Here is a 57,671-nt window from a genome sequence, read left to right on the forward strand (position 1 = left end):
CTACGCCAGGCAGGTGCGAGATGCCCGCGGGACGGCCGTCAGCCATTGTCCGGGTTCACGGTGAGTCGGCCGACGTTGGTGCGGAAGTTGGGCATACCGAGGTGGACGATGGACGGCTGGGCGGCCCGGTCGCGCATCGCCGCCAGCTTCTGTGCGGCGGCGGCCATGGTGGTCTCGATCGCGGCGACCTCGCCAAGCCAGCCCTGGTCCTTGGCCTCCTGGAGCCGGTCGATGAGGTTGGCATGAATCTCTTGGAGGCGCGGCATCTGGGCCGGGTCCACGCGAAGTAGGGGGCATCTGACACAGGCGTTTTCATGCTGGCACGGGGTCGAGTAGTCGCGGCCGCAGGTTCCCAGGGCGACCTTGCGGAGTTCGAAGTGGGAGAGGAATTCGTCCCACTCGTCGGCGGTGAGGTCGCGGTATTCCTCGCTGGGCCGCTCCGCCCGGCGGCGCGCGATGAACGCGCGGTGGTGGGTGATCACGTCCTCGGGATAGGTGGCCGCGTAGCCCATCGTGGTGTCGAGCAGGGCATGCCCGCAGACCTTGGCGGCGATATGGGGCGGGAGGCCGGAGCGCAGTGCGTCGGTGACGAAGATTCTGCGGAAGTCGTGCGGCCGCCATTCGAGTGGCTCGCCGGCGATGGTGATGTGTGCCGCGGCCGAGGTGGCGACCATGCATTCGCGGATATAGCTGCGGGTCAGCGCCCGGTCTTCGGAGCCGTAGCGTCGCTGGAACAGGAACGGCATCGGCGCGCTCCAGGTCTGCTCGAACACGTCGTAGGCCGACACGAGGGGCAAAGCCGGGTTGCCGCGTCGGACTCGGAAGATGACCGCGGTGAGGACCTCGGCGAGTTCGGGTGAGACGAGCAGGAGCCGTTCGGCATCGGTTTTCGAGGGGGCGATCTGCAACATGGGGACGACTTCGCCGGTGGTGGGCAGCGTGTAGGCGACGAAGCTGTGATGGGTGAGTTCGAGCATTTCCTCGATGCGGATCCCGGTTGCGCGTAAGACCTCGACCGTCGCCCAGGACCAGAACGCGGACTCTTCCTCATGCGTGAGGTTGCGCTTCTTGCCGGCGGGAAGCTCGATCGCGTAGACGCGTCCGGACGGGCCTTGCCGACAGCGGAGGAAGGCGCGCCCGTCGACTGTGAAGATCTCTCCTTCGCTGGTGTCCCGGGCGGCGGCGATCAAGCCTTCCGCCTCCTTGTGCTGTTGTTCAACAGCGCGGACCAACGCCGGAAGCAGCGGGAGCTGGGCCCGGGTCCGTTGGTCCATCCGGGACTTGACCCTGGACCTGGCCTTCTTGGTTGCGCACTCACTCGCCTTGATCGGGCAGGGAACGGCCCACCTCGCCCAGCGGGCGGGGTCGTCGGCCGCCCAACGGGCGATGTCCTCGTAGAAGGCCTTGACGAAGACCAGTTCGCTGCGGAAGTTGATGCGGGGCCGGATCGCGTTGCCGTCCGCGTCGCGGATATAGGCGAGCCGTTCCTTCCACGCCTTGGCGACTTCCGGTGCCAGGTGCAGGGAGTCGATGCCGGGATGGTGGCGTTCGAGGTCGCGTCAGAACAGACGACAGAGGTTGCGGGCGATCGAGCGGAGCGAGGTGTGGTCGAGCTCGGGTGCCCGCTCGGTCAGGTATTCGACCATCAGGTCCCGGACGGGCCTGTACTCGATCTCGTACTTGTCGACGATCTGCTCGACGTTGGGGCGCCTTTCGATGCGCAAGGCCCGCAGGCGCGGCGGAGCGGCCGCGGGCAGGATCCCGGTCTCCTTCAACAGCGCGTAGAACAACGGCCGTCCGGCGCTTCCCCGGAAGTGGTGTTCTTCCAGCGCTTCCGTCAGCTCGACGCAGTCGCCGACGGTGATGTCAGCGACTATGCCTCCTTTACTGATCACGATCCAGGTGAGCTTGTTCAACGCGTCCGACCGCGCCCACCCGATCGCGTCCTGCGCGTGCTGCTCAATCCGGGCGAACCCGTCACAGTCGATCGCCCGACGGGCTTCGGCCAGCATCAACGCGAGCCGCTGTCGCAACAGCCACCGATAGGACGGCCGGATCACCTGCCCTGCGATCAACAGAACGAGACCGCCGGTCAGTTCGTCGCGGCGGTACCGTGGCGCATTGTCGCCCAGAACGTTGTCGGTCCACTCGAAGCCGGCGGTGTCCGCGCCGCTGGCCAGCCAGCGGTCCTGCCAGGTGTCACCGGGTTGACGCTCCAGCCAGTCCAGCAGCTTGATCAATCCGCGTCGCCGCGTCAGGTCCCGCTTGACGGTCGCGGTGTCCGTGAAGGTGGTCAGCAGCCGTCCGACCAGGGCCTCGCGTTCCTGGCGTGTCTGCCACCACCCCGCCGGCAGCGGGCGAGCAGGCCACTCCCGGGCAGACATCGTGGCCCTGGGTGCGATTCCCGCCGCAGGCTCGACACGGATCTTGCGGGCCATCACGCCTCCCCAGACATCTGCGGGGTTCCGAACAGCGCGGCCAAGGCCTCCGGTCGATAGCCCGGCGCGGGCGGCGCTGGGAGGGCTTCCCCGCGGCGCCGTTGTCGCTCGTGATGCGCGAGAACGTGGCGGACCACCTCATCGGGCGCGGGGTTCGTGTAGACCTCCGTGGTGGTGATGTGGGCGTGGCCGAGCACCCATTGGACGTCAGCGAGCGTCAGGTCCGGGTCGCGGATCATCCGCTTGGCCGCGCTGTGCCGCAGGTCGTGAAGCGTCCAGTTGGCTCCGAGGAACTGGTTGACGCGAGTGAAGACCATCCTGGCCGCGTCGTAGGTGAGCGGCCGGAACGGTCGACGCAGGGTCCACCACAGCGGTTCAGAAGCTCCTCGCGGGACCAGGCCGTGGGTCTCCTGCTGATAGAGGCGCAACCAGACGAAGGCGTCCGCCGAGGCGGGAAGGTGCTGGAGCGTCCGGCTGCCCTTGCGGAGCACTCCGACCGTCTGGTCCTGCGGCGCGACGAGCCCCTGCACGACGCCGAGGAGTTCCGACGCCCTGGCCCCCGTGGAGACGTAGAACGCGATGAGCGCTCGGTCGCGGTTCGATGTGAGGCTGGCGAACAGCTCGTTGAACGCCTGATCCGGGATGACCCTCGGGGCAGGCCTGGGCTCTTTGGGCTGGTAGGCGGCCCTTCGCATCGGCTGCCGAAATGCCTGCATCGGACTGTGGTGCGCGTTGAGCCTCCCCTCCTCGGCCCCCTCCGCGGCCGGGAACGGGTTGATAAGCGGACGGCCGTGCATGTCGCGGTGGTACTCGTAGAAGGAGCGGATCACCGTCCGGGCGTGACGCCGGGTGCGAGGGGCGTAGTACTGGCCCGGTGCCGCCTTCCCGGTGAGCGGGTTCACGGACCCTGGCGCGGGAGCATCCGATCGGCGGGGCCGCGACGGTTTCCGTACCGTCTTGAGCCAGAGCGCGAAGTCCCGGGCCTCGGCGCGGCCCGCGGCATCCCACGCAACGTCGATTGCCCGAAGGAACCGGAACCAGCTCAGGAGCTCGTACGCGTACGACCGGAGCGACGCCGGTCGAGCGTCATCGGCCAGCATGTGGTGCAGGAACTCGCCTACTGCGGCGACCTCGACACCGTGCTCGTCAAGAAGCGCGAACGGCTGCAACGGATCCCCCGTTTCCGCGACCCGGCCCACCCGTTCGACCGTCAACGCTGCGACATTCCGGATCCCCACGTCCGCCATCCCATCCTCCGTGCGCCGACGAACTCGACGACACGCGATGACAGCAGATCCAGCCCGATACGCATCACCGCAGCCGAAATGTTCGGAGAACGACAACGGCCGCGTGCGGGGCCGATCGGCGCAGCCGGCGGGCGATCTCGGCCGCCCTCGTCCCGGAACGTCGGGAACGTGACGACGGCCCCGGCATACGCCGCACCACACACCGGCCCGCGCCGGGCAGGTTCCGGCCGGCGTGAGGGCCGCCGTCGACGTCCGACCCGTGGCACAGGCCCGTGAGGGGATCGATCGCCGGATCCCTTGCACACCAGGACCACCTCGCCTCGCCACCGGGACCCGGCGGGACGAGGTCGACCGGGGCGATCCGATCGCGAGCCGCGGGTGTCGGCAGTGCGGCACTGCGCAGGGGGTTTCGTGTACGGCCGTGGTCATCGCCGGCGCTCGGTCGGGGCTTCAGCGTGGCGGCTCGTCGCACCACAGGCGCGTCGTCGGCACGAGCGCCGGCGGGGGGCTCGTGGGCAACAGAACGGCCAGGGCCTCCTCGACGCGGCCGAGGTCAACGAGGTGACAGGCGAGGTCGTGGCTGTTCCCGGGGTCGTGCCCCTGGAGGACGGTGACGGCCTCCTCGGTGCGCCCGGCGCCGGCGAGCAGGCGTGCGATGTCCTCCGCCGCGTACCAGGTGTCGCCTTCGGGGTGGGCGCGGGCGTGTGCGACCGCCTCGTCGATACCGGCGCAGGCGACCATCAGCGGCAACCGGATCCGGTACAGCTTCCACTCGTCCTCACCCCCGCGTCGGGCGTGGAGGGCATCGAGGTGGGCCAGGCCGTCGGCGGGGCGGCCCCGATCGAGGCACAGCCCGGCCAAGGCGTGGAGAATCCAGTCGTCGCCGGGGCGGGCGTCGGCCCCGGCGCACATCACGGCGATCGCCTCCTCTCCCCGTCCGTGCCGGGTCAGGAGCCGCGCGAGATCGTAGGCCACGTTCGGATCCCGGGCCGCCGGACCGTCGGTCGGTCCGTACACGGCGATCGCCCCGTCCACGTCGCCGCCCTCCTCCAGCACCTCCACCAACCGCCCCACGGCCTCCTGATGCCCGTCCGACGCGGCGTAGGCGCGTAGTTCCCCGACCCGGCCGTGCCGGGCCAACAGGTCGGCGAGCCGGTCTCGGCCGTTGACCGAGACGATCCGCCGGCGGTGGAGCAGGGCGACGGCCTCGTCGATGCGGCCCTGGCGTTCGCGGATCGTCGCAAGCGGGCTCAACGCCGTGTCGGGTCGAGGCCGCAGCAGCACCACGGGCCGTCGCAGCGGTGGTCGGCCCGAATCCGGCCGGCGAGCAACGCGGCGGCCTCCTCGTCGCGGCCCGCGACGCAGGCGACGTCGACCAGGGCGGTGGCGATCACCCGGTCGTCGACATGCGGCACGAGCAGGTCGAACGCCTCCCCGGCGCGGCCGTGCCGGGCGAGCAGCCTCGTGTAGGCGTCCAGGGCTTGGGGTGTCCGGCCTCCATGCGCTTTCGGGTGATGTCGATCGCCTCGTCGACGCGGCCCCAGCCCTCCAGCACCCCGGCCGCGCCGACGACGGCCGTCCACCGGCCCGTTGCCACATACGGGGCCAGGACCTCCCACGCGTCGGCCTCCCGGCCCCGATCAGCCAGTGCCCGCGCCCACGCCAACGCGCAGAACCACTGGCCGCGTCCGGCCTGCGCCTCCACCACGTCGGCACGGCCGCGTTCGAGCAGCCTCGAGGCCAGCTCCGGCGGAATGCAGCCGGACTGTGTCCGGGCCCGGGAGTCGAGATCGGTGGCGTCCACGACGGGGCACCATAGCGCCCGCCCCCGACACCGGACCGACACCACCCAGCGGATGGGTGCAGGCCGTCGAGGGTCGGTGACCGCTCTCGACGACATCACGACCCCGGCGGGCCCGGGAGGGGAACGGGGTCGTGTCGGGCCGCTCGGGTAGCGTCCCGAGTCCCGCGACGGTCGACCATGCGAAGGAGCCGAGCCGTGAGTACCGACAGCGTCGAGTGGTTGCAGGACTCCTACTTCGTCGAGTTCGGCTACTGCGTGACGTTCGCGCGCGGGTTGTCGGCGACGGAGTTGTTGCGGCGCATGGGCTGCGACACGGCGAACACCGCCCGCAAGGGCGTGGTCGACGCGAACCACCGGATCGAGGACGTCGCCGAGGAGTTCGGCCATCGGGCCGTCGCGGACAGGGAGGGGGTGATCCGGGCCGGCGAGGCCGACGGTTGGGCGTTCGCCGTCGAGGATGCCGGCAGCCGCGGCACCCACCACGACATCCTCGCCGCCGTATCGACCGGCACGACGGCCCTGTGCACCTTCTGGAACATCAACGCGCTCACGATGTTCCATTACGCGCAGTCCGGGGTCGTAGTGTGCGGGTTCGACCGGCCCCGGGACCGCCGGGGCCCCGACCCGGACCGGCTGGTTCCGCACCTGACCCGCGGGGGTCTGCTGCTGCCCGACGGAACCCAGCCCGACCTCGGCATCGACGAACGACAACGATTCGTCCACCGCATGCTGCACACCGAGTTCGGCACCACACTGCCCCGCGAGGACGTCGAGTACGGCGAACTCCTCGCCGCGATGTACTGAACCCGGGCACCCGGGCCCGGGAACAAGACCCGCGTGCCCTCCTCGGGCCGGTGGGCGGGACACGGAAACGAAGGACGCCACCCGGACAGCCGGGCTTCGGGATCGACGAACCGGCCGGCCGCCCCCTCCCCTCGGAGCGTCGGCCGCCCCCGACACGGCGGAACACTCCGACGTCCCGACCGGACGAACACGAAAAGAATTCAGAACACGGGTCGCTCCGGTCGCTCCCTCGGCGTCCACGGGCCGGGCTCGGCCGCCGTCGTGCGAACGTCCCCGACGCGCGGCGACGGTCGAGGATCACCGCCGCAGCTCCCGGCCCGACACACGACGAACACCGCGTCCCGGGCCGCGACTTCGGCATCGCACCGGGCGCGCTCCGCGGCATTGCGGCGGCACGCGGTGCGTCGAGGCCGTACTCCCGCGCGTCGGAGACGTCGGGGATGTGCAGGGCTCGCGCGCCGGCGGGCGCGGGTTCAGGCGTCGCGCCACGCCTGCCGGAAGCGTTCGCGATCGGCCGGGTCGTCGTCGGGTCGGGTGGAGAGCAGGACGCGCCAGGCGGTGAGTTCGACGTCGCGCAACCACGCCTCGCCCAGGATCACGGCCTCGGAGCCACCGCGATCGAGGGCCTCGACCAGAGCCCGCCCCACGACGCGCGCCGTGGCGCTGCGGCGGTCGCCGGCGACCCCGGCCAGGAAGGACAGGATCTGCCCGGCCAACCCGGCGCCGTCGCCGGACAGCGCGCGCAGGACCAAGCCCTTGACGTTGGCCGGCAACAGATGGGGATCGTCGGACGCCTTCCACAACCGCACCCAGAAGTCGTCGGGGCCGCCCGGTTCGGGAAGCACCGCCCACAGGGTCAACAGATGCGCGCCGGCGGCGTAGGAGGAGGAGTGGGCCGCGGCGAGGGCGGCGACGTCGCACACGCCGCGGACGTCGAGATCGGCGGCGGGAAAGTCGCCGGGCAGATTCAACCGCCCGAGCAGGTGCGGCAGCAGGGCCTCGGTCATGTGGGGACGGTGATCGGGCAGCATCCGGACTCCCGTGGGTCGGGTACGGGCGGCACCGGCGCGCTCGGCGCCGGTCGTGTCGATCCTCGCAACCACCGTGCGACCACCGCGGCGACGTCGGCGGGCCTTGGCCGGGAACAGAGCACGAACGCCGCGTTGTCGCCCCCCGGACATCGGCGTGACCATCGGTGGAGGGGGTCCGCGACGCGTTGCCGGGCGTGCGCACCGAGTCGGCGGCCCGTGGTCCGCCCGTCCCGGCGCCGACCGTCGGCTACCGCGGACGGTAGGAGCTCGCGATCTCCCAGACCCAGACCGCCATCACGACCAGACCGACGGCCCACGCCAGCACCGCGCCGTAGCGCACGGCCCGCACCCGGGCGAGGATCGCGGCCGTCCCGGCGACGGCCAGGACCGGCCCGCCGAACCACGGGATCCGCCAGCACAGTGCCTGGCCTCGCGTCGTGCAGATCAGACCGTCCGCCGCCGAACCACACGGATCGCTCCCCATCGCCCCCAGCGGCAGAACCAGCATCAACAGCCCGGTCGCCACCCACAACACCACCAGCGCCGACGCCGTCAGCACGCCCCGACCCCCGCCGCCCGTCCCCGGCGCCCGGGTCCCGCCCACCGCATCGCGCCGCCCCGCCGTCCTCGTCGTCATGCACCCACCCTGCCGGGGCGGGAGAGCGCACTCACAGGGACGACGTACTCAACCGGACGCGTCCACGTACTCAACCGCCGGGCGCGTACGGGTTCGAAGCGGGCCCGGCGAGGTGTGTTCCCGACCGGGTTCCATCGTCTCGAACACAGGACCCACGGCGGACAGGACCCGGCGGAGGTGGGCTCGGGAGCCGGGGTGGGTCAGGCCAGGTGGACGGTCCCGAGAGGGACGGCGTCGACCAGGCGGTGGAGGGGGCCGATCAGGTCGCCGGAGAGTGCGATCCGGTGGTGGGGTTCGAGCGCGTCGGTGACCTCGGGGACGGGCCGGGCTCCACGGAGGCGGGCGACCCGGTACCCGTTGCCGTCGATGTCGACCGCCACGACCCGGCGCAGCTCGATCCGGTCGTCGCGCTCGTGGAACAGCCGCTCTGCGGCCGCCCGTGACTCCTCCATCGCCTCGTCGAGCGCCGCGTTCGGAACCGACCACGCTTCGCACATGAACGCGAGGCCGGCGAAGCCGTCCGGGGAGTCCGCGACGCGCCGTGCCGGGCGCTGTCGAGCACGGGTTGCCGCAGACCCCACCCGGCCGGGACGTCGGCCGGGTTCCGGTCCCGGCTGTCGCGCCACCGTCGGGAGGGGACCACGCGTAGCTCGATCGCGCCGACGTCCATGGCCGGCTGGTGAAGACCCCACAGCGTCGGCTCGCGGGGGGCGCCGATATCCCGGCGGACGCCGCCCGCGGGCGGGTAGCGTCGCGGGATGACTCGATTGCGCATGGTCGCCCCGGCCGTCGCAGCCGCCGCGTTCCTCCTGGCAGGCTGCTCCGACCACGACGGGCCCCACGCCCCGGACCCGAACGCCACGCCCGTGTACCGATCCAACATCTACTACTACGGGGGTCCCTCCCCCGGGTTCGCATGGCACTCCCCGACGCCACGATGACCACGGCAATTCCGCGACTGCCGGGCACGCCACCCGACACGGGACCCGACCGACGCCTCGAGATCGCGTCAGGCACCGGGGGCGTCAATCCCCGCACGGCGGTGTTCCTCACGGCGCCTCGGCCCGTGCAACGCGCAGGTTCCCCATCGGCGGGGCCGGCGTGGCACACCGCGCGGGCGGCCGGGATCGTCGGGCTCGGCGCGCGGTCCGGGGAGTCCTGGAACGACGATGCCCGGGCCCACGGCGTACCGCACCCGAGGATCGCGACGGGCCGTCCCCCGCGCGCCGGGCTCCCGCCCCCTGGGCCGGCCCGGGAACGGGAACACCCTCGGCGACGGGAACGGCGCGGCCGCATCCCGCGGTCAGGCCGCGTGCTCGAGGGACGACGCCGGACGCGCCGCCGCGGTCACCGGCCGGCCGGAGGCCACCAGCCGGCTCCGGACGAAGATCGTGGCCACCCGGGTGACGACCTCGGTGAGCGCCATCAGCACGAACGCCGAGACCCACGCCTGGTCGGTGGTGATGTCGTGGGCGAGGCTGAAGTGGGCGACGTGGTCGGCGCCGCCGTGGTCGACCCAGATCTGGAAGCCCATCCGAGCGCCCATGCCCAGCACCCACAACACCGCCGAGACCGCACCGGCCTTGATCAGCAGATGCCCGCCCGCGGAACGGATCCGGGTGAAGACACCGCCGGCGACGCCGAGCGCCGCGCCGAGCGCCATCAGCGTGCCGATCAGCACCGTGTCGTTGCCGGCGGTGGGGATCGAGTGGAGGTACTCGGACCCCACGAACGCCACGATGCCCAGCGGGAGGAGGAAGGTCTTGCGGTCCAGCCGCCCTTCCCGCAACTGCCGGAAGACGACGAGGACGAGGACGATGTCGGTGATCCAGTCGGCGTGTGTCATGTCCCCAGGCTGTCGCCGCCGCCTTTCTCGCACCTGGACCCACGGGTGGAACAACGGGTGGAGACGCGGGTGGACCCCCACGACCACCCCCGCGCCCCGGCAACCGCTCGGGGCGGCCCGAGGCCACCGAACGCATCGCGGCGGCCACGACCATCCACGCTCCGGGGACTCCCTCCGGGGAACGGCGGGCGCTGTCGGACCGGGTGTCGGCGCCCGGGACGGAAACCACCGCCCGCATCCGCACCGACGACTTCGCCGGGTGCCGCGACACCGGTCCCGGCACGAGCACGCGTCACCGCCGCGGGGCGGGTCGATCGACGGGGACCCCGTCCCGGCGCAGGGGTCGTCCCAGGATGTGGTGCATGTCCTGTTCGATCGCGTCCAGGAGTTCCGCGCCGAATACGCAGAAGGTGTGTTCCCAGGGGTGTCCGAAGGTGCCGAATCGCAGGTCCTCCGCGAGGAAGACGTGGTAGTCCCCGTCGGGGTATGGGCCGAACGGCCAACCCTCGCGCGAGCGCCCCTCGAGCACGCGCGGCAGGAACATGTCGGTCTCCGGGACGTCCGGACGCAGCCTGTGGCAGGTGTGCTGCCAGTCCAGGAGCCACAGCGACTCCCCCGGCCCGCAACGGTCGACGAGCCCGTCCTGGACGACGTCCACCAGACGGTCGAGATTCCGATCGCCGGGATCGTCGCGCAACGCGTCCAGGCTCCACGTGATCGACGGCGAGGGCTCCGTGATCCCGGGAAACTCGCACACGCTGGGTCTGAAGGCGAAGCGGGCGTCGAAACGGTCCCAGACATCGGTGTATTCGGGGCCGGACAGGATGCGCAGGCGTTCGACCGTCACCCGGCGAACCTATCGTCACGCGGCCCGCACGCCCCCGGCGCCCAGGCCGGTCATCCCCCGACGGGGTCACACGAGGCACAGGCGCCATCGGCCGGCGCCGGTAGCCCGGGACCTCGACGTCCGGGCGTGGCCCTTCGCGGGCCGGGCACCCCGGTGCTGCGGGTCGGGTTCGAAGTATCGCGGCTCGGCAAGGGCGCGTTCGCCGTGGGGCGGAAACACCATCACCGCGTACCGCGGACGAGTGTCCACGGCCGCCGGGACGGCGGTGCCGCGCGTAAAGACCGTCCGCCGGTTCTCGCGCGCGGAGCGCACAGCGCTCAGTCGTGGATCGCCCAGGCCTCCGGCGGCAGCCAGTGGGGAAGGTCGTCGAGTGCCTCGACGGGGTAGAGGATCGGCCGGGTGAGGAGGCGGTCGCCCTCGCGTTGCACGTTGATCGTCACGCCCAACGACTCGGAGGAGGGAACGCCCGCGCTCATGTAGGCGAGTTCGGTGTACGGCGGGCGGGTCTCGGCGCGGTCGAGCATCCATTGCTCGAGGACGGAGGGCACGCGGCCGACCAGCGCCGTGCCGTCCGCGAGGACTTGGGGTCCGCACAGGGCGTCGACCGCGACGCCCGCGAGATGCTCGCCCCGGTAGTACAGGCGCAGACCGAACTCCCGATACCACCCCTCCTCGACCGTGTGGACGCTCGCGCCCGGCGGACAACTACGCCTGTACCGCTCGGTTTCCGCGGTGACCTCGCTCATCGCGTCCGCAACCTCGTCAGGGCCCATGCCGAAGCGCAGCGGCCCGACACCCACGAACGGCTCCAGCACCCACGCCCGCCGCTCTTCGTCCGGCAACACATGCCACCACCCCTCGAACACGATCACGGAGCCTACAGGTGCCCACGGATATGGCCACGACGCCGCGGACCGTCGGCGCAGGGCGGCGGGGATGTGCCGCCGGCGCGCCACACGTGCCGGAGGTGGTCGGTGAGCGTGTCGACGACGGCGTCGCGGCCGTCACGGCAGGCCAGGACGAAGTCGACGTCGGCGTAGCCGTTCTCGACTCCGTCCTCGGTGTTGAAGACGACGCTCGTGACGTGTGCGGGGAGTTGTGGAAGGAACCAGGTGGTCCACGCCTCGGCGGCGGCGCGGGCGTCGCAGATGCGGATGCCCAGCGACGGCGGACGCGGGGTGTAGGAGCCCTGGAACAGCCAGGGCCCGATGGGGAACCACGCTTCGAGGAGAGGCTCTCCGCGAAAGCCCTCCCCGGCCCTCCAACGGGCGTCGGGTCGTTGTTCGAGGGAGGCGATGACCTGCTCGACGGCGAGGTCCCACGGTTGGTCCGGGGCCGGGGCGAAATACCAGGGGGTGGCGTAGCCGGCGGGGTCCGTCGTCACGAGGTCGTCCTTCCGGATTCGGCCGAGGCGCGAGCGTCCCGGGCCGGTATGGATCGAACAGGTCCGCCCCGCGGGCTCGGTCCGGGTTCGTGTCTAGGTTCCGGTGGCGTCGAGGGGGTGTGATTGGGCCAGTCCGCCGGTGAGGACGGTGGCCGGCGCGTCGGGTGCGGCGGGGACCCGGATCAGGACGCAGGCGAGGAATGTTTCCTTGACGGTGGTGAAGGGCCCGCTCCGGCCCGGGAACGCGATGGTCGTGCGGGCGGTGGCGGTCAGGTGTGCCTCGGGTATCAGGGCCTTGGCCTCGATCGTCTTGTCCAGGACGCAGGGGACCAGGCGGTCGCCGGTGGCGGTCCGGAACGTCTGCCGGACGACGGGGCGGGCGGTGACGGTGGTGGTCTGCGACATCCGCTCGTCCCGGTGGGCGTCGTCCTCGATCCGCTTGCGCAGGTCGGTGGTGTGACTGCCCGGCGTGAAACGGTCCTCGGCCGCGCCGGGGCCGGCGGGCACCGACATCACCGCGGCGTATCGCCCGCACACCGCCGCGGCGTCGCCCGCGGTCGTGGTGCGCGCGGAGCCGGAGGCGTCGCGGGCGACGTCGTCGAGTGTGGGGCGGGCCTGGCGTTCGGGGCTCGCGCTCGCCGTCGCCGGTGGGTCGCCCACCCGGGCGTGGGCGGTGAACACGGCCTTCCACGGCGCGCCGGGCGTGTCCTGGACGAAGTGGACGACGGCCTTGTCCTCGCTGTCGGCACCGGTGGCGGCGACGGCGACGAACGTGCGGGGATGGCCGCTCGCCCGGGGGATCCAGAACTGCGGGGCCAGGTGGGTGAACGGCTTGTACGGTTCCCGGTCCGGGCGTGCCCGGTCGGCGCGGTACGACGCCAGTGACCCCTCCAGCAGTTCGCCGCCCTCGACCCCGGCGAGGCGGTCGCCGTCGAGCGCCGCGTTCGCCGTGTTGTTCTCGGCGTCGTAGCGCTCCAGGACCTGCCGTGCCTCGACCTCGGAGATCACCGCAGGATCGGGTACCGGCGCCACGACCGACGCGCTGGGCACGGCCGGCTTGCCCGACCCACCCCCCGACGAACACCCCGCCGCGGCCCCGACCGACGCCAGAGCGATCACCGCCGCACCCACTCGTCCCGCCCGACTGTGCATCCGTTCCCCCGAACTCCCGTCCGTCACCGACGAATCCACACTCTCACGCGCCCCCGACCACGCGGACGCGCAGGCAACAGGGGCGGAGCGGTGGGGCGGATCGGATCACGAGCGCGAACCCTCGGGGAACGTCGACCCCGCACGGCGTGTTCCTCACGACGCCTCGGCCTCGGCCACGCGCAGGTTCCCCATCGGCGGGGCCGGCGTGGCGTACCGCGCGGGCGACCGAAATCGCCGGGCTCGGCACGCGGGACGGGGTATCGCGGGCTGCGGAGCGCTCGAAGGCCCTCTCCGCTCTTCCGGCCCGGACGCGTTCGCACCGGGCCCGGGGACGAGTCGGGCACGCCGGAGTCGGACCGATCGGATCGAGCCGCCCGATTCCCGGGCCGCTCGGGCGGCGGGCAGCGTGGCCGTCGCCCTGATCGCTCGGCCCACGAGGGGTGGCCGGCCTCGTCCGGCGAGGATGCGTCGCCGGGTCCGGATCCGGTCGGTGGTGACGCCGAGTGCTCGCGCTGCCCGGTCGACGGTCAGGGCGATGGTGGCGTCGACGGCGTCGGCCCGGGAGGGGTGGCCGGCGCGTCGGGCGGTGTGTTCGCGTTCGCGGACGGCCGGGGCGCCCCCGGCGTTTGTTGCGGGCGCGTGGCAGGTCGTCGGTGTCGACGTCGAGGGGTTCGTCGGAGCCGTCGAAGTGGGGCGTTGGCACCCCGCGTCCGCTGGTCACGCCCGAGGCGCGAAGCGCTCCAGGAGCCGCTCGCGCTGTTGGACGCCCAGGCCGCGGACTCGGCGGTTCTCGGAGATCCCCAACTCGACGAGAAGTTCGGCGGCGCGTGCCTTCCCGATGGACGGGAGGGATTCGAGCAGGGCCCGGACCGGCATCTTGCCCATGGCGAGGGTGTCGGTGGCCAACACCTCGCCCAGTGACAGCCGGCCGCTCTTGAGAGCCGCCTTCACCGCGGCTCGTTCCCTGCGGACGGCGGCGGCCTTGGCGAGCGCGGCGCTGCGCTCCTCGGGACTGATCGTCGGCACGGCCATCGGGTACTCCTCGCGTCGTCCATCCGGAACGGGCCCATCATGGTCGATGCCACCGACGACGCCCGGCACGGCCGTCCGCGCCGAACCTTGCGGCCACGCACGCGACTCGGCGCGAGCGTCGGCCCCGTCCTACTTCCCCGACGTGGCGGTCGCCACCAGACAGACCACGTCCGGCCGGGCGCACATCGCCGCGACGTCGGAGGCGTTCGGGGGCGGCGACGTCGGGGAGTCCGCGACCGCCGGCCGCTCCGCGGGGGCGGCGGACAGCCCCTCGTCGAGCACACGCGTCGCCGACCACGCCGCCACGACGACGAACACGTAGAGCACGACGTGCTTCCGGTACCGACGCATGATCCTCCCGTGGATGCGAACGGCAACACCGTAACCAGGGCCTCCGACACCGGCGTTCGCCGAACTCAGGGGTTCGCGGTCGCCTGCCCCGGACTCCGGCCCCGCCCACCGACGGGGCGCCCCGGACGGCGAAACCCTTCGGCCCGCGTCCCCGGGGGTGATGCGCCCATCGGGCGAATGCCGTCCGCACGGTGGCGTGGCGTCCCCGGAGTCGACGTCCCGCCCCGGCATCGTGGCGGGTGTCGCGACACGTTCGTGTGTGGGCCCGAACACCCTCGCCGACGAACCGGCCGGCCGCCTCTTCCCCTCGGGGCGCCGGCCGCTCCCGGCACGGCGGAACACGCCGGCGTCCCGACCGACGGCGCGAGACGTCCCGACGGGCTCAGCCGGCGCTCCCCCGGCTTCGGTGCCCGTAGCGGCTCAGGTCCGCGGAACGCCGGCCCGGGGGTTGGAGGTCGGTGGAGGGGCCGCTCACCCGCGAGCTCACCGTCCCCTCGATCCCGAGGCAGGAGCCCCAGAACCTGCTCGACGAGGACGATCGATGGCCGCTCCTGCAGCGATGCCTGACCGACGATGATCTCCCTGCGGACGTCCGGGCCGCCGGCGCAATCACCCTGCTGTTCGGCCCGTCCACCGAACGCCTCTGCCATCTGAGACGCCCGAGCACCTCAAATTCGGCGACAAGCACGCCCACCTCGTCCCTGGGCCGCCATCCTGTCCTGCTGCCCCCACGTCTCACCGAACAGCCTCGGCTCCGACCGCAGCTCTCGCGAGTCCACGCAGGCCCCAGGTGGCTCTTCCCGGGCATGGTTTTGGCAAGCCGATCTCGACGCATGGCATGACCCAGAAACTCAACCGGCACGGCATCCCGGTTCGCACCGCGCGCAACGCGGCGCCGGCCGCCCTCGCAGCCGATCTCCCAAGCCCGATCCTCGCCGACGTGACCGGGATGCACCGCCACACCGCACTCCGCCGGGTCGCCTACGCCCGACGAGACTGGGCCGAGTACCTCGCCGCCCGGGCCTCGGACAACGAGGGTCGCCCATGACCATCGCCGTCAGACACGAGGGGCACCCAGGCCGACCGACGCCTGAACGCGCAGCGTGATCGGATACCAGCAGCGCACGAAGCGGAGGAAGACATGTCAACAGCCGCAGTTCCGACCCCGTTTACCCAAACTGCCAGCTCAGCGGAAGCGTCACAGACGACTGGTGGATTGATCATTTTCTTGAACGGTACATCGAGTTCCGGGAAGTCGAGCATCGCCAGGGAACTCCTCCCGATCCTGGACGACACGTACTTCTACATGCCGGTGGACGCCTTCCACGCCATGCGGGCAACACCACGGGACCTCGCCCCCGACCAGCTCCAGAGCGTGCTCAAGCACACCTGGATGGGCTTCCACCGGGCAATCGCGGGGATGGCCGCCGCCGGCAACAACATCGTGGTGGACCACGTCTTCAGCGAACAATGGCGCTTGCTCGACTGTCTTGCCCTGTTCACCCCCGCAGACGTTGTCCTGGTCGGCGTGCACTGCCCCTTGCCGGAACTGGAACAGCGTGAGCGGAAGCGCGGTGACCGCCCGCCAGGTCTGGCCGCACGCCAGATCGCCCAGGTCCATGCCCACGGCCTTTACGACATCGAGTGCGACACCGGCACCACCAGCCCGCTCGACTGTGCTCGGCAGATCAGGGCCTTCCTGCCACAACGTCCGAACCCCACCGCTTTCGAGCAGCTGAAGTCGGTCCGGCACGATGAGCCGCCGACCGGATGACCAACTCCGCTGCCACGGGCTCGACATGGTGGACGCCGGTGGGGGTTCACCGTTACGGGCTGCGGTTTTCCAACGGCCACGCGCGTCCAAGTAGCGAGTGAGGGGTCGGCCTCCCGGCGCCTGAACGCGTTACCGCGCAGGTTCCTCACCGAAGAAGCGACGAGAAGAAGGGGAATAGATAGTGCACGGTCGGAATAACCCCCTCCCGCCAGTACATCGCGCACCTCCGCCCTCAGCCACCCCCTGTCCGAAAACCACCTCCCGTGCTCGAAGCACTGGGAGCTGTACGAAGGATCTTGTGACCATCCGTTGATCGGGTCGTTGATCTGTTCATGGGGCGTGGTGATCTGACGGATCGCGAGTGGGGTTTGCCGGAGCCGTTGTTGCCGGTGAATCCGGGGCGGGGCGGCCGGTGGGCGTCGCATCGTGTGGTGTTGAACGGGATCCTGTATCGGGTGCGGACGGGTGTGCCGTGGCGGGATCCGCCCGAGCGGTTCGGTCCGTGGAGCACGGTCTACGAGCGGCATCGTCGCCGATCGGCGGACGGAACGTGGGAGCGGATCCTCACCGCGTTGCAACGTGAGGCGGACCGCGCCACTCCCGACGCGGTCCTCGCGGCGATCGTGTGGGACGTGGCCGTGGACTCCACGATCGATCGCGCGCATCAACACGCGGCAGGCGCTCGACACACCCGTCCCCGGCGCCCGCACGGTCAAAAGGGGCGGTCGTCGGGGACGAACCGGACGAGGCCCTCGGCCGATCCCGAGGCGGGCTCACCACCAAGCTCCATCTCGCCGCCGACGGCCGGGCACGACCGCTGAGCCTGGTCGTCACGGCCGGACAGGCGGGCGATGCCCCGCGGTTCGAACAGGTCATGCGCGGCATCCGCGTTCCGCGTCCCGGCCCCGGCCGACCGCGGACCAGGCCGGACACGGTCACCGCGGATGCCGCGTATTCCTCCCGCGCGATTCGCGGCCATCTGCGCGGACGCGCCATCCGTCACACGATTCCCGAACGTGCGGATCAGGCGAACAACCGCCTGGCCAAGGGCCCGGCCGGCGGTCGACCACCCGGATTCGACGCGGAACTCTACAAGACCCGCAACACGGCGGAACGCCTGATCAACCGCCTCAAACAGTTCCGAGCCGTCGCAACCCGGTACGACAAGCGCGCCTACGTCCACCGAGGAACCGTCCAGGTCGCCGCCATTCGCATCTGGCTCAGACCATGATCCTTCGTACAGCTCCTAGCCCACGCCCCTACCGGAGTCCGACGATGAAGACGACACCGTGAACCGCCGCCGACTCTTGCGCGGCGCGCTCGCCACCGGCCTCACCGCCACCGCCCTCGGCATCCTGGCCGAGCTGGACCCGGCCCTCGCCGCCGACGCCGCGCCGGCCGAACTGTCCGATCTGGAGGTGGCCGCCGAAACGTATGGCCATGGCTACCGCGGCCAGACCCCGACCCGCGTCCTCGCCGACCTCGCCCAGGACTTCGCCCGGCTCCGGCCCTTGATCGACGCCCCTCAGCCCGCGGCTGCCCGGATCCGGGTGTGCCGCACCGCCGGGCAGATGGCCGGGATGGTCGCGATCGTGCTGCACGACCTCGGCGCCCGCACGGACGCCCGCGCCTGGTTCGCCACCGCGGCCACCGCCGCGCGAGAGTCCCGCGACGACGACCTCCTCGCGTGGACCCTCGCGCGCGAGGCGATGGTCCCGCTCAACTACGGCGCCCCACGAGCCGCGGCAGCCCTCGCCGAGCAGGCCCGACGGGCCGCCGGGAACCGAGCCACCCCGGCGGCGACCCTGGCCGCCGCCGTCACCGCCCGCGCCCACGCCCTGGCCCTGGCCCACCAAGGCGAACAGGCCCGCCGCGCGGTCGCGGACGCCGACGCCCTGATGGAACGCCTCGACGCCGGCGCACGGGCGGACACCTGGCTGACGCACAGCGAACAGAAACACCACGTGCACCTGTCCCACGCGCTCACCGCGCTCGGCGAAACCCGCCGCGCCCGCGAAAGCCAACAGCGGGGATTGGAGCTGTCCGCGCCGACCAGCACCATGACCCGCTCCCTGCTGAGCATCGACGCGGCCGCCTGCGACCACCACGACGGCGACACCAAACAGGCCTGCCGGCGCGCGACCACCGTCCTGGCCGACCTCCCTGCCGCCTACCGCACCGGGCTCGTCCACCACCGCGCCCTCGACCTGTAGCGGTCCGTCCCCGCCCGACACCACCCCGAGCCCGCGGTGCGTGAGTTGTACGACCTCCTGTCAGCTTGAACCAGACAAGAGGTACGGATACGTGGCCGTTCAAAAGCCCGACGCCATCGGTACGGCAACGTTGTTTGCGGGGTGGCCAGCCGGGCGGTGGGTTCAGTTGTCCCTACCTCATTGATCGACGAGGCGGTCGAGGGCGGTGATCTCGCGGGCGCGGTCGTCCTCGACGAGTTCGGCGCGCAGGTCGAAGTGCACGACGTACACCGATCCCGCGACCGGTGCCATCGCGGGCAGGACCGGGTCGGTCGTGCTCACGTGCACGGTGCCGCCGTAACGGGCCACGACGCCCAGGACGGCGTGGAGTTCGTCGAGGTCGCCGGCTTCGACCCCGACACGCCGTCGGGGTGGGGGTGCGCGATCAGACTGATGCCCACCGCCCGGGCGTCGGGGCCGTGGACGTAGCCCGGGAGCGGATCCAGGGTGTGGGTGCGGCAGCGCGTGGTCAGGTCGGCGGTGAACGCGACCGCGTCGATACGGGTGCGCGGGCCGCGCGCGTCCGCCGCGACGGCGAGGTCGAACAGGCGGTCCCGGCAGTCGAATGCCTGCTCCTGGTTCGCCGGGAACAGCGGCCCCACCCGGTGGGCCACCCAGTGCAGTTCCCCGTCAAGTCAGCGTGTTGAGGATCCCACACACCCTGCGACGCCGACGTCCCGCTGGTGGAAGGAATGGTCTGGGTGTGAGGCCCGGGCGGCTGTCGTGTGCGTTTCGGCTCGGCCGACGAAGGTCTCGTACCAAGGCCACATTCGCGTGTGTCTGGACCGCGGCCGAAGCGTTGATTCTCGGCTACTTGGACACGAAGCTCACGCCGGTCACCGCGGTCGCCGGCTTCCACCGCGCCGACGAAGCCCTCCGAGAGCAACCGGCCACGAACCCGTCCGTCGCCGTCGCCCCGATCCGCTCTCCGCAGCTTCCGCAGTCGGGTCGGTCCGCAATGCCCGCCCGTCGCACGGCCGTTCCGGCCGTCTCCTCTCCGGCCCGCCATACTCGGACACTGGGCCGGGCGGGTCACGGAGGACGGCAACTTGGATCACATCTCAGGGTTTGCCGATCGGGTAGAACGCGAAGTGGGCTTTCTTGTCGCCGAGGTCCGGTGCCTGGCCCCAGTACTCGTTGCCGCGGTGGACGGGGAGTGCCGCCGTGGTGGGCTGGTCTCCTGTGGTCGCGTCGTAGGCCTCGCCGTTTGTCCCGTCTCGGAGTTCGACCTGGCCGCGGCTGCGGGATCCGACGAGGAAGCCGTCGGCGGGGGCCGATTCGGCCCATATTTCCGGTTCGTTGACGACGCGGGGTTCACCGAGGATGGACACCGGGCCCTTGGTGGCGTCCAGGGTGTCGTCGCTTTGCAGGGTGCCGGTCACCGTCAGGGTTTTGGCGGTGATCTTCGGGTTCGCGCCGGAGGCGATGATCGCTCCGGTCGTCGTCAGTTGGGACGTGGTGATCGCGGTGGTGACGCTCGCAGCCCCGGCGACGGTGCAGGTCTGCTCGGTCGTCACCGCTTGGGTCACGTTCAGTGTGTTCGCGAAGGTGGCGGAGGGTCCGGTGAGGGTCAATGCGGGGGTGCCGAGCAGGGAGTCGGCGCGCAGGCCCGGCAGGAGGGGTTTGTCGACGGTCACGGTGACCGAGTCGTAGCGGTCGACGCCGCCCGCGGTGGTCTTGACGAGGAACGTCTCGTCGCGGTCGAGTGCGGGGACGGGGTGCGGGAAGGTGATCGGGACTCCGCCCGGGGAGGCCCTGGAGTACAGGATCTTGTGGTCTCCCGCCGGTCCCTGCCAGGTCAGGAAGAACGGGGTCTTCCTGGGGATCAGGGTCGCGGGTGGGGCGCCGGGCGCGGTCGTCAGGCGGGCGGCGAGGTTGGCCGTGTCGGTCGTTTCCTTCGTCGGGTCGTCGTCGGAGGTGGTCGTCGTTGCGGTCTCGGCGGGGAGGTCTCGGCGGCGCCGGGGTGGCTCGGACTTGGTGAGCTTGATCTCCAGGTGGCGGTCGGTGTCGGGCTCGTCGGGGTCGGTGCTGCCGGTCTCGATGACGTGGATACGGGCGGTTCCGGCCTTGCGGCTGAGTTTGATGCCGTCGAGTCGGATCGCCAGGCTCGACCTGGTCTGGTCCTCGCGGTCGTGGTCGGAGCGGGTGAACTCGGCCGTGCCGGACTGGGGTACGGCGATGAGGACGTCTTCCTGGATCGCGATCACCGACCAGGTGTGCGGGGTTGCGGTGGTGACGATGCCGACGCCGGTTTCGGCGAGGTCGGCGGCGATGGTGCCGACCGGCAGCACGATCGTGATCCGGCTGCACCGTACGGGGTCGGGCAGCGGGTTGGACACGAGCAATGTCAGCCTTGCCAGGGCGAGTTCGCCGAAGGGGTCGCTGGGGACGAGTTCTCGCGGGGTGGTCTCGCACGTGTAGGTGAGCAGGGTCGGCAGTTCGGTGCGCGTGATGGGGGTGGTCGGCGTGGTCGTCATGGCGGGACTCCTGCGCGCGTCGAGGGTGTCCGGTGGTGTGGGGTGGTGGGTCAGACGCCGAAGGCGTACCAGTGGAAGGTGTGGGTCCCGCTGGTGCCGGTGAAGCCCCAGGTGGCGGTGTTCTTGGCCTGGATGGGTGCGATCAGGGTGCCGAGCCCGGCGGAGGTGTGCGTACGGAACTCCCTGCCGTCGCCGATGCGTACCCACAGGGTGAGGTCGCTGCCCTGGTGGGCGTTGGCCAGGATGAGGCCGTCGGTGGTGAACGTCTCGGAGGAGCCGGCGGCGGCCAACTCCCGCTTCTCGGCTTTGAGGATGTTGACGCGTCCGGTCGCGGTCAGGCCGTCGGTCGTGGTCACCCGGGCCGCGGTGAGGTTGTTCACGGTCAGGGCGCCGGTGATCGCGAGGGTTCCCGCGAAATGGGTGCCCGCGGCCTTGATCGCGGGGGCGGTCACGGTTCCGGTGACAGTCAGGGTGTTCCTGGCCGTGATCGCCTTCGTGACGGCGAGGGTCTTGGCCACCGAGGTGGGGGATTCGATGCGGATGGCGCTGTCCGGGAGGGGGCCGGCGAGTACCCCGTCGGCGATGGTGACCTTCTGGTACTGGGGTTCGTCGACGTGGACGGTGAACGAGTCGTAGCGACTGACGGTGCCACCGATCTGGGAGACGGTCTGCACGGTGAACGTGGTCTCGCGCACCAGGGGTCCGCACACCGTGGACGTGGCGTCGGCGGGGATGAGTTCGCCGTCGGGCCTGTCGCGGTGGTGCAGTCGGCGTACGACGCCCTGTGCCGGGTTCCACGCGACGGTCACCTTGCTTCCCCACGGGACGCTGACCGCGGGCGCGCGTCCGGCGATCGGCTCCTCGCCGGCGTAGACGCGCAGGTTGGTGCCGACCGGGAAGGTGGTCGTGGTGCCGGCGGGGAACTTCGGCAACCGGGCGAACGCCGTGCGCGGGACGGGGGTGTCCTGGCCCTTGGCGGAGGTCTCCACGATCCGCGGGTAGGCCACGCCGACCGCGTTGTTGACAGGTATGCCGGTGAGGGTGAACTCCACCGGTTCGTCGGTGATGGTCTCGGCTTCGGGGGAGGGCACGAATTCGAAACGGATGCGGTTCGCGTCGACGTCGCGCGGGGCCGGGGTCCATCCCGGGGTGGTGATCGTCGCGTCGATGCCCTCCGCGGTGGTGATCAGGTCACGGGGTCGGGTGCCGATGGGGAGTTCGACGGCGAGGCTGGTGCAACGCACGGCGGTGTGGCCGCCGTTGGACACGGTCACCCGCATCCTGGCCGGTTCGGAGGGGCCCGAGAGGTTCGCCTCCAGTGGGTCGGGGTTGGCACGGACGATGTGGTCCAAGAGCGGTTCCGTCGCCGTGGACACGGCCGGCGCCGTGGTGGGGGTGGCGGTCATGGGCGGCACCTTTCGGGTGACGGGCTGCTCAGATGGGTGATGTGCCGAAGGTGGCGACGAAGATCTTGCTCGCGTCGGGGTTGGTCGCCGTACCGGGGCTGACTTCCACCGTCGCTTGCTCGCCCTTCCGCAAGGGCAGGAAGACCGCGCTTGCCGGGCGTACGTTCGAGCTGCCGCAGCCGACTTGGCGATCGGCGACCTTGAGGGTGGCCCTCTGGTGCGCGCCGGCGGTGCCCGGCTTCAGGTATCCGAGCACGAGCGTGTCGGTACGGCCCCTGCCGACGGGTTCGATGTTGCCCAGGGTGCGGGAGTTCGTGATGCTGCCGAAGATCTTGACGGTCTTCTTCGCGGTGAGGTCCTTGGTGATGATGCCCGCCGACGTGACCTCGCCGCCGGGCACGCTCGAGTTCGCGGCGGCCGAGGCGGGCCCTTGGACGGTGATGCCCTGGGGGGCGGTGAGCCTGTCCTCGGTGGTGAACGTCTGCTCGCTGGTGAGGCCGCCGCGGGCGGTGATCGCGCCGTCAACGGTCAGGCTCCCGGGCACCGCCACCGCGTCCAGGAACGCCACCGTGCCGCTCGCGCCCGCCCGGATCGGTCCGCTCGAGGAGAGTTCGGCGTAGGTCGGGGTGTCGACGGTGACGGTCACCGTGTCGTATTCGTAGGTGGTCTTGCCGGCTTCGACGACCTTGGTCCGCAGGGTGAACGTCGTCGGGCGCAGGAGTGGTGCGGAGTCCCAGCGCGTCGCCTGCGTGACGTCGTGCCCGGTCGCGGCGAGGTCGCTGTTGAGCGGTTGGGTGAACAGGTATCGCTCGACGTCGGGTCGGTGTTGCCAGGTCAGGGTGACCTTTTGTCCGGCGGTGACCTCGGTCGCGGGTGAGGGGTTGAGGGTGTCGTCCGCCCAGCGCCGGGCGGAGAAGCGGTTCGGGGAACCGGCGGGAACCGGCGGCCGGTGGGGATGTTTCGCGAGGACGAGGACGATCGGCGACTTGACCGCGACGGGATGCTCGGTGATCCGGACCTCGGCGTTGCCCGGTTCCTTGTTGATGCGTAGTCCGCCGATGGAGGCGACGACGCCGTCCTGGTCGAAGACGAACGAGTTCCCGGGCGGGGTGAACGTGACGGTGGCGGTGGCGGTGGCGGTGGAGGTGACCGTGCCGGTCCAGCCGGTCGGTGGTGTGGTGGTGATGCCGTCGGCGGTGGACACGAGGGATTGCGCGCTGTCGCCGATCGGTAGGTGGATCTCCATCCTGCTGCAGGTGACCGGGTCGCCGGGTGGGGCGGAGACGACCATGTCCAGGCGGGCGATCGTCGCCTCGCCGGCGGGCGCGCTGGCCTGCAGCGGGAACGGATTGGACACGATCGCGTAGTCGAGGAGTCCGGAGACGATCGCGTGGGCCGGGTGTTCGGGGAACTCGCTGGTCACGGCGTGGGTCCTTCCTCGGACGGCCGGAGTTGGAGATACCCGGCGCGCAGGATCGGGCGGGGATGCGGCAACGCCGGGGCGGCGTCGGCGGGCCGCGTGGGGTGTGTGGTCCAGGTATCCGCGGGGGCGCTCTGGGCCCAGGTCCAGGTGCCGTGCCGGTCGGAGGGCCGGGGCAGGATCAACGTGTCGGTGTCGGGGGCGTCGACGGTGAACACGGGGTCGAGGCGGAAGCCGGCCTCGATCGCGCCCAGGGATTCCTCGAACGCCCGGGCGGGCACGCGCAGTCGGGCGGTGGGCAGGATGCCGGTGGTGGCGTTCACGGCGCCGTACGGGTCCAGGAGCAGGCTCACGTACGCGGCGCTGCTCGGGTCGTGCTCACGCGGGGGTCGGGCGGGCAGGGCGAGGCCGTGGCCGGCGTCGATCGGCCGCAGGTAGTCGTGTTCGTCGTCCAGATCCGCCAGGTCGGCTTCGTCGAGGACGGTGTGCAGGCCGGTGTAGTCGCGTTCCTGGTAGTAGCCTACGAGGCCGTCGCCGAGTTCGTCGCGTTCGCCCATGCGTACCGGCCAGCGGTAGCGGGGGTATTCGGGGTCGGGCGGGTCGAGCAGGTGTCGCCACGACGGGTCCCGGTAGGTGGGGCCGTCGAGGTCGATGCGCACGCGGGCGCGCACGAGGGCGAGGGGACGGCCCAGGAGGCGGCCCACGGTGGTGGGCGGGTCCTGGTCGCCGTTGGGGGCGATGGTGGTCAACGCCCGGTCGACGCCGCGCAGGAGCGTGCGCAGCGTCGTGCGGTCCGTCGCGAGCAGCTCGACGACCAGGGCGTACAGATGTGCGTGTTCGTCGGCGAGGTCGCCCGGGACGAGATGGCGTGATCCGGGCAGGGGCCGCCAGTGGGGCACGGTTCGTCCGTCGGGCATGACGGTGGCGGCGACCGACCCCAGGGGTGCGCCGTCCGCGGCGTAGCACAGCAGTGTCCGGTCGAGGTGGTTGGGGACGAGCCAGGCGCCGATGGCGTCGGCGGCGGCCTCGTCGTCGAGAACGTGGGTGTCGTCGCGGGCGGAGAGCAGGTTCAGGCGGGTGCGGGCGGGTTGGGGCAGTCGGGGTTTGGTTTCGACGAAGCGGCCCCGGTCGCGGTCGACCACCGTGATCGGTTCGCCGTTCTCGTCCAGCCCCGGGGTGACGTCGCCGGGCAGGCTGGGCCGGAAGGCGTGTGCGGGGGTGCCCTGACCGATCGTGTCCCGGAGTTCGAGTTCGTCGGGGATCACCACGGGCAGGGCGCGGCCGAAGCGGTCGACGACGTTCAGGCGGGTGAACGCGAACTGGCCGGATCGGATCTGCTGGAACCGGGAGGCGGGCCAGCCGCTGAACGGGCGCGGGAGCGGTCCGGGGTCGGGCGGCAGACCGCGCGCGATCTGTTCACCGACTGCGGCATCGCGAATACGCGAGTCGCCGCCGAGATGGACGGCCTGGGTGCCCCCGCGGGCGAGGAGTTGGTCGTTGAAGCCGTCCAGGGTCTGCGAGATCAGGTCCGCCTCACCCGCTTGGTCGGCGAGGGCGTACAGCAGGTCGGCGTATTCCCCGCCGCGATCGTCCGCGGCGTGGCGCAGCGCGTCGGCGAGGGTCTGCGCGGGGGTGGGGGTCAGGAATTGGCGGCCGCGCAGGGTCAGCGGGTTGGGGGCGGCGCCGGTGCCGTTCCAGCGGTAGTGGTTGCCGTCGAACGTCCAGTGGGCGCGTGCGGGGTCCTCGATGTCGTCCCCGTCGGCGTAGGCGATCGGGTAGTAGTCGATCTCCCACTGGAAGAACAGCGGTGACCAGGGCTGCTGCCACGCGGTGGTGCCCAGCGCGGGGGGCAGGCCGTGGGAGCGGCGGGCGGGGTCGGCCATGGCCTGGCGCAGGCGCTCCACGTCGGCCGGGGGGCGTCCGGCGGCGGTGGCCAGGGCGGCGGCGTTGGCAGGGTCGAGGTGGAAGAACTCGGCGAGCAGGGCGGCGAGTTCACGCGGTTGGGCGGGGAGGTTGGGCGGCGTGGGGATCGCGTTGGTGGGGGCGGAGACGAGGTCGGTGCGTTCGGGGTCGACATGGACGCCGGTGACGAGTTCGTGGGCGCGCCGGCAGTACAGGCCCTGTTCTGCGGCCAGGCGCGCCTGTTGGTCCTCTCGGCAGCGGCGCAGGGCGACGACGGGTTCCGCGGGCCGGTACAGGTCGGGGAGGACGTCGCGTTTGAGGACGAAACCGGGAATGTGGTCGCCGGCGTAGGCGGTGATCTCATTGTCGAGTTCGTCCTGGGTGCTGCCCCAGGGGATCTTCGCCCGCGCGTCGGCGAGGGCCCGTTCGCGGCGCTCGGCTTCGGCCTCGGCGGCTCGCAGGCGCTCGGTCGCCTCGCCGCGGTAGGCGCCTTCGGGCAGGACGTCGTCGGGGTCGAACTCGGGGACCATCGGCAGGTCTTGGGCCCACCACAGGTCGTAGACGCGGCGCCGTGCGGCGGCGAGGTCGCGGGCGGCCTCGTCGTGTTCGGCCTGCGCGGTGTTGAGGCCGGCGAGGAAGTCGGTGTGGGTGCGCCGGGCCCGGCGGCGTCGGGCGGCGGGCGGCTCGTCGGGGGCGTTCGGGTCCGCTTCCAGGGTCCAGGCGTAGCCCGCCGGGGTGGGCGTGAACCACGACGTGAACGTGGTGCGGGCCTTGGTGAATTCGCCGTCCGGTTCGTCGACCGCGTCCAGCAGGCCGCGTTGGCAGGTGTTCAGGAGTTCCGCGAGGCCGGGGGCGTCGGGGGGTTCGGCCTCGTCGAGGAACACCGAGGAGGCGTGCGCGCTGTTGTGGCCGACGGCCACCGCGACCAGGTCCGGGCGTGCCGACTCCGGCGCGGGGCCGGTGCCGTGCCACCTCACGCCCAGGACGGTGCCGTGGTAGACGCTGCGGGAGACGGCTCCTCCGGAACGTGGGGAGACCTTCCACTCGAACGCGCGCAGGAGTTCGTCGATGCCGTCGCCGGCCGCGGCCACGGGGTCCTGGGTGGGGTCGCTGTACCAGCCGGCGACGAGGTAGCCGACGGTCCACTCCTTGGTGGGGTCGAGGTCGGTGAGGGTGTCGTGGATCGAGAAGACGTCCTCGTTGTAGGGCTGGTAGACGGCGAAGGTGGGCAGGCCGGGGCCCACGGCGGTCAGGAACAGGTCGCCGCCCTCGGGTGGGCCGGGTTCGGTCCACGGGCCGTCGGCGAGGGCGACGCGGCGGCCGATGCGGGTGATGGTGCCGTCGCGGTGGGCGTAGGGGCTGGTGCCGGTAGCCGGGTCGAGGTGGTCGCTCTCGACGATCCACGCCGTCTGCGCCCGCTCGGGCCTGCCGGGGGCGCCGTGGGTGCGGACCACCAGCCAGCGGTTGGGCACGAGCGGGAACGCGACGTCGGCGTCCGGGTGGTCCTGGGTGCCGTGCGCGAGGGCTTGCGGCAACTGCCATTGCAGGTAGACGCCGTTGCGTCCGGGTCGGATGGCAAAGTCGGTGTCGATGTTCCCGAACGGCGGCGGCTCGGGAGACAACCGCAGCCGGGTCAGCGCGTAGTTCGCCTGCCAGCGCTGGAACGCCTCCCCCATCCGCACCTGGTCGTTGACGACCAGGGCGTCCACCTGGACGGGGACGAACAGCGGAGTCGGATCGGTCATGGCGCGTTCCCCTTCGGAGGCAGGTGGGTGTGGATCTCTTGCCGGAAGGGCGCGTTGACCAGTTGCAGGGCCAACACGGCCGGCGACGGCGTCGCGTGACCGGGCTGACCGGCCTCGGCGAGGCGGGCGCCGAGCGCCCGGACGAGGCCGTCGGGGGCACCGGGGCGCAGGTCCAGCACGCGCCGGGCGAAGGCGTCGGGGCGCAGATACCTCTCCACGCCGACCTCGCCGGGGTCCTGGGGAAGGTACTTGCCTTCGAGGGTGCCCCCGATCGGCACCTCGCCCGTGCCGAGGCTGCGCAGGTTGATCACCGGGATGCCTTTGTCGTCGACGGGGTGGGTGTCGATGCCGAAGGACAGGCCCTCGGGCGGCTCGGACAACTCGACGACGTCGGGCACTTGGTCGAACAGGACCAGCAGAACGTCGTGTTCGAGCACGCTACGGCGCAACAACCGCACGGCTTCCCTGCCGTCTTCCTCGTCTCCGTTCCCGGCCCCCTCCTTGGCACGCCATCCGCGGACGACCGACTCCGGGTGCTCACGGACCAGGGCGGAGCGGATCAGTATTCCCGCACGAGGCCATGATGGATCCGGGGTGCGGGTCTGTGCGGCCCAGGGCGCGGCGAGCGCGGCGAGTTCGACGTCGACGGTGCCGGTGACACCCAGGCTCTCCGCGCCGGCCTGCAGGGCGGTGATCCATCCGGGGTCCACGTGGAACAGGCGCAGGGATTCCGGGGGGAGCATGTCCTCGTCCGGGACGAGGTGGGCGAAGGGGACGTCGTGGAGCAGGCGCAGGCGTGCGAACCAGGCCGAGATCGGCGCGCCCGTCTCCTCCAGCGCGTCACGGAGCGTCTCCCGCAGCACCGGGCGGGTCCGCTCGTGGGTCAGGACACGGTGCAACGCGGCCGCGGGAGGGGTCGTTGGGGTGGTTCGGGTGCCTCGCGTGGTCCCAGTCGCTTGGGGTGGGTCGTCGAGTGCGCCGAGCAGGCGGGCCGCCGCCCCGTCTGCGGCCATCGACTGGAGGGCGCGGTCGCGGGCGCGGGGTTGGACCAGGGCGCGGAGTTCGGCGTCGTCGGTGTCCGGGGCGGCGCCGGCCAGGCGTTGGGCCAGGGTGGCGGCGCGGTAGCGGGCGCGGCTGCGCCAGGCGCTGAGCCCGGAGCCGAAGTCGTCGTCGGCCAGGGCCAGGGATCGGCCCAGGTTCCACGCGGTGGCCCAGGCGGTGTCGTGTACGCCCCAGGTGGGGTCGTAGGCCAGGAGTTGGCCGGCGTCGGTCCAGCCGTCGAGGGGGGCGGGCCTGGGCAGGGGTTGGGCGGGGGTGGGGGTGAACGGGCCGCGGTACCAGGCGTAGGTCTGTTCGCCGGACGCCACGTGGTACGGGAGCGGCACCCAGCCGTTGCGGAGCCGGTCGTGGGCCCGCCTTTGCGCGGGAGGCATCGCGTCGGCGGGGTCCTCGACCGGCAGGCGCAGGGCGAGGTCACGGAATGCTTCGCCGTTGTCGTCGTCGCGCAGGAGGTCGTTCACGCGGACCTCGAAGCCCACGTGGCCGTCGGCAACGCATTCGAACGACCACCGGTGCAGCGACACCAGGCGCACGTCCCGCGGTCGACCGTCGCGCACCGTGTCGAGGGCGGCCCGGCAGCCTTCGAGGGAGACCAGGTGGGCGACGTGGCGACCGTCGGCCGGGTTGGGCATGCGGTTGGCGAGAATGACGGAGAAGTCGCCGGCGGCGAGTTCCTCGCCGCGCAGCGCGGTGTCCGCGCGCACGGCTCGGCGGTGCGCGAGGTGACCCAGTTCGTCCTCGCGCGGGCACACCGCGACGAACACCTCACCCGGGATGCGGATGGTCTCGCACTCGATCGCGGGATCGCCCTGAACCTGCTTAGGCGGGATGGCCGGGGCCAGAACGTCGGGCTCTCGGGTGGCGGAGTCCGTCAGGTCGCCGATCGACATCGTGTCGACCTCCCCGACGGCGTTCGGGTCGCCGGGCAGTTCACCCGGCGCGAACACCAGCAGCGCCAGCCACGGCGGGCGCGGCTCGACGGGGCCGGTGTCCACCTCGCCGGGCACGATCCCGCGCAGCCACGGCAACGTGTTCCTGTTCAACGTCAGGTGCGGCAGCGTCCGCGACAGCGCCCCCGCGCTGTCCGGGGCGGGGTTGACGGCGTGGACCATGTCGGGCGGGAGGAGGAACTGCGGGGCGCGGACCTCGAACCGGCGGACGGCGTCCTGCAGATGATCGCCGGTGTCGACGCCGTCGATGCTTTGCGAGGCGGTGATCCGATATCTGCCCGCGCGTACGGCCGGGACCAGGTCGTCGGACAGATGCAGCGTGAACGACACCTCCCGATCGCGCGCGGGGGGCGACTGGTGCACCGGCGAACCCATGACGGGGCCCTCCTTCTCGTCGTCGACAGCGGTCACGGCGCGGCCACCGGACTCGGGCCGCCCGCGATGCCACCGGGGGCGTCACCGGCGACGTCGGGACGGGCGCCGCCGTCGGTGGTGGGGGCGAACAGGAGCGGGTCGGCGGGCAGTCCGTTGGCGGTGGCGTGCGCGGCGAAACCGACCAGGGACGCGTCCGGCAAGGGAGCGAGCAGGCCGGCCAACGCGGTGTGGAGGTCGGTGCGCGCCCGGGCGGTGGCGGGCGTCGCGATGCCCGAGGCGACTGCGGCCACCCCAGTGCCCGCGTCGGGCAGGCGCGTCCGCTCGCCCACGGGCGGCGCGGCCGGATCCAAAGGACTCTGCACGTCCTCCAGGTCCTCGTAGGCGATCGAGGCCTCGGCGATCGGCGCGAGCGGAGTACCGGTCGGCTCCGGGGGCGGGACGGTGACCTTCAGGCCGGTGCGCCCGGCGGGCAGCAGCCGCTCGTCGGCGTCGAGCATCGCGTCCTCGCTCGGGTTCGGCGGTCCCCACAACGCGGTGGGCACCGGCGCGAGCACCGTCTGCGCCCGCCACGCCCCGTCGGCTGCCCGCCACCACGCGGGCACCGCCAGGGTGTCCGGGGTCACCTTGACGGTGAACACGCTCGTCAACCCGCTCCGCTGCATCGGACGGATGTGCAACAGGTCTTCGCCGGTGTCGGGGGCGTGGTCCTGGAAGACGACCGAGGTCGCGGGCACGGACGTCTCGGCGAGGAAGGTGAAGCCGGTCGCGTCCACCAGCCACGGCGCGTCCGGATCCCCCGCGGCGCGTCCGGCGGGCGGTTCGGCGTCCACCAGCAGGCCCTGGCTCGCCGAGAGTCGCAGCGTCTTGTCGGGTGGCGGCAGCAACTCGGCGAACTGCGACCACGACAACGGGGGCGGTTTCGCCTCGCCGGGGCCGAACGTGACGGTGACCCGCACGAACGTGAACTTGGCCGTCACCCGACCGCCCGTGGGCGGCCCCCACAGGTCCAACGACGCGCTCAACTCCCCGCGCAGCGTCACGAACAACACCTTCAGCGACGCCCCCAGCGAGACCCCGATGCCGACGTTGAAGTGGAACGGCTTCCAGCTGATCAACAGGTGCGCGTATGCGGACAGCCACGCGTTCAACGCCCCCGAGGAGTACCGCACGTCCAGGGTGCCGCCAGCCATCACCGCAGAGGGGGTCAACGCGAAGAACGACGTGCCCGAGATCGACACCGAACCCAACGACCACGTGAAGCCCAGGCGGGGTACCTGCGGATAGTGCGCGGGTGGGGTGAATCCCGGGTGATAGCCGCCCAGGGTGAGGGCGAAGTCCCCCGCGTGCGGGCTGCCGTCGAACCACATGTGGAACGCGAACCCGCCGGTGAGCACACACGAGGGGTCGATCACGAACGAGTCGTACAACAACGCGGTCGCGGCGAACTCCGCGCGCTTGGAGCTGTAGACGACCCGCAACTGCAACTGCACCTGCGCGAACGCCTTCCCCACCGGCGCGAACGCCTTCCCCACCGGCGGGAACGCCGCCCGCGCCGTGCCGACCAGGGCGAGGGTGAGGCCGTCGCCGGTCTCCAGGATCAACAACAGCCGACCGTGGACGAACTCGAACGACGTGAAGTCCAGACCCGCCGCCAACCACACCCCGCCCTCGCGCGCACTCACCCACGTCCCGGTGAGATCGTCCAGCATCCTCATGGGGTCGGTGGGCTGCGTCGTGTCCAACTCGCCCAGCAGCGGGAAGTCGGCGACCTGGTCGGGGCCCGGGATCCGCAGACCACTGTTGTAGCCGAACCCGGCCGCGACGCCGGTCACCCGGAACGGCGGCGGCCCGCCGAGCGCCAGGGTGCCGCGGCCGAACACGAACAGCGACGTCAACCCGTCCGTGCGCCGCTGATACGCCCCGACCGCGGTGACACCGAACTGCGGCATCTGCACGACCAACATCCCGCCGACCATCAACTCGAACCCGGCCGGCGGCGGCGTCTTGTCGATCAGCGCGCCCGCGATCCGCAACGGCGGCCGCAGGAACTCCACCCCCAGACCGGAAAGGCGCGTGTGCACCGCCGGAGGGCTACCCGCCAGCGCGTCCCCGAGATCGAAACCCAGGCCCAGGTCGTCCACGCCCATCGTGAAACCACCCGCGGTGAACGCGGCGTCGACCATCACCCACACCACACCCTCGGTGTAGGCCAGGCCCAGACGCGCCACATGCAACGGACCGAACGAGCGACCCACGTCCAACCACGCCCCCGGCGCACCCGCAGGCGGAGCCCCGGGAGTGCCGGGATCGGCCGCCGACGCCATCGACGGCGCGGCCCGGGCCTCGCCGGCTGCGGCAGGCCACACCACGCCCTCCAGGACGGCGGCATCGTCGGCCGGTGGCACGGCAAGGTCCCCGACCGAGCCCTGCGGTACCGAAGAGGGCGCGGGCGCTGCAAGGGCGAGGGGTGCCGGATGCCCGGGCGCAGCGAGCGTGGGGGCGGAAAAGCCCAGCGCGATCGACAAGGACGCGGGCACGCTCCCGGGGATTTGGTAGTCCACCAGCAGCAACGCGCCCCGACGCAAACCGCTCGGCGGCTGTCCGGCGACGGGCGGGGTACTGGGAAACAGCGGCAGCGTGGCGCCGGACTCGGCCACCAGCTCGTTCGCGCGGTCCAGGAGCACGGGCGGCACGTCGCGGGAGGCGTACACCGCCCGCACCCCCACCAGCCGCAGGTCCGCCTCCGGAGGAATCACCCCAGCTAGCAGCGGCAGGTCCGACAGCCCCGCGCCCACGTCCGCCCGCACCTGCAGCATCCACACCGACCTCGCCGCGTCGGCGGGATCGGGCAGCGACGCGAACACCACGGCGCCTTGGCCGAATTCGGCGGCGATCACGGTGGTGCGGGCGGCGCTGTCGTAGGTGATGCCCACTGATCGCAGGTTCGGCTGCAGTGCGGTGGGCCACAGGTCCCGCAGTTCGTCGACGGGCAATCCCAAGCCTTCCGCGAGCCCCAGCAGCGGGATGCCGCCGTCCGTCTCGCCCGCCTCCCACGACAGGCGCAGCCGGGTTCCGGTGCCGGTGGTGATCTCGCCCTTGAACACCATCAGGTGGGGTGTGTCGTCGATGGTCACCTCGGTGCGGACCTCGGCGCCGAAGCCGACCGTGCGGACACCGGCCTGTTCGGACACGAAGGCGACCAGGGTGAAGTCCAGCCATGTGTCGGACAGGGGGAGGTGGCCTGCGGCTTCGATCCGGCCCGAGCGGGCGCTGTCGAAGGACACGCGCACCAGGCTCAGTTCCATGGTGTCGGCCACTGGCGGCAGGGATTCCCCGAACAGGTCGCCGAACCAGCCGGCGAAGTCCGCGAGGTCGATCCCCGAGGCGGTGCCGCGCACACCCCACGTCGACGCGTTCTTGAAGCCCTCCAACACCACCGGAACCCCGGCGAGTTCGAATCGGCCCACCAGGGAGGCGTCCAGGATCGTCGCGCTCGCCTGTCCCGCCAGGCGCAGCTCGACCCCCTCCAGGGTGATGCCCTCCACCGGTGTCCACCGGGTGTCCAGGGCGAGGGCTAGGGAGTACGTCTTCGCCGGGATGTCACAGTCCACCCGCAGCGAGACGACCCTGACAGCTCCGTTCTCCAGGCCGGTCCCGTCCAGGTGGCCGCCGATCAGGTCGCCACCGTCGGCCGGTTCCCACAGGACGGCGGAGATCCGCTGCTCGGGCAGTGCCACCGAGGCCCGCATCCGGTACTTGTCGGCGACGACGAAGCGTGCGCCCAGACGCGCCGACAACCGCCACGGACCCGACTCGCGCGTCGCCGCCAGGGCCAGGCCGTCGAAGCCGTCCAGGACCAGAAAGCCCGGGATCACCGGCCACGCCGGGGTGTCCGACGCCAGAGCAAGGACCGCCTCGGTGCGGTGTAGGGTCAACGGGTCGCGGTCGTAGGCCACCGACACGCTGCGCAGGACGATCGCCGAGAGGACGTCCTCAATCGGCTCCGGTAGATCCAGATCGCCGATCGCAAGGTCCTTCAGGAACGGCAGCGATCCCAACGTCTCGGCCGACCCGAGCGATAAGCCGGCTCCGAAATCCGCCGACAGGTTCACCGCCCCGAACACGTCCGGGATCAGCACACGTACGTACTCCCGTTGGTTCGACACCTGGAAGCCCACGCCCACGCTCGCCCCGTAGGCGGTGCCGTCCTCGCAGGCCACGCCCGACACGCCCGGACCGGCGGACAAGAAGGCGCACGCCGACGAGAACCCCATCGCCTGCCAGGCACTCAGGTCCGCGGCGGCCTCGACCGGGTCCTCGACCACCCACCCCTCGGCCTCCGCCACCACCTCCACACCCACCACCACCGGCTCCCCGCCCTCCACCGGCCCCTCGAGGAAGCGCACCCGCGCCACACGCTGGACGCCGTCGAGGCCGATCCGGCCGCGCACCGTCAACTCCGGGGCGTCGTACACGGCTTGCGAGACCTCGACGCTGTCCGCCCCCAGGTACGCCTCGCACAGACGTGCGGCAGCCTCGAACCCCAACAGGGCCGCGGACACCGAGAAGTCGGGACCGGACGACGCGAACAGTAGCCGCAACTCCGCCACGGACAAGGCCATCGGATCCTCCAGGACGACGGGGACGGGAAGAAAGCGGGGAACGCGACGAGGACCGAGACGCAGGGCTTCTCACGTGGTTTGCGCCGGCGACGCGGTCGCACCGTCGACTGAGCCGGGGGCGGCTGCGGGCAACTTCTCGGGGTACACCCGGTCGCCTACCTCGGGAAGCAGGAATCTGAGCCCGGCCAGGTGCTTGCCGGGGCGGTACGCGAAGAAGGGGGTCTGGCCCGCCGTCGGACGCCCGGCGTACACCGCCACCCACTGCCCCCGTTCCTCGCGTACCCGGAACAAGGGGGTCTCGTTCGGGCCCGCGGTCCGCTCGGTGGGGTTGACGTGAACGGCGAACAGGGGCGTCGGGGTCAGCCCGTCGATGGAATACCCGCCGCGTTGCTCGTCGTGCTTCATGCGAAAGGCGTGCTCCGCGGCCCCCCGAAGATGCAACCGGCCGATCCGCTTGGACAGTTCCGCGATATCCACGGGGCCCTGCCGTGGCACGTCACCATAGTCGATCGCCTTGACCACCTCCCCGACCCGTTCGAAGAGAAGCGGCACGACTTGTCCGGGCTCGGGCGACGGCAGCGGGGGTTCCGGATGTTGCGAGGAACGCCCTCGGAATTCGGTACTCCCCGGCGTGTGAAAGACGACCACCCAACGGTCTGCGCCCCAGCGGACGGCACACAGGACGACGTCCCGCGGGCCCGGGGAGGCGTCCGAGTCGACCTTGCAGAAGATCCTCTTGTCCTTCCGCAAACCGGAAAGGTGGAAGTCGCCTACATTTGGGCCGGACTCGACCGGATGCACACCGAACGCCTCGGCTCCACGGCCGCGGGCGTGGAATGCTTCCACCTGCGCGACATAGTCGCCGCTCTCCGCGACATCTTCAGGCGGATACTCCGCCCAATCGGCCACCCGAGTGGCCGTGCCGACCTGCGTGAAGGCAAGCGTGCCCTTTCGCACCGCCGGGAACGCATTGGAGAATCCGTCCAGGGTCGTACTGCCGGGGAGGTGGCAGAGGGTCACCCAGGAAGCCCTTGTCTCCCGCCGGAAATTGCACAGCACCTTGTGCTGCGGTCCCGGTTGCGCGTCATGACTCAGGGCACAGGGCACCCGCGCCTTCCCGAGCCCCGCGATATGGAAGAAACCGAACGGGTCATCGGGATTGTCCGGCTCGACCGAAAACGCCGTCGCCCCGCGCCCGCGTGCGTGGAACGCCTCCAACTGCGCCAGATAGTCGCCCGTGTCCATGACGGTCTCGGGGGGAAAGTCCGCCCAGTCGGCCACCCGTGCGACACCGCCGTCTTCGACGAAGGGGAGTGTCCCCTTCCTCACGGTCGGGACCTGACTGACGAACCCGTCCAGGTTCGACGCGCCGGGGACATGGCAGATGGTCACCCACAAAACCCGTTGCCTCCAACGGAGATTACACAGCACCTTGTGATCCGGCCCCGGTTGTGCTCCGTCATGCGCGACACACGTCACCCGCTCGTTCGCGAGCCCGTCGACGAAGAAGTGACGGAAGGGCTCTGCGGGATTCACCGGCTCCACCGAAAACGCCTTGGCCCCGCGCCCACGCGCGTGCAGGAAGTTCAGCCTTCCCAGGTAATCGTTCGTGTCCATGACGTGGGCGCTCGCACCCGAGAAATTCGCCCAGTCCTCCACTGCGGCGATACTTTCCTTGCGAGCGAACAAGGGGGTGCCCCCTCTGATCGCGGGCACCGCGTTTGCGTATCCGTAGAGCGAGTTCGATTGAACTCCGTCATGGCACACCGTCACCCAGGACTTCGGCTGGTCCCACAGAATGGTGCACAGGACGATCCGATCTTTCGGAGGCGGCTCCGTATCCTTGACGTGGCAGTCGATCGGGTCTTTCAGAAGACCGGTCATCTTGAAGTCGCGGACGCCCGGGTTCGGACCGGGCTTCTGGATCGCGAACGCCGTCGCCCGCAGCCCCAGGGCGTGGCGCTTCTTCAAAGCGTCCTGGATTTCACCGAGACTGACCATCGCGACCACTCCGTCCGAGTCGACCAGCACTCACAAGTCCCTGCCGTTCCGGCCGTCAACCCGGGCGCCCTGCACTCCGATACGTCTGCCCGGGATCCGGCTCCGTCGCTCCCCTCCCGTGCCGAGACAGGGCACGTCGGGAATCACTCCACGAACGCCGGCATCGGCCGACGGTTCCGCGGGTGGCGTCCCACCACCGCACCGTCCGCCGCCCTGCGCACCCGCGTCCTCGCGCCCGCCCGCGAGCCCCACGCGTCGTACCCGAGCAGAGCGGCGTCGACGGCCCAGCGACAAACGCCGAAGACCACCTACAGAGCGCCCACCGGCACCGGGCAGCTCGACCCATCCCGCCCCACATCGACGAACCACGCATGGACACGCCCTCTGAGCCAAGATTCCACCCCACCACACCGACTGCCGAGAGGATTCGAATCCTGACACGACGTGATCAAATATCGGGTGGAAGACGAAAGGACGACCAGAATTCGCCCCCGGTCCGTCCCGCTCCCGTCGACGCGCACGAGCCGCGCGGGCAACGGCGGCCGCCGCAATCAACGTATCCGAACATCACATTCGCGTCGCTTCGTCACCCCTCCCGCAGCCTTGACGCGGCACCGGGCACAGGCCCGCCGCCCCGTCTGCCGCAGCGAGCGCACAGTACGGATCGGCGCGAAGTGAATCCCGCCGAACCCCGACCGGTTCGCGGAGACGGCCTCGAGTCGCGATGCTCGCAAGCGCGGGCCGACGGGTGGCCACGCCGGATCCGGCTCCGTACGCAATGCCGCTTCCACGCGCCGCAGCCGCCGGCATCGGCGTGGCGGTGTGCGATCCTGACGTTCGTCGGTGATGCCGCCACCTCGACGCGACACCCCTGCCGGACCACGTCGCGCAGCACATGGCCCGCCACCAGTTCCCCTTCGCTCGCGATTGCCTAACGGGCCTCCGCGGTCCCGGACGGCCGAACCGCGAACCGTTCGACGTCGCGCAGGTTCGAGACGGCGTTGGGGCAGCGCGTTGCGGGAGCAGTGACCTCCCGGGCGACGAGGACAACGGTCATGGGCCGGTGGAGCAGCGGGCTCGTCCTCCACCTGACGAAGGTGCGGTTCGGGTAAGCGGCATGCGGCGGCGCGGGAGTGTTCCGACCGTGGCTGCGTCAGCGTCGCGTCCCGAGAGAGCCGCGTGTTCCAGCGGAAGCTGATGCAGGGCCGTCGCCTATACCTCCGGGCGGCTATCCAAGTGTCGGCAACGCTCGCGAAGGTCGTCGTGCTGCCTCTTCGGTTCGTCGTGGCCGTCGACGGCTCGAACAACCGCTGGCTGTTGGGCTTGGATTCATGCGACTTCGACCTGAAATCGGCCCTTGAGGTCGGTGTGTTGGTGGCTGGGGCGCCAAAGCTTGACGTCGGCCCCGATGGCCGGCTGGGTGATGTTCAGGCGCCCGTCGCACCGGTGCGTGGTCCCGAGGACCACCTTGCCGTCGGCCTGGTGAGCCTGCTCGTCCGCGTACTCAAGGCGGCGGGAACGCTCATCGGTGTGGGAGGGAAACGACGTCGGGATGAGGTCGGGTGAGTGCGGCGCGCAGTCGTTCGTTCTCCAGGGTGAGTTGGTGGACGACGCGGACCAGGGAATGGGTCCGGACCGCGGTTTCGGACCGACCGCTCTCGGTCAGCGTGCGGCTGCTCGGCCGCCGGGCACAGGGCCGCCCAGTACCGGTGGTTCGGGACCTCCGGCCCGGAACACCACCCTCTCGGCCTTGCGTTCGAGGTGGTGGGCGTTCGACCGTGGAGGACGGCAGGGTAAACCGCGCGATCACGGGCCCGGACACACAGGAGGCGAGTGTCATGCCCGGTGCGACCGGAGTGTCGACATTTTCGGTCTTCCGAGCTGCGGGCCGGAGGGCTGCCGGTACGTGCCGCCTACGGGTCAACGCTCGCGGTGCCGGGGGTCGGTCGTGACGAGCCACGTCATCGTGCGCGTGACGTCCGAAGCGGACAGCACGCCGACGAGCCTGCCGTCGTCGACCACCAAGACCCGGTTCTCGGGTCCGGATTCGAGCCGGGGCAGCAACTCCGCGAGCGGGTCGTCCGGGTCCACGACGACCACCCGCGAAAGGGGCAGCATGATCTCGCCTGCGGTCACCATGCCCCGACGTGGCTCCGGCACGTGGTTTGCGGCGTCCAGCGTCAGCAGACCGACCGGGGCACCGGCACCGTCGGTGACGGGGAACGCGGAGTGCCCATGACGATGGTGCGGGTCGAGGAATTCGGCAACCGTGGCCGACGCGGATACGGTGACGGAATCACGGGTCATGGCGTTGCGAACTGGTATCCCGGCCAGCCTCTCGCGCAACTGCGCCTGGCGCCTCTCCATCGTCGCGGCTGCGACGACGAACCAGCCGACCAACACCGGCCACAGCCCGCCGAGCGCGTCGCCGCGCGCGAACAGGAACAGGCCGAGGAGCACCAGGAACCAACCGAATCCTCGGCCCGCCGAGGTCGCACCGATGGTCGCGCGAAGCCTGTCGCCCGTACGCCACCACAGGAACGCCCGCAGCAGGCGGCCACCGTCCAGGGGCGCGGCGGGAATGGAGTTGAACACCGCCAGCAGGACGTTGACCGCAGCAAGCCAGGTCAGCGCCTCGACGATGACGTTTCCGCCGGAAATCGAATCCGCCAACCACGCGAACAGGCCGAACACGATGCCCAGGACGAGGCTGACCAGCGGGCCGACACCGGCGATCCGCAGTTCCGCACCCGGGTTCGACGCTTCCCCCTTGAGTCGCGCCACACCACCGAGAAGCCACACGACGATGTCGTCCACATCGATCCCGTTACGCCGGGCCAGCACGGCGTGCGCCACCTCGTGCGCGAGCAGAGACGCGAGGAACACTGTCGCCGTGAGCAGGCCGACCGCCCAGTAGACCGCCCACGGGCGGCCCGGTCCCGCGTCCGGCAGTCGGTTGCGGGCGAGTCCCACCGTGATCACCACGAAGATGACCACGACGCTCCAGTGCACCCTGATTCGAACCCCGGCAATCCGTCCCGACCCGAACGTGGCACGCATCGTGCACTCCCTGCGTCGCACGCGGCACGCACACGAGGCACCGCGTGACGGGACGAGGACACGTCCTTCTCGCGGCCCTGATTCGCGCGGTGCGCGGTATCGCTCCGCTGCTACGCATCGCCGAGCCGTCCTCCCCCGCCATCTCGATCAAACCCGGATGTGGAACCCGTGAACAGGGCCGAAGGACCCACGCGAGCGCCGCCATGCCACCCCGCGAGTTCGCGGAGGCGTTCTCGAACAGGCAGTCACCACGGCGTAACGGCCAGCCGGCCGCGCCCCCAGGAACCTCGGGCGAGGGGCCGCACATACGCGCGGCTGCGGACGAGGCCGAGGGGAGCCTGCGGCGGCATCGGCTGTGCGGCGGGTGTGTCGGTCAGCGCCACGCGCGAGGCCGGTCGAACCCAACCGGAGGACGGCACGACTCCACGTCCAAGAAGCGCGAGCACGTGACCCGACCTGCGGCGTGTGAAACGGCGGTCAAAGTTCGGTAGGCAGCACACATGTGGTGGCGAAGGCGTGGTCCCCTTCTTCCTTGGTCTCTCGCGCAGCTGTCACAGGCACCTCGTAGCCGGATCTGCGTCCCGCGCGCGATGACGCAGGCGGCAAACCCGGCGCCCGGGTGCGGACACCCGGGCGGCCGCCCGCCGTCCTTCGTCGGATCACCGGTTGCTGCGTTGAGGACCGGTACACAGGGCCCAGATGACAGCAACGTCAAGGGCGATCACGACGATTGACCACACCGGGTAGTGGGGCAGCCAGACGAAGTTCGCGACCATGCTCAACCCGGCCAGGATGACGCCGACGACGCGGGCCCACAGTGCGCCGCTCATCAGCGCCGCGCCGGCGAGGAAGATCAGGACTCCGAGGGACACGTAAATCCATCCCCAGCCCGTGGAGCTGAACGAGAACGAGTAGCTGCGTGTGTGTACGACGACGTCGTCTTTGGCGATGGCGGCGATTCCCTGGAATACGGCCAGGGCCCCGCCGAAGATCATCATGACTGCGGCGAAGACGGTCCAGCCCGAGGATGTTGCGGCTCCGGAGCCGTGGCCCGCTCGCTGCGTGTGGGTGGTCATCATGGGTCTCCCGCGCGACGAAGTGGAATGGGATCCCCGCTTACACACTGACCCGGTCGGCAGGACGCGGCGACTCGGCAGCGCGCCTGAGGACGCCCGCACCCGCCACGGGCCGCCTCCATGGTCGCTTCCCTCTGCCCTGCCGCGCCGAGATGCTCGCGTCGACAGGCGGTCCTAGGCTCGGGAGAGGAACGGGATGCCCTCACAACGGCTCCCGACGGCCCGGGCGAGCGCACTGCCACCCGCCACCCACAAAGCTTCGAGGAAGCCCTCATGACCACATCGCAGGAGACACCTGTACTGGACACCTTGGCCGCCATGACCCTCGACTCGTTGGAGCGTTGCGGTCTGGCCTCGGACGTCCTCGTCCTCACTCGCATAGCCGCGCTCGTCGCCATGGACGCCCCTCCGATGTCCTACCTGGCTCATCTTCGGGCAGGCGCGGAAACGGCCATGACGCCCGAGCAGATCCAGGACGTCCTCGTCGCCATCGCACCGGTCGTCGGCACGGCCCGAGTCATGGCCGCCGCCGGCCACATCGCCGAGGCTCTGGACATCGAGATCGTCGCCACCCTGGGATCCGAGGACTGACCCGGCAACGCCGTAGCCTGCCGAGCGGACACACTTCGTGGGGACAAGGGTCGTGGCCGCGGCGGATCGGATACGCCCGGCGCCTGATGGTCGCGGGTGCGTTTCAGAGCGTGAAGGTACGGCTGCCGCCGGGCGGGATCTCGACCACCGAGCCGCGGAACCCGATCGGGATCGAGCCGCCTTGCCCCGGGCGCAGGCTCACGGTTACTTCCCGCCGACCGACCTCGACCACCACGCCCCAGTGCCCCCGGTAGCGCAACTCGACCTGCAATCGGCTCAGGCGGGCGGGCAGACAGGGGTCGAGCCACAGTACGTCACCACGCGTGTCCAGCCCGGTGTAGCACCGTTGCATCAGGTCCACCGTCCCGGCCATGGCCCCGAGATGGATGCCTTCGGCGGTGGTGCCCCCCTGGACGTCGTGAACGTCGCCGCCCAACGCGTCGCGGAAGAATCGCCATGACCGCCGGCGATCGGTGCGGGCCAGTACCCAGGCGTGCACCACCGAACTGAGCGTCGATCCGTGCACGGTTCGGGCGCGGTAGTAGTCGACCGTGCGCTGGGTCATCTCGTGCCCGGCCGGATATCCGAGGCGGCGCAGCAGGCGCCGGATCTCCCGGACCGGGAACAGGTAATAGAGCATCAGCACGTCGGCCTGTTTGGATGCCTTGTAGCGGTTCACGCTGTCGCCCTCGGCCTCCAGGATGCGGTCGAGGCGCCGATTGTTCGGGTATCGCCGGCGGTAGTGCGGCCAGTCCAGTTCGGCGAGGCGCTCGTATCCGGCGAACTGACTGGGCACGCCGTCGTGAAAGGGGACGTGGAGTCGGCGGGCGACCGTCCGCCATCGGTCGAACTCGTCGTACGTCAGGTCGAGTCGCTCCGTCAACTCGTCGCGTCGGTACCCGGGCAGTGCGTCGAGCGCGTCGAGCGAGCGGGCGAGCACCCACGAGGCGAGCACGTTCGTATAGGTGTTGTCGTCGATGCCGGGACGGTCGGCCCAGGGGTAGGCGTCGTGGTATTCGTCGGGGCCCATCACCCCGCGGATCCGGTAGCGCTCCAGAACGGGATCGTACCGGGCGGTGTCGGCCCAGAAGCGGGCGATCTCCAGCAGCATCTCCGCACCGGACGTCTCCAGGAAGTCGATGTCACCGGTGGCCTGGTAGTACTGCCAGGTGTTGTAGGCAACGGCCAGGCCGACATGGCGTTGCAGGTGTGTGCGGTCGGGGAGCCACCGTCCGGACATCGGATTGAGGTGGGTGCTCGGGGCCTGCTCGGTGCCGTCGGCGGCGCTCTGCCATGGGTACATGGCTCCGCGCAGGCCGACGTCCGCGGCGGCCTGTCTGGCGGCGTCCAGGCGCCGGTACCGGTATCCCAGTACGGCCCGGCTGATCTGCGGTGTGCGCAGATTGAGCGTTTGCAGAACGAACAACTCGTCCCAGAAAATATGTCCGCGATATCCCTCGCCGTGCCAGCCGCGGGCCGGCATCCCGGCGTCGAGATCAATGGTGTGTTCGGAATGGGTCTGTGCGATGTGAAACAGGTGCAGGTGAAGGGTGTTGCCCTCGCCGGCTCGGTCGGTGAACTCCGCCTCGGTGCGGAATCGGCGCCAAAGCTGCTCCCAGCGTGTCGCGTGGGCGCGCAGCAGGGTGTCGAAGGGGCTCGTTCGCGAGAGCGTGCGGATGGCGGCGCTTCGTGGATCACCGACGGCCGGGTCCCTGCAGGTGTATACCGCCACCGTCTTTTCGATGGTCAGCGACTGCCGCGCGACGGCCTCGATCGTGAAGATCTGCGCGGGTCGGCCGGGCGCTGACTCGAGTCCCGGCTCGGCCTCGACGGTCGCCCCATCGCGGTGAAGGCGGGTGCGCGCTGCCGTGATGATGTGAAACGGGGAACCGACGGCCTGCACGCGCAACCACAGGGCTTCCTTCTCGCTGCCCTGAGCGGTCGGGGTCAGGTGGCGGCCGGCCAGGCTCCGGTAGCGGGCGACTCCGGTGTTGGCGACGGTGCCGTCCAGCGCCGCGCGGATGTGTAGCGGGCCGGACCAGTTCTCCGGGGTCAGCACCGTCTCCAGCGCCGCGATGTGCGGTTCGGCGAGGCTCACGAGTCGCCGTTGACGCAGGCGGGTGCGCCGGTCGGCCGCGTCGACGACCAGGGCGTCCCGCGTCAGGATCCCCCGACGCAGGTCGAGTTCCAGGCGCTGGGACACGATCCGCGTCGTGAGGTCCTCACCGAACCACCCGGTCGCGCCGCCGGCTCGGAACGTGAGCGGCAGCCAGTTCGGGCAGTTGATCAGATCCTCGTTCTCCATCCGACGGCCGTCGATCGTCGAAATCAGGCGATCGTAGCGACCGGCGAGATAGGTGCCCGGGTAGTGGATCCCGTCGGCACGCGACTCGGGAGCAGCCCCTCGGGTCACCAGATAGCCGTTGCCGACCGCGCACAGTGCCTCCCGCCGACCCTCGTCTCGGGCCTCGAAGCCTTGGAAGACCAGCGTCCAGGGGTCCTGCGGCGGTGGGCATCCGGGTCTGCTCATCGGATCACCACCCGTTCTCCCGGACGAGGCACGACCGCCGTCCAGCGCAGGTCCTTGCTGCCCGTCACGGTTCCCGTGCCACCCGGGATGGTGAGCACGGCGGGTCGTGGAGATTGGTCGGCTACGCGTGGTCGATCGGCCGTGCCAAGGCGTCCGGCCGCCGGTGTGGTGTCTCGTTCGGGTCGCATGTGTGCTCCGATCGTCGGCCCCTCGTGCGCTCATTGCTCGATTCGGCCGGTCCAACGCGGCTCGACCACCGCCCACTCCCGCTCCCAGTCGCGGGCTCGCCGGCGGGAGGCCAGCAGTTGCTCCCAGCCGAACGCTCCGGCCGTGACCGTGAGCGCCGCGGTGAGCGCGAGCATGCCGGTGGTGATCGCGTCGACGACGATCGCCCCGTGGGTCGGTGGGGGTGTGGTGGGCCGGCCCTCGGCGTCGAGCCAGATTCTGGTCGTATCGCCTGCCGATCCGCCGAGCGGCACCTGCGCTACGCCAGTGTGGGCGGTGCCGTCGGCCGCGACCCATCGCACAGTCGCCGTCACCGTCTCGGCACCGGGCCTGACCACGGTGGGCGGCTTGATCAACAGCACGGCGAAAACCCGGTGCGTATGCGCCAGTTGGCGAGTCCGCGCCGCCTCATCGAAACCGATTTGGACGTGGACGGCCGCCAGGACGACCAACGGCACCAGGATCAGGGCCAGGATCGCCAGCACGAGCGTCGACCGCAGGTGGGTGACGTCGCATCGCCGACACAGCGGCTCGCGGCCCAGGAGCGCGCGAATCCGGCGCCGTGCTCGTGCGAGCGTTCCGTGCGCTCGCGGCCCCGGGCCGTTCATGACGCGCGGGCGGGTATCGGCACGACGGCCACCGGGCAGGACGCGTGGTGGAGTACCGCGTGAGTGGTGGGGCCGAGGCGCATCGGGAAGGGACCATGGGCTCGGTGGGCGGCGACCACCAGCAGATCCGCATGCGTGGAGACGCCGATCAACGCGTGGGCGGGCACCCCGGTCGTGACCATCGCCTCGATCGTGGCGTCCGGCTCCCTGGCCCGGATCGGCTCCAGGATCTCGGTCAGGAGATGGTCGTGGGTTGCCGCCATGTCCAGCGGATCGCCGAGCAGGGGCGCCACCACGCCCGGGAAGTAGCCCGCCATCGTCAGGGTCCACACGTGCACGGGAACCACCCTGCCGCCGACGCGACGGGCTCGCTCCACGGCAAACTCGACCGCCGGGGCGTCGCTGTGATCGGCAACGCCCACGACCACGCTCGGGGTGTCCACCTCGTCGGCCGCCTCGGGCACGATCACCACGGGACAGGTCGCGTGCGCGCACACCCGCAGGGACACCGATCCGAGCAGCAGGCCCGCGAAGCCCCCGTGGCCGCGAGTACCGACCACGATCGTCTCCGCCCGTCGGCTCGCTTCCAGGATCGCGTTCGCAGCCGGTCCCTCGAGCAGCGAGGTTTCGACGGTCAGGTGGGGGTGTGCCGTGCGGCTTCGCACCGCCGCCTCTTCCAGGAGGGCCCGGGCGCCCCTGCGAACCTCGTCCGGCCGAGCGTGCCCGCCGAGGGCGGGTGCCGGGATGGCCATCGTCAGGTGGAGCGGCATCTTGGCGTCGGCGGCGGCGTGGGCGCCCCACACCAGCGCGCGTTCGCCACCGGGCGAGCCGTCGTAGCCGACCATGATCCCAAGGTCGGGTAGATGGGTTCCGGTGCTCATGACTTGTCCAATCGTCGCCGAACGACGTCCGGGGCTGCGGGCCGGGTTTACGACCTCCGATCGCTCCTCACCTTCAGCGTGCGCCCGCTCGACCGGCGGACACAGGGCTGCCCGGTCCCGCCGGACCGGGACCTTCGGCCCGGTCCACCATCCCCACCGGCCCTGTGCCGGGGGCTGCGAGGGCTCGATCGTGGAGACGGGGCGAACCGCGTGATCGTGGGCCCTGGAGTCACAGGAGGCGAGCGTCATGAGGACGAGCGGCGAACCCGCCCCGGAAACCGCATCCACCCTCCCCGCAGAGGCGGCGGTTCGGGAGCGAAGCGTGGTCGACGTGATGAGCACGGCGTTGCTTACCGTCGCCGACGACGAATCCCTGTTGATGGCTTGGGAATTGATCCAGCGCACCGGATTCCACCATCTCCCCGTCGTGGACGAGGACGGCCGCTGCGTGGGTCTACTGAATCGCGGCGAACTCGCGGTCGCGTGTGCTCTTCCGGCGATCTCGCTCTCCGAGCGCTACGTGGGCGACCTGCTGCCCGGCGGTGTGCAACCGCAGGTGCCGATCTCCGCCCGGCTCGCCGAGGTGGCCGATGTGATGACCGAACACGCGGTGGACGCGGTCGCCGTCACGGACGACGACACCCTGGTGGGTCTGGTGATCGCCCGCGACCTCGTCACGGCCCTCGCCGGACGTACATCGCCGCACGGCCCCCGCGACCACGGCCCCGTGCTCTTCCGGTTGGAACCGGTGCTTCCCCCGTCGCGCCACACCTGATCGCCCTCCTCGACCCGCTGACACTCGCCACTTCCTCGCAACCGAGACCAGCAAGGCCATCCGAAGGAGTTCGACATGAAATCACTCGGCACCCGGTTCGACCGGGAATCGATGGGCGTGCCCCCCGGCAGGGCGTCGTGCCGGCCGACGAGGCCACGCACGAGCGCTCGGAAGGCCGGATCGTGGTGGGCCTGGACGGCTCCTACGGATCCGCGATCGCCCTGCGATGGGCCGCACGCGAGGCCGCCGAACTCGGCGTGGTCCTGGACGTGGTCGCGGCCTGGACGGACGCCGACCCGGAACGCCCGACCCTGGACCACCCGGACACCCCGCTGTCGGTGGCCCGCGAGCGGCTGGAGCACGCGCTGGCGAACCTGGTGCGGGTTCCGACCCCGCCGGAGCGGATCGTGGCCACGCCGCTGCACGGCGCGGCCGGCGAGGTCCTGGTCGCTCGTGCGCGAGATGCCCGGTTGCTCCTGCTGGGCACCAGCGGCATCGAATGCCCCGCGATCCCCGGCCCCACCGGGTTGTACTGCCTGCGCCACAGCGCTGCCCCGGTGGTGTTCGTCCCAGCACCGGACGCCTGAGAGGACGTCAAGTCCCGTTCCTGATGATGTGGAGTCGCCCGTTCGTGGGTGATGGGACTGTTTCACGCTCGCGTGATGTCGTGTGCATGGTGGAGTCGCGGACATGGAACGGATGCCGTACGCAACCGACTTGTCGGACCAGCAGTGGGCGTTGATCGAGCCGCCGGCCACCGCGTGGAAGCAGGAGCGGGTGGCGCGGTCGGCGACCGGCGACCCGGGCTCCTGCGACCTGCGCGAGGTTGTGAACGCGCTGCTCCACCAGAACCGGACGGGCTGTCGGTGGCGGCTCCCGCCACACGACCTCCCGGCCTGGTCGGCGGTGTTCCATTACTTCACGCTGTGGCGCCGGGACGGCCTCGACCAGCGGATCCAGGAGATCCGGCGCTGCCGGGTGCGGGAGCGGTCCAGACGGTTGGAGGACCCGTCCCTGGTGATCATCGACACCCGGTCCGTCCGTGTGGCGGCCGGGGTGCCGAAGGAGACGACGGGCCTGGACGCGAACAAGAAGACACCCGGCAGGAAGCGGGGGCTCGCCGTCGACGTGCCGGGCCCGATCATCGGTGTCGTGATCCTCGCCGCGAGCGCGCACGACAACGAGGCTGGCATCGCCCTGCCGGACCAGGCGGCCGAACGATGCGGGATGCGTCTGGAAAGGGTCCTGGTCGACCGGGGATTCAAAGATGCCGTGATCGTCCACGGAGCGGTGAGGGACATCACCGTCGAGGTGGTCCGACGCAACCCCGACGACGCAGGCAAGGGCTTCGTCCCGCAACCGAAGCGGTGGGTGGTCGAGCAGGTCAACGGCACCCTCATGCCGCACCGGCGCCTCGCCCGCGACTACGACCACCGACCCGACAACGCGGCCTCCCGCGTCTACCGGGCCTCCACCGCCGGCATGCTCCGACGCCTCACCGCCCCCACCCCCACTTGGCGGGACGACGTGGATCTGGCAGCGTGAACGTCGCCGACCTCCTGCGGTCGCTGCAGACGGAGCACGATGAGACCGCAGCACACGCCGACAACCTGCGCGAGCGGATCGAGCGGCTCACCGCCGCCCTCGCCGAGACCGAAGCCCGCCTGGACGAGTTTGCCGCCACCCGCAGGGTCATCGACGGCCTCACCCCTCCCGACCACGCGACGGACCCTGCGGAGACCGCCACCGCCACCGCCTACCAGCACATCGTGACCACGTTCAACGAGCATCCCGGCCAGGTGTTCCGCGTCCGCGATCTGCACGAGCACCTCGGCCTACCCACCGACGAGCCCTCGATCAACGTCACCTGCTCCCGCCTGGGACGACTCGTCCGCCAAGGGCTCCTCGAACAACCCGGACGCGGCCGCTATCAGAAACGGACTTAACGCCCTCTCAAAACAGCCGGGACCGCCCACGACGTGCTGGGTCCCGGCGTCGAGGTGATGGGCTCGCGGCCGATCCTTTCACCGCCCAACCCCGCCCCCGACCGAGCGGCCTTGCTCCTGGACTTCGTCGGTGATCGAAACCCTCGACAACCCGGAGGTGCTGTCGCGGCCTCGCCTCGACGTCACGACCGTGACGATGAACGGTGTAACCCTGGGGACCGGGGCCACCGACGTTCCACGCGGGAACATCCTCCAGGCCCAAGTCCTCCATAGTCCGTCGTTATCACGGCGGGACCGGCATCGAGAGCGAGCACTACGACGCCGAAGGGCGACGGTTGACCCTCGACGAGGTTGTCGACCACGCCGTGTTCTCGGACGGATTCCTGTACTGCGCCGACGAGCTCACCTATCGGGCTCGCGCCGGGAAAGTCGTCCGCTTCGCAGGCCATGGTCCTTGTCTGTCCAATTTCGCGCATCTGACGTCGTACGAACAGTTCCTGGCCGCCTTCGGCGAACCCGGCCGGGTGCACACGGACGAGACCTACGGCGAACTCGTGGGCTACGACACCTACTACCCGGGCGCGCAGAAGTACGTGCGATGGGATGCCTGGGATCACCGCGTGAGTCTGATCAGCCTGGGCGCCCTCGAGGAATCCATGGAGTCGTGACCGGATGCGAGGGCCCCGGCCCGTCCCGACGGCCCGTTCCCACCGGGTTCGGGACCGGCGCACCGATCGGCGACGGACACGGATTCGCCGCCCTGCAGGACGCGGGGTTCGGTGTCGGGGTGCCAGTCCGTGATCTCGGTCGGGCCGGGGGGTTCGACGTCCAGGCCCTCGAGGAAGCCGTCGACAATCGCGCGCATCTCGACGGCGTCGCCGGGGTTTCCGGGAGCGTCGGCGGCGCCGGCCAGGAGCGCGCCGAGGGTTTGCGGGAGGGTCGTGGCGGCGGGCGGCGGGCGGCGGGCGGCGGGCGGCGGGCGGCGGGCGGCGGTGCGACCCTAGACCAACCCCAGCCCAGGGAGCTGCAGCGCCAACCCCAGGATCAACACCGGCACCCCGATCACGAACCGCCGCCGCAGGCACGCGGCCGACGCTAACCCGACAAGCGTCACCACGAAACTGAGCCCGCAGATCCCGAGCATCCACCGAAAGTCACTTCGATACCGGGCCCGACACGCGGCGTCGTCACAGACCCCCGCCCCGTCCGCAACACCGTAGAGCGCCAACAGATCCACCCATCACCATCACCGCAAACACCCCGAGCATCGCAACCCCGGCCGGCGCGGCCACAAACCCGTGCATCCCACCACGTGGCGTCGAAACCGTCTTCTCCATGCCGAGCACGCTACGAGCCCGCCCACTCCGGGGCGTCCGCACACATACCCAGCCGAGTACTCACATGACGCCGCCTGCCCGGCCGTCCGCAGCCGACCGATCTCCGACGGGTACCACCGGGTGTCGGAACTCGGCGGACGGCGTGGAGGAGATCCCGATCCGCAGGCCCTCGCCGCTGCCCGACACCGCCCGGACCGTCCCCGTCGCGAGCGGTGCACCGTGTCATGACGGTCCCGGGCGTTACAGTTCGCCGGCGTGAGATCACCCGAGGAGCTCGACACGATCGACTGGCCGTCGCTGTACCACGCCTACGGGGATGGCGATGACGTCCCGGACCGGATCCGGGCCCTGTACGCGGGCGATGAGGATCGCGCCGACAGGGCCCTGGGCGAGTTGTTCAACCGCGCGTTGCACCAGGGATCGGTGTATCCGGCGGCGGTGGCGGCCGTGCCGTTCCTGGCCCACGCCGCCGTGCACACCGCCCATGGACGAGCGTCCGCGCTCGCGTTCCTCGCGGGCGCGGGGGGCTCGGGACCCGAGCCCGGTCGCGGCGACCAGGAGGAGGGGCACGCGCGGGTCGGTGCCGAAGTCCCCGGCCTGCTGCACCTGCTCCGCGACGGCGACCCGCAGGTGCGCCGTCAGGCGGTACGGGTCGCCCGCCGCGCGAGCGCGGATACCGTGCCGGCGGCGACGCGCGAACTGGCCGCGACGTACGCGACGGACCCGGTTCCCGCCGTACGCGCGGAAGCCCTGATCGTCCTCACCCGGATCGACCCCGACCCACGGGCCCGCACACGGCGGCTCCGCGACGCGCTCACGGACCCGGTCGCCGCCGTCCGCGCGGTCGCCGCCCTCGCGCTGCCGGCACGGGAGGCCGCCCCCTACCCGGCGGACCTGGTCGCGGTCCTGGCCGACGCCGGAGGCGACCGCGAACTCGCCGTCAACCGGATCGAGTTCTTCCCCGGGATCGGCGACACCGACTCCCGCGTCGCCGCCGTCCTGGCCCACGACGCGGAGGCCACCGCCACGGTGGCCCGCGCCTGGATCGCGCAGGGCAACGTCGAAGGCCGCGGCTCACGCCGCGCCCACGAACTCTCCACCCATTGGCGCAACCGCGAGAACGACACCCTCGCCCTGCTCTCCGCCGCCCTCCCCCGCACGACGACGCCCTGGGACCTGTCCGAACTGCTCGTCGCCGTCATCCGCTGGGCCCCCGACACCACGCTCGGCGACAACCTCATCCCGCACGCGCCGACACCACCACGGCCGAACTCGCCCAACTCGCCCTCGGCCTCCTCGGCGACGCGCGTCTGCTCACCGCCGTCCCCGACCCCGAGCCCAGGGCACTGGTCGCGCTCGCCACCCGCACCCACGACCCCGACCACCAACGACTCGCACTTCGCCACCCGAAGGCATGTCCCGATGAACTCCTCACCACCCTGACACCCCACGCCGCCCGCACCCTCCTGCGGGACCTCAAGGACCTGCTGCGCCGACGCCCCACCGTGACGCTCGTACGACGATTCGGTGACTGGGGCATCCGGGACACCGAACTGCTCGGCATGCTCGCCCACACCGCCCGCGGCAACCCCGGTGAACTCGCCACCGCCGCGACGGTCGCCGCCGCCCGCCTCGGCGCCGACCCGGCACCGGCACTGGACGTGCTGGCGCGCCGCCTCGAGGACGACTGGCGATGCCTGGAGGAGGCAGGCCTCCTGGGCCCGACGGCCGCACCACTGCTCCCCCTGGTCGAGGGTTTCCTCGCCGACGACCACGCATGGACGCGGCTGTACGCCGCCGAAGCCCATTGGCGCATCACCGGCGACCGCTCCACAGCCGTGCCGATCCTGACCGATCTCGCCGAAGCCTTTCCCCTGCCCGCGCTCGAAACGCTCCTGGCGATCGGCCCTCCCCACCCCGCCCGTCTGCGGCCGCACCTCGAGCACTGGGCGACCACCGACCGTCGCGTCCTGCCCGACGACGACATCTTCGCGCCGCCCACCGAACTGCCCCCGGACACCCGACTGCGGTCTGCGGCGACACGGATGCTCGCGTGAACGGCACGACACCACACGGCGAGTCGAGGAGAAGTACACCCTTCGGGCCGTAAGCCCGGTCCGCGTCGGACCTGCGGGGCTCCTCGTGGAGCTGTATCCGAATCCATGGCACCGGCCCTGGGCATCACCGCGGCCGACTTGTTCGGGCAGGCCCCGACGGACACGTGCATCCGACATCCGCCACGCGGTCTCCCGCAGACACGTCGCCAAGAAGCGGAGGACGGCAACGAACCCCGGTGTGCAGCGCCGATACAGGAACCGTCCTCCGACCGAACCCGTCAGGCAGTCGAAGTGCGCCGGCTGCGGCAGCACGAAGAAGTTGACCAACGTGCAGGCCTACGGCAAACGCGTCTGTGGTCCCTGCAACCACAAGACCCGGGCCGCTTCCCTGTCCTGCTGCGCGACCCGTCCGTCCGGAAGGGTCGCCAACTCGACGCAGTTTCCCTCGGCATTGCTGGCCGTGCTCTTCACCCACTCCACCCCGGAAAGGGAGTCGGCCGGCATCCCGATGACCGTGATCGTGCGGAGCGCGCGGTCGAGTTGTCGGTCGCCGCCACGGTCGAGGCGGTGCCGGTCGGTTGGTCCAAAGGACGCGGGGATCGGTGCGGCGCCGGCGAAGGACGCGAACGCGGCCTCCGAACGGAACCTGCCGGCATGCGACCAACCGGCGAGGATCTGCGCGGCACTGATCGGTCCCACACCCAGGAGACTCGGCAGCTTCGCGGCCGTCGGGCATGCGGCCACGCCGTGTCGCGGAAGGTGCCCCCAGTGCGTCACGGCCCAGGGACGTGTCCGCGAGGGACGCCACGAACCTCGGAGCCCTCGACATCCGGCCGGAGAAGGGCGGAGTTCCCCGGCACGAGCGGGTCGGGGACGGTCGCCACGGTCCGTCGCGTCTCCGGAGCCGGCGGTGGGCCGGACTTCCATGTGCCTCCCCACGAGGTCCTCGAAGGCGTCGGCGGATCGGGCGTGGGACGACGTATCCGAAGCGTCGCCCCGTCCATCGGCTCTGGAACAGGCCCTTCACGGCCACATGATCGACACCATCCGCACCGGAGTCGCCGGCACCGCGCACCCTGACCACAGAGCCAGCAAGCACACGGAGCACGTGTACACGAGGTCGAACCGGCCTGAATTCCGTCCGGCCGGAATTCAGGCCATGGCTTGCGGTCCGGACACGAACCTGCGGGCGCTCCGCGACAACTCCTCGGCGAGAGGCGGCCGTTGATCGACGAGATACCCCGGCCGGTGACTCCCGTGTCCGGCCGGGACCGGGTGCTCCGGTGCCTCGCCGCCGTCACCCTGGGGGATTCCGCCCGCAAGGCACTCGCCGAGGCCGATCCACCCACCGCAACAACCGGCTTCGTCGCGTCCGCGTGCCGGGCGACCGCACACGTGCGCCCCGCGCTGATCCCGTGGTGCTCGCCCACGTGCGGGCCAGGCGGTGCTTCGAGATCGGCCCCCGACGCGCTCGTCCTGCACGACACGGCCGGCCGAACCGCGCCGCCCTGGGGGCACATCGCCGAGGTGACGCCGGCGTCCGGAGGTGCGTCCGCGCAAGGGGACACTCACCGGCCGCTCCATGTACTACGTCGAGGAGGGCATGTTCCGGGCCCGGGCCTCGATCCGTTCCCGGGAGCGACCGGCGGCGGGGCGCCGTACACGGTCCGCGGTCCCCAGGCGATCACCGACGAGATCGCGGCCCCGACCGAACGCGAGGCCACCGGTGCCGCCCCGGCCGCCCGTCCCGCGCACCGGCCCCACCCCGCCCCGTCCACCCGTACCACCGCCGTGACGACGACCCGTCGCCCCACCCCGGGTATCCGCATGCGTTCCGCCGCCACTCCCGATCGTGCCGCCGTGGTGGTGACGGCGCGCTTCCCGGGCAAGGGCATCGACACCGACTGCGGCTGCGGCTGCGGCTGCGGGTAGGAGCCTCACGACGCCGGATGAACAGGAGAACGGATTCCCCGTCGCTTCCCGCGCCGACACCCGGCATGATCTCCCCGGCGGACACGCCCAGTTCATCCATCGAGGGAGTCACGTCATGAACCGCGCCCGACGCACCGGCCGCATCGGTGCCGATGCCGTGACCGGACGCATGGTGGCCGCTCTGATCGCGGGAAGCGCGGTCCTGGTGACCGCCGCGTGCACACAGGTCGAGAATCGCCACCCCCACGCGGAGGCAACACGGGCGACCGAAACGACGAAGCCGACACCGGGCCCCGACCCGGTCGACCCCCCACCGTCCGGGGCGACGACTCCCGGCTCCCCGACGCCGGACACGAACGCTCCCGTGCCCGGCGAGCCGCCACCCGCATTGCCGGCCGTCGAGGACGCCCCGACGCCGGCCGGCGAAACCCGCGCCCCGGCGCAACCGGTACTCCCGCGCATACCCGCCAAACCCTCCATCGCCGAGACCAACACCGCCCTGGCGAAGGCCCGCACGCTGCGCGCACGCGGCCTCGACCCACGATCCGATCGCTACGTCAAGGCCGTCGACCACGGCTGCTTCGCCCACGAGTCACAACCCGGCTGCACGGACTACCTGGCGACCCGCGGACTCGGCAGGGCGTACGCCGCGGCGATCACCCGGGACGACCCGACCGACACCCGGCCGCGACCACCGATCCAGCCCGTACTGCCCCCCGGATGCGTCATCGCCGCAACCGTCGGCGACGCCCGGGCACCGAAGGGCTTCCTGCTCGCCTGCACCGACTACACCCCGGAGTGAGACGCGACGGTCCGACCCGCGGCCACCGACGCCGGGCGGGCGGACCGACGACCCGCCCGGAGACGAGATCGATCGCGGTTGCCCGGCGGCCCTGTCCGTTTGCCCCGCGCACGCCCCCGGCGAGGAGGGTGAAGTCCTTCTTGAACACGTGCCGAACCACGGCCGGTTCGCCGAGCCCTTCACCACAGGCACGCCCGTGACCTGCGGAATCGCGGAGCCTGATGTCGTCGAGCACGATTCCGCCCGGGAACTCACCGGCCCAGAGCGATACGGACCTTGGGTCCGGTGCCGAAGAACGTCATCCCGTCGCAGACCGGGACCAAGTCGCGGGCGTCGCCGGGGATCTCGATCGGCAGGGTCGTCGACGCCGAGACGCCCTGTGTGAGGAGGGCCGTTCACGAGTTCCTGTTACCTGCACGTGGGGTTCGAATCTGTGAGCGATTTCCCGCGCTGCAAGTGATCGTTTCCCGTCGTCGCATGTAGGTTCGTACGCCGGTGGCAGGGTGGATCGCTGTCGTGCCCGGGAACGGGAGGGTGATCGTATGGCCGGTGGGTCGGAGCGGGGGGCGCGTCGGGCGTTTCTCGAGTCCTTGGAGTTGGGCGAGGTTCGCAGGGGTGTGGTCTCCTCGATCGCCGGTTTCGGGGTCTTTGTGGACCTGGGTGGGTTCGATGGGATGGTGAGCGTCGCCAATCTGTCGTGGAACCACGTCGAGCACTTGTCCGATGTGGTCGAGGTGGGGGAAGAGGTCTGCGTCGTGGTGTTGGACGTCGACATGGACCGCGAACGCGTCTCGTTGTCGTTGCAGGACCTGCAGCCCGATCCGCTCGTCCCTTTCGCCCGCACACGGCTGGGCCACGACCTTGCCGGAGTTGTCACCAAGATCGTCCCATTCGGCGTCTTCGTCCGCGTCGAGGGCGGTATCGAGGGACTGCTGCCCAGGACGGAGGAAGAGCGGGTGACGCCCGATGCCCCCGAGCGTGTCTGGCGAGAAGGGGACGCCGTGGTCGTCACGGTCGCCGACATCAACTTCCGTCGTCGCCGGGTTCGGTTCAGCCTCGTAGAGCACCGGCCAGGGCGGTTGGAGGCATACCCGCCGCCCCTCGGATGAAGGGAAGGGCTCGGATTCCGGGGAGCCGGTGGTGTCCCTTGCTTTCCCATCCGGGTGGTCGGCATCGTCATCGAGCCCGGGTGGTCTTCTGACCGAGCCGAGGGTTTGTCCACGTTGGGTCGTCGTAACAGATTCGGCGATTGTCTGGCCCGGCAACTTGTCTGGGCAATTTGCTCCGGAACCGGGCCGAGGGCGAGTGATCGGAGCGTCTCGTCCGGAAGCTCGGGGGCCAACGAGCCTTGTTTGTTTGGCGTTTCCCTGTCTCGGGGCCCTTGCGATCTCTATGAGCTGATCCGAGTTTGGTGGAGTCCCGGAAGCCGGGTTATGGTGCCCGGCGTAAAGGGGCACCACAAGCTATGCCAGCATCACGTAAATACCCCGATGAGCTGCGGGAACGGGCGGTCCGCGAGGTTCGCACCTCCGGGCGGCCAAGGAGGCCCTACAAATTGGGTCCGCCAAGCCGAGGCCGACGCCGGCGAGCGCGGCGACCGGATAACCACGGCGGAAAGCGAAGAACTCAAGCAACTGCGCAGGGAGAACGCGGAGTTGCGTCGGGCGAATGAGATCCTCAAGGCCGCGTCCGTGTTTTTTGCCCAGGAGATCGACCGTCCCCGGAGGAGGCCGAGCAGGTGATCGGCCACCTGCGCGAGCGTGGCCTCGGGGTCGATCCCGTATGCCGGGTGCTGGACTTGTCGCCGTCGACGTACTTCGCCCGCCGGAAGCGCCCGAAGTCCGCCCGCCGACTGCGCGACGAACAGCTGATGCCGCTGATCGAGCAGGAGCACGCCGACTCCGGCGGCACCTACGGTGCGAGGCGGATTACCCGCGCCCTGCGCCGCAAAGGCCACATCGTGGCCCGATGCACCGTGGAACGCCTGATGGCCGAACTCGGCATCGAGGGCGTCATCCGCGGCCGCCGCCGCACCACCGCCCCCGAGCCGGCCGCGCCGCGCCCGCCAGACCTGGTCGACCGCGTCTTCGCGGCCGACCGGCCCGACCGGTTGTGGGTCGCAGACCTGACGTATGTCCGGACCTGGTCGGGGTGGGCGTACGTCGCGTTCGTCCTGGACGTGCACTCCCGCATGATCGTCGGCTGCAGGCCGCCGAGCACATGCGCACCGAACTCCCGCCGGAGGCTTTGGAGATGGCGCTGTGGCGGCGCCGGATCAAGAAGGACTCCGGCCTGGTCCATCACAGCGACCGCGGGTCGCAATACGTATCGATTCGCTACACCGACCGGCTCACCGACATCGGCGCGTCCGCGTCGGTGGGCTCGGTCGCGGACTCGTACGACAACGCCATGGCCGAGGCGCTCAACGGCACCTTCAAAGCAGAGCTCATCGAAATGCAGGGCCCATGGCGCGACTTCGCCCAGGTCGAACGCGCCGTGTCCGAGTGGGTGACCTGGTACAACGACGAGCGCCTGCACTCGGCGCTCGACTACGTGCCACCGGTCGAGTACGAACAGCAATATTGGGCGAGCCAGGAACAAGACACACAGACCGCCTGAACAACCACAAACCGACTCTATAAAACCCGGGTCAGCTCACCCCACACTCACACCCGGTGATCCGGCGATGATCGAAATTGAGACATGCTCAGATCACGCTGTCCATTCCCTGGCGGTTCGTGGCTCCGATCAGCACTCTTATGCCAACCAACGGTGAAGATCCGTTGGGGTGCCGGCACACCGTCCCTGGGGGAGCCCATGAAGAAACCCGGAATTCTCGCCGCCCTGACCCTGGCCCTCGTCGCCGTGCTGAGCCCCTTCTCGACCGCACAGGCAGCACAGGCCCGCGCCGGCGGGGAATGTACTACCACCTGGTGGCTGATAGGTGGCCCAGCGGACGCCACGTTCCTGTGTGACACCGATTATCCGAAGATAACTTGGCCGGACGGACGGGACGAGTACGTTCTCATCGGTTCCGACCGCCAGGTTTGGCACAGCTACCAATACAGCGCGGGCGGAGCATGGTCCACCTGGGCCACCCTTGGCGACAGCAACAACATCCAGAACGGCGTCTGGACGTGGTGGGCGGGCTCGACCCCCATCGTGCAGGTACTCGGTGGTGACAACCAGTACTGGTGCAACGTCTACAGCGGCGGCTGGAGCAACTGGCACGTCTGCACCTGATCGACCCGCCCGTACGCGAAAGCCCCGCCCCGAGCGGGGCTTTCGCGTGCCC

Annotated in this window: 48 protein-coding genes and 3 pseudogenes; 19 read left to right on the forward strand and 32 right to left on the reverse strand. The window is 70.9% G+C overall.

Annotated features, from left to right (window positions below):
* Positions 1-38: 38 nt before the first annotated feature.
* From ABZ374_RS37315 to ABZ374_RS37340, 6 genes are all read right to left on the reverse strand, one after another.
* Complete coding sequence (locus tag ABZ374_RS37315) at positions 39-1,190, reverse strand: site-specific integrase (RefSeq protein WP_360320026.1); 1,152 nt, start codon at positions 1,188-1,190, stop codon at positions 39-41.
* A 369-nt stretch (positions 1,191-1,559) separates the two neighbouring features.
* Complete coding sequence (locus tag ABZ374_RS37320; protein WP_360320029.1) at positions 1,560-2,438, reverse strand: hypothetical protein; 879 nt, start codon at positions 2,436-2,438, stop codon at positions 1,560-1,562.
* Entirely contained in the window at positions 2,438-3,685 is a 1,248-nt protein-coding gene (locus ABZ374_RS37325) for a site-specific integrase (protein ID WP_360320032.1), read from the reverse strand. Before ABZ374_RS37325 ends, ABZ374_RS37320 begins: the two co-directional genes overlap by 1 nt.
* A gap of 450 nt (positions 3,686-4,135) precedes the next feature.
* A complete protein-coding gene (locus ABZ374_RS37330; RefSeq protein ID WP_360320035.1) occupies positions 4,136-4,939 on the reverse strand; it encodes a hypothetical protein in 804 nt (267 codons plus the stop codon).
* The gene (locus tag ABZ374_RS37335) at positions 4,936-5,100 is read right to left on the reverse strand and encodes a hypothetical protein (RefSeq protein WP_360320038.1); all 165 of its coding nucleotides are present in this window, start codon (positions 5,098-5,100) and stop codon (positions 4,936-4,938) included. Before ABZ374_RS37335 ends, ABZ374_RS37330 begins: the two co-directional genes overlap by 4 nt.
* Positions 5,076-5,489 (reverse strand): hypothetical protein, encoded by a 414-nt coding sequence (locus ABZ374_RS37340; protein ID WP_360320041.1) that lies wholly within the window; start codon positions 5,487-5,489, stop codon positions 5,076-5,078. The genes ABZ374_RS37335 and ABZ374_RS37340 overlap by 25 nt, the downstream gene beginning before the upstream one ends.
* A gap of 195 nt (positions 5,490-5,684) precedes the next feature.
* Between ABZ374_RS37340 and ABZ374_RS37345 the strand changes: the two genes are divergently transcribed.
* Positions 5,685-6,293, forward strand: a complete 609-nt coding sequence (locus ABZ374_RS37345; protein WP_360320044.1) for a DUF6461 domain-containing protein — start codon at positions 5,685-5,687, stop codon at positions 6,291-6,293.
* A 473-nt stretch (positions 6,294-6,766) separates the two neighbouring features.
* Here the strand turns inward: ABZ374_RS37345 and ABZ374_RS37350 are convergent, their stop codons facing one another.
* From ABZ374_RS37350 to ABZ374_RS37360, 3 genes are all read right to left on the reverse strand, one after another.
* A complete protein-coding gene (locus ABZ374_RS37350; protein ID WP_360320047.1) occupies positions 6,767-7,300 on the reverse strand; it encodes a hypothetical protein in 534 nt (177 codons plus the stop codon).
* 271 nt (positions 7,301-7,571) lie between these two features.
* Positions 7,572-7,961 carry a hypothetical protein gene (locus ABZ374_RS37355; RefSeq protein WP_360320050.1) on the reverse strand — a complete coding sequence of 130 codons (390 nt, stop codon included), beginning with the start codon at positions 7,959-7,961 and terminating at the stop codon, positions 7,572-7,574.
* Between the two features lie 200 nt (positions 7,962-8,161).
* Entirely contained in the window at positions 8,162-8,458 is a 297-nt protein-coding gene (locus tag ABZ374_RS37360) for a hypothetical protein (RefSeq protein ID WP_360320053.1), read from the reverse strand.
* Between the two features lie 261 nt (positions 8,459-8,719).
* On the opposite strand from ABZ374_RS37360, the gene ABZ374_RS37365 reads away from it, so the two are divergent.
* Positions 8,720-8,902 (forward strand): hypothetical protein, encoded by a 183-nt coding sequence (locus tag ABZ374_RS37365; RefSeq protein WP_360320056.1) that lies wholly within the window; start codon positions 8,720-8,722, stop codon positions 8,900-8,902.
* Between the two features lie 362 nt (positions 8,903-9,264).
* On the opposite strand, the gene ABZ374_RS37370 is transcribed toward ABZ374_RS37365, so the two are convergent.
* From ABZ374_RS37370 to ABZ374_RS37400, 7 genes are all read right to left on the reverse strand, one after another.
* The gene (locus ABZ374_RS37370) at positions 9,265-9,807 is read right to left on the reverse strand and encodes a hypothetical protein (protein WP_360320059.1); all 543 of its coding nucleotides are present in this window, start codon (positions 9,805-9,807) and stop codon (positions 9,265-9,267) included.
* 292 nt (positions 9,808-10,099) lie between these two features.
* Positions 10,100-10,654: a DUF2716 domain-containing protein gene (locus tag ABZ374_RS37375; protein WP_360320062.1), complete on the reverse strand. Its 555-nt coding sequence runs from the start codon at positions 10,652-10,654 to the stop codon at positions 10,100-10,102.
* Positions 10,655-10,971: 317 nt separating this feature from the next.
* Positions 10,972-11,526: a hypothetical protein gene (locus tag ABZ374_RS37380; protein WP_360320065.1), complete on the reverse strand. Its 555-nt coding sequence runs from the start codon at positions 11,524-11,526 to the stop codon at positions 10,972-10,974.
* A gap of 5 nt (positions 11,527-11,531) precedes the next feature.
* Positions 11,532-12,038, reverse strand: coding sequence for a hypothetical protein (locus tag ABZ374_RS37385; RefSeq protein WP_360320068.1), 507 nt, complete (start codon positions 12,036-12,038; stop codon positions 11,532-11,534).
* Positions 12,039-12,131: 93 nt separating this feature from the next.
* Positions 12,132-13,046, reverse strand: a complete 915-nt coding sequence (locus tag ABZ374_RS37390) for a hypothetical protein (RefSeq protein WP_360320071.1) — start codon at positions 13,044-13,046, stop codon at positions 12,132-12,134.
* A gap of 861 nt (positions 13,047-13,907) precedes the next feature.
* Positions 13,908-14,222: an integration host factor, actinobacterial type gene (gene mihF, locus ABZ374_RS37395; RefSeq protein ID WP_360320074.1), complete on the reverse strand. Its 315-nt coding sequence runs from the start codon at positions 14,220-14,222 to the stop codon at positions 13,908-13,910.
* Positions 14,223-14,351: 129 nt separating this feature from the next.
* On the reverse strand, positions 14,352-14,573 hold the full coding sequence (locus tag ABZ374_RS37400; RefSeq protein ID WP_360320077.1) for a hypothetical protein: 222 nt from the start codon (positions 14,571-14,573) through the stop codon (positions 14,352-14,354).
* Positions 14,574-15,411: 838 nt separating this feature from the next.
* Here ABZ374_RS37400 and ABZ374_RS37405 point away from each other — a divergent pair.
* The 4 genes and pseudogenes from ABZ374_RS37405 to ABZ374_RS37420 all read left to right on the forward strand — a co-directional run bounded on the left by ABZ374_RS37405 (position 15,412) and on the right by ABZ374_RS37420 (position 18,560).
* Positions 15,412-15,621, forward strand: coding sequence for a hypothetical protein (locus ABZ374_RS37405; protein WP_360320080.1), 210 nt, complete (start codon positions 15,412-15,414; stop codon positions 15,619-15,621).
* Between the two features lie 93 nt (positions 15,622-15,714).
* Positions 15,715-16,347, forward strand: a complete 633-nt coding sequence (locus tag ABZ374_RS37410) for an AAA family ATPase (protein ID WP_360320083.1) — start codon at positions 15,715-15,717, stop codon at positions 16,345-16,347.
* A gap of 332 nt (positions 16,348-16,679) precedes the next feature.
* Positions 16,680-17,578, forward strand: a pseudogene (locus ABZ374_RS37415) (IS5 family transposase).
* Between the two features lie 58 nt (positions 17,579-17,636).
* Entirely contained in the window at positions 17,637-18,560 is a 924-nt protein-coding gene (locus ABZ374_RS37420) for a hypothetical protein (RefSeq protein ID WP_360320086.1), read from the forward strand.
* Between the two features lie 177 nt (positions 18,561-18,737).
* On the opposite strand, the gene ABZ374_RS37425 is transcribed toward ABZ374_RS37420, so the two are convergent.
* From ABZ374_RS37425 to ABZ374_RS37465, 9 genes are all read right to left on the reverse strand, one after another.
* Complete coding sequence (locus ABZ374_RS37425) at positions 18,738-18,881, reverse strand: hypothetical protein (RefSeq protein ID WP_360320089.1); 144 nt, start codon at positions 18,879-18,881, stop codon at positions 18,738-18,740.
* On the reverse strand, positions 18,878-19,213 hold the full coding sequence (locus ABZ374_RS37430; protein WP_360320092.1) for a hypothetical protein: 336 nt from the start codon (positions 19,211-19,213) through the stop codon (positions 18,878-18,880). Before ABZ374_RS37430 ends, ABZ374_RS37425 begins: the two co-directional genes overlap by 4 nt.
* 447 nt (positions 19,214-19,660) lie before the next feature.
* Positions 19,661-21,076, reverse strand: a complete 1,416-nt coding sequence (locus tag ABZ374_RS37435; protein WP_360320095.1) for a hypothetical protein — start codon at positions 21,074-21,076, stop codon at positions 19,661-19,663.
* 50 nt (positions 21,077-21,126) lie between these two features.
* On the reverse strand, positions 21,127-22,482 hold the full coding sequence (locus tag ABZ374_RS37440; protein WP_360320098.1) for a hypothetical protein: 1,356 nt from the start codon (positions 22,480-22,482) through the stop codon (positions 21,127-21,129).
* 28 nt (positions 22,483-22,510) lie between these two features.
* Positions 22,511-23,905, reverse strand: coding sequence for a hypothetical protein (locus tag ABZ374_RS37445; protein ID WP_360320101.1), 1,395 nt, complete (start codon positions 23,903-23,905; stop codon positions 22,511-22,513).
* Positions 23,902-27,549, reverse strand: a complete 3,648-nt coding sequence (locus tag ABZ374_RS37450) for a hypothetical protein (RefSeq protein WP_360320104.1) — start codon at positions 27,547-27,549, stop codon at positions 23,902-23,904. The genes ABZ374_RS37445 and ABZ374_RS37450 overlap by 4 nt, the downstream gene beginning before the upstream one ends.
* Positions 27,546-29,969, reverse strand: a complete 2,424-nt coding sequence (locus ABZ374_RS37455) for a hypothetical protein (protein WP_360320107.1) — start codon at positions 29,967-29,969, stop codon at positions 27,546-27,548. The genes ABZ374_RS37450 and ABZ374_RS37455 overlap by 4 nt, the downstream gene beginning before the upstream one ends.
* Positions 29,966-34,555, reverse strand: coding sequence for a DUF6603 domain-containing protein (locus ABZ374_RS37460; RefSeq protein ID WP_360320110.1), 4,590 nt, complete (start codon positions 34,553-34,555; stop codon positions 29,966-29,968). Before ABZ374_RS37460 ends, ABZ374_RS37455 begins: the two co-directional genes overlap by 4 nt.
* Before the next feature lie 69 nt (positions 34,556-34,624).
* Entirely contained in the window at positions 34,625-36,586 is a 1,962-nt protein-coding gene (locus ABZ374_RS37465; RefSeq protein WP_360320113.1) for a hypothetical protein, read from the reverse strand.
* A 1,149-nt stretch (positions 36,587-37,735) separates the two neighbouring features.
* On the opposite strand from ABZ374_RS37465, the gene ABZ374_RS37470 reads away from it, so the two are divergent.
* Complete coding sequence (locus ABZ374_RS37470) at positions 37,736-38,122, forward strand: hypothetical protein (RefSeq protein ID WP_360320116.1); 387 nt, start codon at positions 37,736-37,738, stop codon at positions 38,120-38,122.
* 354 nt (positions 38,123-38,476) lie between these two features.
* On the opposite strand, the gene ABZ374_RS37475 is transcribed toward ABZ374_RS37470, so the two are convergent.
* Together ABZ374_RS37475 and ABZ374_RS37480 are read right to left on the reverse strand one after the other, a co-directional pair.
* Entirely contained in the window at positions 38,477-39,616 is a 1,140-nt protein-coding gene (locus tag ABZ374_RS37475) for a site-2 protease family protein (protein WP_360320119.1), read from the reverse strand.
* A 659-nt stretch (positions 39,617-40,275) separates the two neighbouring features.
* The gene (locus ABZ374_RS37480; protein ID WP_360320170.1) at positions 40,276-40,692 is read right to left on the reverse strand and encodes a hypothetical protein; all 417 of its coding nucleotides are present in this window, start codon (positions 40,690-40,692) and stop codon (positions 40,276-40,278) included.
* A 273-nt stretch (positions 40,693-40,965) separates the two neighbouring features.
* Between ABZ374_RS37480 and ABZ374_RS37485 the strand changes: the two genes are divergently transcribed.
* Positions 40,966-41,283 carry a carboxymuconolactone decarboxylase family protein gene (locus ABZ374_RS37485; protein WP_360320122.1) on the forward strand — a complete coding sequence of 106 codons (318 nt, stop codon included), beginning with the start codon at positions 40,966-40,968 and terminating at the stop codon, positions 41,281-41,283.
* Positions 41,284-41,386: 103 nt separating this feature from the next.
* On the opposite strand, the gene ABZ374_RS37490 is transcribed toward ABZ374_RS37485, so the two are convergent.
* The 3 genes from ABZ374_RS37490 to ABZ374_RS37500 form a co-directional block, all read right to left on the reverse strand.
* Positions 41,387-43,813, reverse strand: coding sequence for a glycosyl hydrolase family 65 protein (locus ABZ374_RS37490; RefSeq protein ID WP_360320125.1), 2,427 nt, complete (start codon positions 43,811-43,813; stop codon positions 41,387-41,389).
* 218 nt (positions 43,814-44,031) lie between these two features.
* Positions 44,032-44,646, reverse strand: a complete 615-nt coding sequence (locus ABZ374_RS37495; RefSeq protein WP_360320128.1) for a hypothetical protein — start codon at positions 44,644-44,646, stop codon at positions 44,032-44,034.
* Positions 44,643-45,527, reverse strand: coding sequence for a universal stress protein (locus ABZ374_RS37500; RefSeq protein ID WP_360320131.1), 885 nt, complete (start codon positions 45,525-45,527; stop codon positions 44,643-44,645). Before ABZ374_RS37500 ends, ABZ374_RS37495 begins: the two co-directional genes overlap by 4 nt.
* Positions 45,528-45,774: 247 nt before the next feature.
* Here ABZ374_RS37500 and ABZ374_RS37505 point away from each other — a divergent pair, with 247 nt between their 5' ends.
* From ABZ374_RS37505 to ABZ374_RS37535, 7 genes are all read left to right on the forward strand, one after another.
* Positions 45,775-46,302 carry a CBS domain-containing protein gene (locus ABZ374_RS37505; RefSeq protein WP_360320134.1) on the forward strand — a complete coding sequence of 176 codons (528 nt, stop codon included), beginning with the start codon at positions 45,775-45,777 and terminating at the stop codon, positions 46,300-46,302.
* Positions 46,303-46,439: 137 nt separating this feature from the next.
* Positions 46,440-46,889 carry a universal stress protein gene (locus ABZ374_RS37510; RefSeq protein ID WP_360320137.1) on the forward strand — a complete coding sequence of 150 codons (450 nt, stop codon included), beginning with the start codon at positions 46,440-46,442 and terminating at the stop codon, positions 46,887-46,889.
* A gap of 103 nt (positions 46,890-46,992) precedes the next feature.
* On the forward strand, positions 46,993-47,847 hold the full coding sequence (locus ABZ374_RS37515; protein WP_360320140.1) for an IS5 family transposase: 855 nt from the start codon (positions 46,993-46,995) through the stop codon (positions 47,845-47,847).
* Positions 47,844-48,248 carry a type IV toxin-antitoxin system AbiEi family antitoxin domain-containing protein gene (locus ABZ374_RS37520; RefSeq protein WP_360320143.1) on the forward strand — a complete coding sequence of 135 codons (405 nt, stop codon included), beginning with the start codon at positions 47,844-47,846 and terminating at the stop codon, positions 48,246-48,248. Before ABZ374_RS37515 ends, ABZ374_RS37520 begins: the two co-directional genes overlap by 4 nt.
* Positions 48,249-48,583: 335 nt before the next feature.
* Positions 48,584-48,916 (forward strand): hypothetical protein, encoded by a 333-nt coding sequence (locus ABZ374_RS37525; protein ID WP_360320146.1) that lies wholly within the window; start codon positions 48,584-48,586, stop codon positions 48,914-48,916.
* A 924-nt stretch (positions 48,917-49,840) separates the two neighbouring features.
* Entirely contained in the window at positions 49,841-51,028 is a 1,188-nt protein-coding gene (locus ABZ374_RS37530; RefSeq protein ID WP_360320149.1) for a HEAT repeat domain-containing protein, read from the forward strand.
* Between the two features lie 62 nt (positions 51,029-51,090).
* Positions 51,091-51,642 carry a hypothetical protein gene (locus ABZ374_RS37535; protein WP_360320152.1) on the forward strand — a complete coding sequence of 184 codons (552 nt, stop codon included), beginning with the start codon at positions 51,091-51,093 and terminating at the stop codon, positions 51,640-51,642.
* Between the two features lie 336 nt (positions 51,643-51,978).
* Here the strand turns inward: ABZ374_RS37535 and ABZ374_RS37540 are convergent, their stop codons facing one another.
* The gene (locus tag ABZ374_RS37540; RefSeq protein ID WP_360320173.1) at positions 51,979-52,146 is read right to left on the reverse strand and encodes a DUF397 domain-containing protein; all 168 of its coding nucleotides are present in this window, start codon (positions 52,144-52,146) and stop codon (positions 51,979-51,981) included.
* Between the two features lie 3 nt (positions 52,147-52,149).
* Positions 52,150-52,350: pseudogene (locus ABZ374_RS37545) on the reverse strand (transposase); the annotation flags it as partial.
* A 1,339-nt stretch (positions 52,351-53,689) separates the two neighbouring features.
* Between ABZ374_RS37545 and ABZ374_RS37550 the strand changes: the two are divergent.
* The 4 genes and pseudogenes from ABZ374_RS37550 to ABZ374_RS37565 all read left to right on the forward strand — a co-directional run bounded on the left by ABZ374_RS37550 (position 53,690) and on the right by ABZ374_RS37565 (position 57,619).
* The gene (locus ABZ374_RS37550; RefSeq protein WP_360320155.1) at positions 53,690-54,376 is read left to right on the forward strand and encodes a hypothetical protein; all 687 of its coding nucleotides are present in this window, start codon (positions 53,690-53,692) and stop codon (positions 54,374-54,376) included.
* A gap of 542 nt (positions 54,377-54,918) precedes the next feature.
* Positions 54,919-55,485 carry a S1 RNA-binding domain-containing protein gene (locus ABZ374_RS37555; protein ID WP_360320158.1) on the forward strand — a complete coding sequence of 189 codons (567 nt, stop codon included), beginning with the start codon at positions 54,919-54,921 and terminating at the stop codon, positions 55,483-55,485.
* A 356-nt stretch (positions 55,486-55,841) separates the two neighbouring features.
* Positions 55,842-56,995, forward strand: a pseudogene (locus tag ABZ374_RS37560) (IS3 family transposase).
* 198 nt (positions 56,996-57,193) lie between these two features.
* Positions 57,194-57,619 carry a hypothetical protein gene (locus ABZ374_RS37565; RefSeq protein ID WP_360320161.1) on the forward strand — a complete coding sequence of 142 codons (426 nt, stop codon included), beginning with the start codon at positions 57,194-57,196 and terminating at the stop codon, positions 57,617-57,619.
* The last annotated feature ends 52 nt before the right edge of the window (positions 57,620-57,671 follow it).

The sequence above is a fragment of the Embleya sp. NPDC005971 genome (assembly GCF_040629175.1).
Classification (GTDB): Bacteria; Actinomycetota; Actinomycetes; order Streptomycetales; family Streptomycetaceae; genus Embleya.

Coding starts and splice junctions, on each gene's coding strand:
- ABZ374_RS37405 (WP_360320080.1), top strand. CDS start 15,412: ATGACCCAGAAACTCAACCGGCACGGCATCCCGGTTCGCACCGCGCGC.
- ABZ374_RS37505 (WP_360320134.1), top strand. CDS start 45,775: ATGAGGACGAGCGGCGAACCCGCCCCGGAAACCGCATCCACCCTCCCC.
- ABZ374_RS37355 (WP_360320050.1), bottom strand. CDS start 7,961: ATGACGACGAGGACGGCGGGGCGGCGCGATGCGGTGGGCGGGACCCGG.
- ABZ374_RS37500 (WP_360320131.1), bottom strand. CDS start 45,527: ATGAGCACCGGAACCCATCTACCCGACCTTGGGATCATGGTCGGCTAC.
- ABZ374_RS37365 (WP_360320056.1), top strand. CDS start 8,720: ATGACTCGATTGCGCATGGTCGCCCCGGCCGTCGCAGCCGCCGCGTTC.
- ABZ374_RS37565 (WP_360320161.1), top strand. CDS start 57,194: ATGAAGAAACCCGGAATTCTCGCCGCCCTGACCCTGGCCCTCGTCGCC.
- ABZ374_RS37325 (WP_360320032.1), bottom strand. CDS start 3,685: ATGGCGGACGTGGGGATCCGGAATGTCGCAGCGTTGACGGTCGAACGG.
- ABZ374_RS37370 (WP_360320059.1), bottom strand. CDS start 9,807: ATGACACACGCCGACTGGATCACCGACATCGTCCTCGTCCTCGTCGTC.
- ABZ374_RS37515 (WP_360320140.1), top strand. CDS start 46,993: ATGGAACGGATGCCGTACGCAACCGACTTGTCGGACCAGCAGTGGGCG.
- ABZ374_RS37435 (WP_360320095.1), bottom strand. CDS start 21,076: ATGACGACCACGCCGACCACCCCCATCACGCGCACCGAACTGCCGACC.
- ABZ374_RS37550 (WP_360320155.1), top strand. CDS start 53,690: ATGAACCGCGCCCGACGCACCGGCCGCATCGGTGCCGATGCCGTGACC.
- ABZ374_RS37495 (WP_360320128.1), bottom strand. CDS start 44,646: ATGAACGGCCCGGGGCCGCGAGCGCACGGAACGCTCGCACGAGCACGG.
- ABZ374_RS37555 (WP_360320158.1), top strand. CDS start 54,919: ATGGCCGGTGGGTCGGAGCGGGGGGCGCGTCGGGCGTTTCTCGAGTCC.
- ABZ374_RS37490 (WP_360320125.1), bottom strand. CDS start 43,813: ATGAGCAGACCCGGATGCCCACCGCCGCAGGACCCCTGGACGCTGGTC.
- mihF (WP_360320074.1), bottom strand. CDS start 14,222: ATGGCCGTGCCGACGATCAGTCCCGAGGAGCGCAGCGCCGCGCTCGCC.
- ABZ374_RS37440 (WP_360320098.1), bottom strand. CDS start 22,482: ATGACCGCCACCCCCACCACGGCGCCGGCCGTGTCCACGGCGACGGAA.
- ABZ374_RS37485 (WP_360320122.1), top strand. CDS start 40,966: ATGACCACATCGCAGGAGACACCTGTACTGGACACCTTGGCCGCCATG.
- ABZ374_RS37540 (WP_360320173.1), bottom strand. CDS start 52,146: ATGCCGGCCGACTCCCTTTCCGGGGTGGAGTGGGTGAAGAGCACGGCC.
- ABZ374_RS37410 (WP_360320083.1), top strand. CDS start 15,715: ATGTCAACAGCCGCAGTTCCGACCCCGTTTACCCAAACTGCCAGCTCA.
- ABZ374_RS37460 (WP_360320110.1), bottom strand. CDS start 34,555: ATGGCCTTGTCCGTGGCGGAGTTGCGGCTACTGTTCGCGTCGTCCGGT.
- ABZ374_RS37400 (WP_360320077.1), bottom strand. CDS start 14,573: ATGCGTCGGTACCGGAAGCACGTCGTGCTCTACGTGTTCGTCGTCGTG.
- ABZ374_RS37475 (WP_360320119.1), bottom strand. CDS start 39,616: ATGCGTGCCACGTTCGGGTCGGGACGGATTGCCGGGGTTCGAATCAGG.
- ABZ374_RS37350 (WP_360320047.1), bottom strand. CDS start 7,300: ATGACCGAGGCCCTGCTGCCGCACCTGCTCGGGCGGTTGAATCTGCCC.
- ABZ374_RS37320 (WP_360320029.1), bottom strand. CDS start 2,438: ATGGCCCGCAAGATCCGTGTCGAGCCTGCGGCGGGAATCGCACCCAGG.
- ABZ374_RS37360 (WP_360320053.1), bottom strand. CDS start 8,458: ATGTGCGAAGCGTGGTCGGTTCCGAACGCGGCGCTCGACGAGGCGATG.
- ABZ374_RS37480 (WP_360320170.1), bottom strand. CDS start 40,692: ATGACCACCCACACGCAGCGAGCGGGCCACGGCTCCGGAGCCGCAACA.
- ABZ374_RS37450 (WP_360320104.1), bottom strand. CDS start 27,549: ATGACCGATCCGACTCCGCTGTTCGTCCCCGTCCAGGTGGACGCCCTG.